This window comes from Massilia norwichensis (assembly GCF_024753245.1).
GTDB lineage: Bacteria > Pseudomonadota > Gammaproteobacteria > Burkholderiales > Burkholderiaceae_D > Telluria > Telluria norwichensis.
Map to the genome: position 1 here is coordinate 55913 of NZ_JANUGX010000014.1, position 55915 is coordinate 111827.

A 55915-nucleotide genomic window follows, 5' to 3' on the forward strand; every position below is an offset into this window, starting at 1 on the left:
ATCCCTACCGCCATCAGGACGAGCGCCTGCACGCGGTGCTGGCGAACCTGGCCGAGGAACTGGCGGCGCGCCGCCGCGAGCAGCGCGACAACCTGAACCTGCAGGCCGAGCAGCGCGCCGCCTTCGACGCTGCCGGCGAGAAGCTGGCGCAGCTCGGCCGCGAACGCGCGGGCCTGGCGGCGGACGTCGCCGAGCTGGAAGACGAATGGCAGAACAGCGAACTGGCATCGGAAGCCCCGGCGGAAGCCGGGCGCCAGGCCTGGTTCGCCGGCCAGGCCGCGCGCCTGCGCGCCGACCTCGATGCGCTCGACGCCCGCGACCAGGGCCTGGGCCGCGCCCGGCTGGCGCGCGACGCCGCCCAGCAGGCCTGGGACCAGACCAACGCCGAGCACGCGCGCCTGCTGCAGGCCGCGCAACTGGCCCAGGGCCAGCTGGCAAAACTCGATGCCGACATCGCCGGACTGACGGCGCGGCGCGAGGCCGCGGCGGCCAGCCTGTCCGCGCTGCTGGCCGAACTCGACCCGGTGCTGAGCGAGGCCTGCGGCGACGGCTGGCAGTCCGCCTGGCAGCGCGACCCTGGCGGCTGGCGCGCCGCGCGTGCGGCCCAGGCCCGCGAATGGCTGGCAAAGTCCGAGCTGCAGGCGCGCCTGGCGAACAGCATCGCCACCCTGTCCGCCGGCCAGGCCGCGCTGGACGAACGCGTGCAGCAGGCGCTGCGCCAGCGCGATGCGACGGCGGGCGAATTCGCGCGCATCGACGCCGAGCTGCGCGAACGCCGCGCAGAACGCGCGCTGCTGTTCGAGGGCCGCAAGGCGGTCGAGGTCGAGCAGGCGCTGGCTGCCGCGGTGAGCGCCGCGCGCCAGTCGGTGGCCAGCTGCCAGGCCGCCAGCCTGCAGTCGGCCCAGCTGGAAGCGCGCGTGCGCGCCGCCCAGGCCGAGGCCATGAAACGTATCGCCGACCTGCAGGGCGCCTCCGCGGATGCCGCCACGCGCCTGGCGCAGTGGATCGAGGATTTCGCCGGCAGCGACCCGGATCTGGAGCCGGTCGAGAACGAGCAGCAGCTCGCCAGCCTGCTGGCAGTGGGCGCCGCCCGCATCGCCCAGGAACGCGAGGCGCTGCTGGAACTGGATGGGCGCGCGCGCCAGGCCGGCGCGGTGCTGGCCGAACGGCGCGAGCAGCGCCAGCAGCATCAAGCCCGGCAAGCAGCGCTGCCGGCGATCGCCGCGGAAGGCGATGCGGCGCATGCCGACACGCCGCTGGACGCGGATATCCTCGCGCGCCTGCTCGACAGCGTGCAAGCCGAACGCCGCACGGTGCACGAGACGGCCGCCGGCCTGGCCCTGCGCATCCGCGAGGACACGCAGCGGCGCGAACGGGCCAGCGCGATGATGGACGAGATCGAACGCCAGCGCGCGATCGAAGAACGCTGGGCCAGGATGGCGGAACTGATCGGTTCCGCCGACGGCAAGAAGTTCCGCAACTACGCCCAGCAATTCACGCTCGACGTCCTGCTCGGCTACGCCAACATCCACCTGGCCCAGCTGGCGCGCCGCTACCGTCTGGAGCGCGTCGCCAGCCAGGCCGGCCCCTCGCTGGCGCTGATGGTGCGCGACCAGGACATGGGCGGCGAGATCCGCTCGGTGAACTCGCTGTCCGGCGGCGAATCCTTCCTGGTCTCGCTGGCGCTGGCGCTGGGCCTGGCCTCGCTGTCGTCGAACCGGGTCAAGGTCGAGTCGCTGTTCATCGACGAGGGCTTCGGCAGCCTGGACAGCGATACCCTGGGCGTGGCCATGGATGCGCTGGACGCGCTGCAGTCGCTGGGCCGCAAGGTGGGCGTGATCTCGCACGTGCAGGAGATGACGGAGCGGATCTCGACCAAGGTGCTGGTGCGGCCGGCCGGCGGGGGCAGCAGCGCAATCACCGTGCAGTGAGCGGTGCTAAAATGCGCCCTTCACTCGTCGTTCCCGCGCAGGCGGGAACCCAAGTTTGTTCGCATCACGCTGACCGAGCCTGGATTCCCGCCTGCGCGGGAATGACGGTCTCACGCTTAACAACTCTTTCTGAATCCCGATGAACAAACCCGCCCGCTTCCTGACCTTCAAGTGCGCCAAGTGCGCCAAGCCGGTCAAGGTCACCCTGCAGAAAGTCTCGGCCTGCTCGCACATCCAGCCCTACCAGGGCATCTGCGAATGCGGCGAGATCAAGCGCCATGCCACCGGCAATCCGGAGGCCGTGAAGTCCTACGTCGAGTCGAACGAGCTCCACTGGCACCACCACCATTGATCGGGCGCCCTTCGTGACTACCTCCCGCATCCACTGGATCGAGAACGGCGAAGAGCGGACGGCGCTGTGGCGCTCCGAAAGCGGCTGGCCGGCGCCGAAAAAGGTCGTGCTGGCCGACGACACCATGAACGCCGATGCCGCCTACCGCCTTGCGCTGGACGGCACCGCCCTGCTGTGGCGCGGCGACTTCCAGAACGCGCGCCAGCTGCTGCAGGCGCTGGTGCGCCGGATCGAGCACAAAGGCGCCCGCAACAAGCGTGCCAAAGCCCCGGCCAAAGCGGCGACGCTCACCGAACAGTTCCACCGCCATCGCCTGGCCCAGCTGCAGCGTGCCCGCACCCTCGCCATGCTGCTAATCCCCTTCGAGGCCGACTACACGATCCCGCTGCGCCGCGCGCCCGAGGTGCGTGAAGCCTGTGCCGAGGCGTATGGTCCCGGCAGCGAGCCTTTTGTGGCCTCGCTGCGCGAACTGCTGGGCGTGATCGGCGCCCACGAATGGCGCCGCAAGGGTGTCTTCATCCCGGCGCTGGACGAGCGCATCCACCCCTGGTACGGCGTGTTCTCGCCGGTGCGCGGCGAGTACGTGGAGCTGGTCGCGCAGGCGCCCCTGCCCCCGGGCGCGACGGCGGGCGTGGCCTTCGACATCGGCGCCGGTACCGGCGTGCTGTCGGCGGTGCTGGCGCATCGCGGCATGCAGGGCGTGATCGCTACCGACATGGACGAGCGCGCGCTGGGCTGCGCACGCGCCAACGTCGAGCGCCTGGGCTTGCAGGGCCAGGTAGAGATCGTCAAGGCCGACCTGTTCCCGCAGGGCCGCGCCAATCTGGTGGTGTGCAATCCGCCCTGGCTGCCGGGCAAACCGAGCTCCGCGATCGAATACGCCATCTACGATCCGGACAGCCGCATGCTGCGCGGTTTCCTGGTCGGCTTGAAGGAACATCTGCTCGACGGCGGCGAAGGCTGGCTGATCCTGTCCGACCTGGCCGAGCACCTGGGCCTGCGCTCGCGCGAACAGCTGCTGGGCTGGATCGCCGCTGCCGGCCTCGAAGTGGCGGGCAGCCACGACATCCGCCCGGTGCACCCGAAGGCCAGCGACGCGGACGATCCGCTGGCGGCGGCGCGCATGGCGGAGGTCACTTCGCTGTGGCGTCTCAAAATCGCCGGCTGAGTAGCCTGATTTGCACTTCAGGCCAGGAAGCGATACAATAGCGTTCTCAGACGCGGGGTGGAGCAGTCTGGCAGCTCGTCGGGCTCATAACCCGAAGGTCACAGGTTCAAATCCTGTCCCCGCAACCAAATACTGTACGACAGAAGCCCGAATCTCAAGCCCAATCTTGAGCCGGGCTTTTGTTTTCTGGGCCAGCGCAGCGCATGAGAGACAAGAAAGACAACGCCACCTTCGACCTGCCGGGCTTCGAGCCGGGAGAACTGGTCGAGATCGTTGCTTCCGAACCGAAGCGCCCTGCCCAGCGCACCCGCCGCAGCACCATCAAGCAGGAACAGATCCCGCTGCTGAATCTCGACGAGACCGACGCCACCGGCCTGCCGGTGTGGAAGTCGGATCCCGATCTGGACTTGACCGGCTTGCCGGTCTGGAAGCCGGCGGCGTAAGCTGTACCCGTCAGCCTGAATGCCGTCATTCCCGCGCAGGCGGGAATCCAGTTTGCACGCATTTCGATAACGCATGCAGAACCTGGATTCCCGCCTCCGCGGGAATGACGTGCGTACGGTAACCCTCCAAATTAAATCGCCACGGCACACCATGTCCGACACCTCCTTCGCCTCCCTCCAGCTCCCCGCCCCCTTCCTCGCCAACCTCACCCAGCTCGGCTACCACGAGATGACCCCGGTGCAGGCCGCCACCCTGCCGCTGGCGCTGGGCGGACGCGACCTGATCGCGCAGGCGAAGACCGGCAGCGGCAAGACCGCCGCTTTCGGCATCGGCATGCTGCTGCGCCTGAACCCGGCGCTGTTCGCGGTGCAGGGCATGGTGCTGTGCCCGACGCGCGAACTGGCCGACCAGGTCGCGAACGAACTGCGGCGCCTGGCGCGCGGCATCGGCAACGTGAAAATCGTCGTGCTCACCGGCGGCATGCCGATGCGCCCGCAGATCGCCTCGCTGGAATTCGGCGCCCACATCGTGGTCGGCACGCCGGGCCGCATCCAGGATCACCTGGGCAAGCGCACCCTCGAGCTGGCGCGCCTGCGCACCCTGGTGCTGGACGAGGCCGACCGCATGACCGACATGGGCTTCTACGACGAGATCGCGGCCATCGTGCGCGAATGCCCGTCGCACCGCCAGACCCTGCTGTTCTCGGCCACCTACCCGGACGACATCCGCGAAGCCACCGGGCGCTTCCTCAACAATCCGGAAGAAGTCGCGGTCGAGACCCGCCACGAGCCGACCCGCATCGCCCAGTCTTTCTTCGAGATCGGCTTCGAGAACCGCTTCGAGGCGGCGGCGCGCCTTCTGGCCCACTACCAGCCGGCCTCCGCGATCCTGTTCTGCAATACCAAGGCGCGCTGCCGCGAGCTGGCCGACTACCTGCGCGCGCAGGGATGGTCGGCGCGCGCGCTGTACGGCGAGATGGAGCAGCGCGACCGCGACGAAACCCTGGCCCTGTTCGCCAACCGCAGTTGCACGGTGCTGTGCGCCACCGACGTCGCCGCGCGCGGCATCGACGTGGCCGGCATGGAAGCCGTCATCAACGTCGACGTCTCGAAGGATCCGGAAGTGCACGTGCACCGCATCGGCCGTACCGGCCGTGCCGGCGAGTCCGGCCAGGCGCTGACCCTGGTCGCGCCGAACGAGAAAAAGTGGGTCAAGCTGATCGAGGAATACCAGCAGACCGAAGCCGAGTGGCAGCCGCTGACCGAACTCGGCGAGGAGATCCACCCGGGCGAACCGGCGGCCATGCTGACCCTCGCCATCGCCGGCGGCAAGAAGGACAAGCTGCGCCCCGGCGACCTGCTGGGCGCCCTGACCGGCGACGCCGGCCTGCACAAGGACCAGGTCGGCAAGATCCAGATCGGCGAATTCTTCAGCTATGTGGCGCTGGACCGCCGGGTTGCCGAACAGGCCCTCGAGCGCCTGAACGGCGGCAATCCGCTGGGCCCGGAGTTCGGCACCGTCAAGGGCCGCAACTTCAAGATGCGCTTCATCGACGTGTGACGCGGCGGCCCGATACTGCTGAGTTGTAACAGCGCGTAACAGGCGCGCACGGTTGAGTGCACTACAGGGCGCCCGCCCTGTAATTCTGGCATGATTTGCTACAAATACAGGTTAGCAAAATGACCAGCACACTTACTACCGGACCCGAGCAGCAGCACCTCGAAGGCCGCACCGTCAGGGACATCGTCGAGCACGATCCCGCGCAGGTCAACGAGGTCTGGTGCCGCAAGATTTTCCGCCAGCTCCTGCAGTCGCTCGAACTGCAGTACGCCATGCGCATGCCGCACCGCGCGATCACGCCGGATACGGTGGTCTTCCACGACAACGGCGAACCCCTGCTGCTGCCGACCGCGGTCGACGACAAGGAAGCCGACGAAGCGGGCGACCTCACGGCGCTGGCGCGGCTCGTGCATTTTGCGATCACGCGCGAACTGGCGCCGGAAGGCCCGCTGCACGGGCGCCGGCTGGAAGGCTACAGCGAGTCCCTGATCACCGCCGTCGACCGCTGCATGGCCAGCGATCCCGCCGAGCGTCCGCGCACCATCGACGAGCTGCGCCACATCCTCGGCATCGTCTCGCTCGGCCCGGTCGCACCGGCGATCCTGCCGCCCGACGCCGCGCTGGATGCGCCCGCCACGCCCGCCATGACGATGCCCGCGACGGCGCCCGTCGCGGTGCCGCTGGACGCGCCGTTCGCGGCCACCGGGCCGGACCTCAAGATCATGTCGGCAGCCGATCCGCTGCCCTCCTTCCTGCGCGAAGCGGACAGCACCAGGCCGCGTCTTGCGGGCGGCCTGACGCGCTGGCAGCGCTGGGCCCTCGCCGGCGGCGGCGGCGCGCTGCTGCTGGCAGTCGCGCTGGCCCTGTTCGCCGAGCTGCGCGACTCGGGCTCCTACGACCACATCGTACTGACCCTGCCCCAGTCCGGCGAGCAGGCGCACAACGACGCCGCCTCCGTACCGCCGCCACCTGCGGCGGCCCAGGACGGCACCGGCCAAACTGCCGCACAGTCGCCGGACGCCGCCATGCCGCCCACCGCGCAACCGCAGTCCGACGCCCCCGCGATGGCAGCCCAGAACCTGCCGCCGCCAGCAGCGGGAGCAGGAACAGGAGCAGCGGCCAGGCCGAACGCCGCGGGACCGGCCGCATCGGCCACCTACCGCCTGCAGATCCAGCCCTGGGGCGTGGTCTACGTCGACGGTGTCGACCGCGGCGTCAGCCCGCCGGTCAAGCGCCTCGTGCTGCCCCCGGGCCGGCACACGATCCGCATCGCCAATCCGAATTTCCACGACCGCGTGCTCGAAGTCGACACCAGTGCCGGCGGCGGCCAGATCGCCGTCGACTTCAGCGACGAGCCGCGATGAGAACCACCAGCAAAGCGAGCCCGCCGACATCCATGACCAAGCAGCGACTTCACCTTCTTGCCCTTGCCCTTGGCGGCACCCTCTTCCTCGGCGGCTGCGCCGAGTTCCCGATCTTCGACCAGAAGGCGCCGCGCTCGCCCTCGCATCCGAAAGTCTCGGCACCGCGCGCCACGCCGGCGGCCGAGCGCGATGCCTCGCCGCCGCGCGAGGCAGCCAGCCGCGCACGCGACCGCGATGGCGACGGCGTCCCCGACAACCAGAAGGAAAGCGGCCTGCGCGAAGGCATCCGCCTGTACAACGAGGGCGATTTCAATGGCGCGATCCGGCGCCTCTCGGCGCGCGACGTCAACAACGGTCCGCTGGCCACGCGCCTGATGGCGTTGAAGTACCAGGCCTTCAGTTATTGCGTGACCTCGCGTCCGGCACCCTGCCGCCAGGCCTTCGACCGCGCCCTGCGCCTCGATCCCTCCTTCGACCTGGCGCCCGGCGAACACGGCCACCCGCTGTGGGGCCCGGTCTTCACCAAGGCCAAGCAGGCCGCCGGCCAGCGCTGAGGCGCCGGCCCGGCTTGCCTGTTCAGAAGGGCAAGAGCCGGCGCTGCAGCGGGCGGATGTCCTTCTTGAGGAAGCCGGCCACCAGCGGGTCGGCGACGAAGTCGAGTTTCTCGTAGAAGGCGCGGTTGTCCGCCATCGGCTGCAGCAGCACGCGCGGGATGCCCAGGTCGATGCAATGCCGTTCGATCTGCTGCATCAACCATTCGCCGACGCCGCGGCCGCGGTGCTCGCGCAGGACGATCAGGTCGGATACGAAACAAAATTGCGGCGGCGCCAATTCCAGGCGGGCGATGGCGACCCGCTTCTTCCCGGACTCGACCGTGACCCAGCGGGCCTGGCCGCCCCATTGGCCGCTCGCGCCCAGCGCAGAGGTATCGCGGTTGTCCCAGCCGGCATTCTTGCGGAAAGCCAGCAGGACTTTCTCGGACAAAGGCGCACTCAGGACATGGAAGGACAAAGAAGTTTGCATTGGAGAATTTTTGTGAACTATTCCCAAGCATAGTCCGAGCGTCCATTGGTGACGCCACTGCGTTTGTAAAACTAGCAAACCATTTGTAAGCAAATGTTTCTAGTTGTATCCTGGTATTTACAATAGGCGGTTACATCGCTGCCCCGGCACGGGCCGCGGTGTTAGCATGCCGCATGTCCAAATCTCCGCACTCTACATTCGACGCAATCGTGGTCGGCACCGGTCCCGGCGGCGCCAGCGTGGCGCGGGAACTGGCCATGCACGGCGCCAGGGTCGCGCTGCTGGAACAGGGCGGCGGTCAGCCCTTGCGCGGCAGCCTGGTCCAGATGGCGGGCATGGCCGCAGTGCCCGGCAAGGGCGCCTTCGTCCACCGCGACGCCTCCCTGCTGGTGCGCGCACTCACGCTGGGCGGCACCTCGACCATCAACTTCGCCACCGCGGCGCCCCCGCCTGCGGCCATGTTCGCCGCCCACGGCATCGACCTCGCGCCGGCACTGGCCGAACTGCGCGCCGAACTGCCGATGGCGCCATTGCCGGACAATCTGGTCGGTCCGATGGCAACCCGCATCATGGAAGCGGCGCGCGAACTGGCCCTGCCCTGGGCCAAGCTCGACAAGCTGATCCGGCCACAAGCCTGCCGCAGCGGCTGCTGGCGCTGCGTCACCGGCTGCCCGTATGGCGCGAAATGGACGGCGCGCGATTTCGTCGACGAGGCGCTGCGCCATGGCGCGCACTTGCGCACCGGTGCGCGCGTGACACGGGTACTGGTCGAGGATGGCCGCGCGTGCGGGGTGGAAGCGGCGATCGATGGCGCAACGCAGCGCATCCGCGCCGGCCGCGTGGTGCTGGCCGCAGGCGGCATCGGCAGTCCGCGCCTGCTGCGCGCCTCCGGCTTGATGGACAGGCCGGCGGCCTTCTTCAGCGATCCGGTGGTGGCGGTGATGGGCAGCGTCGACGATATCGACGGCGGCGCCGAGGTGCCGATGGCGGCCGGCGCCAGCTGGCATGCGGACGGCATCGCGCTGGCCGACCTGACCCTGCCGCAGGCCATGCACCAGGGCTTCGCGCTGCAGGCCGGGCGCGTCGACCGCCTGCTGGCGCATCGCCGCACGCTCAGCATCATGGTCAAGATCCGCGACGGGATCGGCGGGCGCATCGGCCCGCGCTGGGTCGACAAGACCCTGCAGCCGGCCGACCGCGAAAAATTCGACAAGGGCATCGCGATCGCGCGCAGCATCCTCGAGCGCGCCGGCGCCCATCACATCTTCGCCAGCCACCACTTCGCGGCCCATCCCGGCGGCAGCCTGCGCATCGGCGAGCAGGTCGATGCCGGGCTGGCCACGCCGACGCCAGGCCTGTACGTCTGCGACGCCTCGGTGATTCCGGAACCCTGGGGCCTGCCGCCGACGCTCACCCTGCTCGCGCTGGGCAAGCGCCTCGGCAAAGCGCTGAGCGAATCACCGAGCGCGACGACCGCTTGAGGAGAGCGCCGCGCGCAGGCGGCGCAAGGCTCAGGCCTTGACGTTGACGCTCGCAGGGAAGCCCGGTGCGCGGCGCCGCCGGCTGGCCTGCTCGTAGGCGTAGGCCATGCCGATCAGGCTCGCCTCGGTCCAGGCGGTGCCGACGAAGGAGATCCCGACCGGCAGGCCGGCCACATAGCCGGCCGGCACCGTGATGTGCGGGTAACCCGCCACCGCGGCCGGCGAGGAAAAGCTGCCGCCGTAATGATCGCCGTTGATGTAATCGGTCAGCCAGGCGGTGCCGCCGGTCGGCGCGACCAGCGCGTCCAGCTTTTCGTCTTTCAGGACCTTGTCGATGCCCTCTTCGCGCGCATAGCGGTGGTTGTTGGCCAGCGCCTCGCGGTAGGTCTTGTCGTCCAGGCCCGGCTTCTTTTGGGCCGCGACCAGGTGCTCCTGGCCGAAGTGCTGCAGCTCGCGGCCGGCGTTCTTCTCGTTGAAGGCGATGATGTCGGCCATGCTCTTGACCGGTGCATGCGGCGCGTAGTCGCGCAGCCAGGCTTCCAGGTCCGGGCGGAACTCGGCCAGCAGCACTTCGAGTTCGCTGTCGCCGTACTTGTCGACGTTCGGCACCTCCACGTCGACCAGAGTCGCGCCCTGCGCCTTCAGGACCGCCAGCTCTTTTTCGATGAGGGCGTCGATGGCCGGGCTGCTGCCGAAGAAGTTGCGGGCCACGCCGATGCGCTTGCCCTTGAGGCCGTCGGTGCGCAGCGCCGCCGCATAATCCGTGGCCTTGCCCTGGGCGTCCCTGGTTGCCGCATCGTCGGCATCGACGCCGGCGATCGCACCCAGCAGCAGGGCCGCATCGGCCACGCTGCGCGTCATCGGACCGGCCGTGTCCTGCGAATGCGCGATCGGGATGATGCCGCTGCGGCTGACCAGGCCCAGGGTCGGCTTGATGCCGACGATGCCGCAGGTCGACGAGGGCGAGACGATCGAGCCGTCGGTTTCGGTGCCGATGGTCAGGGTTGCCAGGCTGGCTGCCGCCGCCGCACCGGAACCGGCACTGGAGCCGCTGGTGTTGCGGTCCAGCGCATACGGATTGCGGGTCTGGCCGCCGCGGCCGCTCCAGCCGCTGACCGAATGCGTCGAGCGCATATTGGCCCACTCGGACAGGTTAGTCTTGCCGAGGATGATGACGCCCGCCTCGCGCAGCTTTTGCGCGACGAAGGCATCCTTGCCGGCACGGACGCCGGCCAGGGCCAGCGAGCCGGCGGTGGTGCTCATCTTGTCGGCGGTAGCGATGTTGTCCTTGATCAGGACCGGAATGCCGTGCAGCGGACCGCGCAGCTTGCCCGCCTTGCGTTCGCGGTCGCGTTCTTCGGCGATGGCGACGGCGTCCGGGTTCAGTTCGATCACGGCATTGATGCGCGGGCCGGCCTTGTCGATGGCGGCGATGCGCGCCAGGTATTGCCGCACCAGGGACTTCGAACTCAGCTTGCCGGCCGCCATCTGCGCCTGCTGCTCCTGGACGCCGGCGTCCAGGATACTGGAACCTGCCGCGTTTTTCGATGTGGCGGCGCTGGCCACCTGCGCCATCCCGGCCGCCGCGCCTGCCGCCACACCCGCACCCACGCCAAGCCGAACGAAATCCCTGCGTTTCATACAATCCTCCGTGTCAGATAATGCATGAGCATAGCAGTTAAGTTGCCCATGTGACACGCATGCTTGTGGCGGCGCCCTTAGCGCGGACGGTATTGCGGCAGATTCGGTGCGCGCAGGCGTTCCGGCATCCCGCGCGCCATGCCTTGCATCGGATGGTCCACGCCTTCTTTTGCCGGGCGCGCCAGTTCGGCGGCGGCACAGCAGGCCTCGGCATCGAGGGCACGGCTTTTCCGGTAACGGCAGAACATGCAGACTTGCGGTTTGTTCATGGTATCATCCCCTTAAAGCGGAACACGATTCCGAATTATAACCAGAACGTTGTTCCGTTTAATAGATATTTTTTATGGATACGAAGTCGAACCAGGAAGAAGTGGTAAAAGGCGCGGACGATCAGCCGCGCAGCAAGCGTGTCGACGCCCAGCGCAATCTGCGCGCTCTGCTGGAGGCGGCGATGGAAGTGTTTGCGCAATCGGGCGTCGATGCGCCGGTGCGTGCGATCGCCGAGCGTGCCGGCGTCGGCGTCGGGACGGTCTACCGCCATTTCCCGCAGCGTGCCGATTTGATCGTCGCGGTGATGAAATCGCAGATCGACGACTGCGCGGACGCCGCGGCGACGCTCGCCGCCGAGCACGAACCCGGCGAAGCGCTGGCGCGCTGGATGCAGCGTTACGCGGATTTCATTCTGACCAAGCGCGGCTTATCCCACGCGCTGCAGTCGGGCGATGCGGCCTATGCGGCGCTGCCGGATTATTTTTATGCGCGCCTGCGCCCTGCCCTGGCGTCGCTGCTGCAATCGGCGGTCGAGAAAAACGCGATCCGGCCCGGCTTCTCGGCCGATGAACTGCTGCGCGCGGCGGCCACGCTGTGCAAGGCGAATCCGGACGAGGATCCGGCGCTGACGCGCAGGATGGTGGGCCTGTTGGTGGATGGCCTGCGCTGCCGGAATTGAACGGCGCAGGCAAAAAAAAACGCTGCCGAGGCAGCGTTTTTTCGTTCAGCGATACCAAGGAATTAGTTACGCACGACTTTCTTGTACTCGGCGGTACGGGTGTCGATTTCGATGACGTCGTCCTGGTTGACGAACAGCGGCACCTGGATGGTGAACTGCTTCGACTCGATGGCGTTTTCCAGCTTCGCTTCTTTCATCACGTTACCCGAGGTGTTGCCCTTGACGGCCGGCTCGGTGTAGATGACTTGACGTGCGATGGTGATCGGCAGTTCGACCGAGATGGCCTTGCCGTCGTAGAACACGGCTTCGCATTCCATACCGTCTTTCAGGTAGTTGATGGCGTCGCCCAGGTTCTCTTCTTCGATTTCGTACTGGTTGTACTCTTCGTCCATGAAGACGTACAGCGGATCGGCGAAGTACGAGTAGGTCACCGGCTTCTTGTCCAGCACGACCACGTCGAACTTGTCGTCGCCGCGGAACACGTTTTCCAGCGGTGCGTTGGTCAGAAGATTCTTCATCTTCCACTTGTAGGTGAAGCCCGTGCGGCTCGAGCCGTTGACGTCGGAACGCAGCACGATGAAGGGCTTGGCATCGACCATAATGATGTTGCCAACACGGATTTCTTTAGCGGGTTTCATAGGAATTATTAACCAAAAAATGAGTTGCTGTAACCGAGCATCATACCATGTTATTTTTCCGCCGCCTACCGAAGCGACCGGACGAAACTCAGCAGATTGCTCACCAAATCGCCATTTGCCAACATCTGCGTTTCCCACTCCCGGGCGCGGCGCGTCATCGTTGGCAATTCGGCTTGCAGGGACGGCCAGAGCGCGTCCATGTGTCCTTCCCGCGCATCGTTCCAGCGCAGCGAAAAGTCGACCAGGGCCTGCACATTCACCGCATACTTCTGCAGGAACGCGCGGAGTTTAACATGATGCAAGTTTTCATCTTGCGGATAGATGTGCCAGAGGAAAGGACGGGCTGCCCATTGCGCGCGGACCCAGGAGTCCTCGCCGCGCACGACATTGAAGTCGCAGGCCCAGAGCAGGCGATCATAGTCGGTCTGCGGCATGAAGGGAATCACCCTGAGCGTCAGCGCGCCCTGTGTTGCGGCGGCGCCCGCGTTCGGCTCGGCGCCGATGAAGGCCCGCACCTGCTCGCGCGCCACGCCTTCCGGCACCAGGCAAGTCACTTTAGTGCTGCCCTGCTGCCACACCTGGAACAGCTCCGCCACCGGCGCGTGCGGATAGCAGAACAGGCTGACCTTCAGCGAATGCATCTCCTCCGCGCCGACGCCGAAACGTCCGAGGAAAGCCGCCATCGCCGCGGGGTCGGCCTGGAAACGTTCGCGCTCTTCGACCAGGCCGCGCTCGCGCAGCAGGCCGCCGGTTTTATCCGTGAATCCCGGGAAGAAGAAATGCTTGGTCAGTTTCAGGCGCGGGTGCATGGACGGCAGGCTGTGGCAGCCTTCGACCCATTCCTCGGCGCTCAAGCCTTCGTAATTGAGCCAGACCGGACGCGGCTCGCATTGGGCCATCGCTTCGATATAGCCAGGCGGGATGTCGACGCCGAAAAACTCGATCACCACATCCGGAATATCGGCCGGCGCGAATGCGCCTTCGTTGTCGGGCCAGTGGCGCACGGCGATGCCGCCGATGTCCTGCAGCGCAGCCTGCGTATCGACGGCCGGCCAGATGCGGCGGAAACTCGCCAGGTCGTCGACCCACAGCGTCACCGCGATCCCGTGCTCGCTGTGGAATTGGCGCGCCAGGCGCCAGCAGATGCCGATGTCGCCGTAGTTGTCGACGACTTTGCAAAAGATCGCAAGGGTGCGGGGGAATTCGAGGGACATGATCGTTTGAAAAGAATGGTACGACCAAATAGAAAAACCGGAGCACCTTTCCGCATGCGCGGGCGGTCTGCTCCGGTTTTTTGACTGGCGTCCCCACGGGGATTCGAACCCCGGTACTCACCGTGAAAGGGTGATGTCCTAGGCCTCTAGACGATGGGGACCTAAAACTCTTTACTGCTAAAACTTGGTGGAGGTAAGCGGGATCGAACCGCTGACCTCTTGCATGCCATGCAAGCGCTCTCCCAGCTGAGCTATACCCCCCAATTCGTGCAGCCCGATTGCTGCTGCACTCAATAAAAGAGCCGCTCAAGGCGGCTCCTTGCAATGCTGGCGTCCCCACGGGGATTCGAACCCCGGTACTCACCGTGAAAGGGTGATGTCCTAGGCCTCTAGACGATGGGGACCTAAAACTGTTTTTACTACCTTATGTACTACATTTACTGCCTCGATGGCGCCCTGCTGGGTGGGCAACATCGTAATTCTTGGCGTCCCCACGGGGATTCGAACCCCGGTACTCACCGTGAAAGGGTGATGTCCTAGGCCTCTAGACGATGGGGACCCTGGACTGCTATAAAACGACTCCCTCGAAACTTGGTGGAGGTAAGCGGGATCGAACCGCTGACCTCTTGCATGCCATGCAAGCGCTCTCCCAGCTGAGCTATACCCCCGTTTCGGGAAGACAGTATCATAACATACTGCTTTTACTTCTAACAGCATCGTTTTCACAACGCTGGTACTACCTATTCCAGGGGTCAGATCCCGGTTTACTCGGGTGGGCTCTGACCCCTCTGAATTCTTGGCGTCCCCACGGGGATTCGAACCCCGGTACTCACCGTGAAAGGGTGATGTCCTAGGCCTCTAGACGATGGGGACCCTGGACTGCTTTACTGCTTCTACTTCAGAGTTGGTGGAGGTAAGCGGGATCGAACCGCTGACCTCTTGCATGCCATGCAAGCGCTCTCCCAGCTGAGCTATACCCCCGCAGCGCTGAAGTGCGAGCATTATAGCGGAGGGTCTTGCATTTCGCAAATAGCCAACGAGGGTCGTTTACAGACCTTTCTGAATGCGCGCCAGCACGGTCTCGCGGCCGAACAGTTCCAGCACGGCGTCGATGGCGGGGGTCTGCAGCTGGCCGGTCACCAGCAGGCGCAGCGGCATCGCCAGCTGCGGCATCTTCAGGCCATTCGCTGCCAGCACTTCCTTCATGGCGGCGGACAGCGCCGGCTTGCTCCATTCCACGGTCTGCAGCTTCTCCGCGAACTGCGCCAGCGCCGGACGCACGGCATCGGTCAGGTGCTGGGCCAGCAGCGCAGCATCCGGATTCGGCGTGCGGAAGAACAGCATCGCCGCATCGGCCAGTTCGTTGATGGTGTTGGTGCGTTCCTTCATGAGGCCCAGCACTGCGGCGAGCGGCGGCGCGCCCTCGAACTGCGCGCCTTCGCGCTCCATGATCGGACGCGCCAGGCCGGCCAGGCGCTCGTTGTCCGACTGCTTGATATAGTGGTTGTTCAGCCAGGCGAGCTTTTCGGGATTGAACTGGGCCGCCGACGCGGTCAGGTGCTCCAGGTTGAACCACTCGGTGAACTGCGCCATCGAGAAGATCTCGTCGTCGCCGTGGCTCCAGCCCAGGCGCGCCAGGTAGTTCAGCATCGCCTCCGGCAGGAAGCCCTGCTCCGGGTACTGCATCACGCTGACGGCGCCGTGGCGCTTCGACAGTTTCTGTCCATCCGGGCCCAGGATCATCGGCAGGTGGCCGTACTGCGGCAGTTCGGCGCCCAGCGCACGCAGGATGTTGATCTGGCGTGGCGTGTTGTTCACGTGGTCGTCGCCGCGCAGCACGTGGGTGATCTTCATGTCCCAGTCGTCGACCGCGACACAGAAGTTGTAGGTCGGGGTACCGTCGCCGCGGGCGATGATCAGGTCATCGAGTTCCTTGTTGCCGATCGTGATCGGGCCTTTGACCACATCGGTCCAGGTGACTTCGCCGTCGAGCGGGTTCTTGAAGCGCACCACCGGCTTGACCCCTTCCGGCACCGGCGGGAGCTGCTTGCCCTCTTCCGGGCGCCAGGTGCCATCGTAGCGCGGCTTCTCCCCTAGAGCGCGCATGCGTTCGCGCATCGCTTCGACTTCTTCCGGCGTGCAATAGCACAGGTAAGCAGTACCGGCTTCCAGCATGCTCTTGATGACTTCGCGGTAGCGGTCCATGCGCTGCATCTGGTAGAACGGGCCTTCGTCGTGCTCCAGGCCCAGCCACTTCATGCCGTCCAGGATCGCCTGCACCGCTTCCGGGGTCGAGCGCTCCAGGTCGGTATCTTCGATGCGCAGGATGAAGGTGCCGCCAAAGTGGCGGGCGTAGGCCCAGGAATACAGCGCGGTGCGGGCGCCGCCGAGGTGGAGATAGCCGGTCGGGCTGGGAGCAAAACGGGTACGGACAGTCATGGGTGTTATATAGAAATGGAGTGATATACCAAGGCGGCTATTTTACAGGCTTGTCACTTTGCCTGGCACGCCCTCGCTTCGCATCTCTTGCACGACACGTAATTACTTTACAGAAATTAAGAAAATGGCTACCCTCTCGTATTCCATCAGCATTTTCATCACTTTTCCCGGCCCTCCCTGACGTTCCACCCATGTCGAACGACCCCAGCATCGCTGCCATCGCGCCCCTGCGCGGAGAATTCTCCTGCGCCACCACGGAGATCGGTTTTCTGCACCAGCAGTCGGCCGTGATCCTGCGCGACCTGCGCCGCGGCTTGCTGCTGTCCTCGCTGTTCTATCTGGTGTTCGGCGCTGCCGACATCGCGGCGCTGGGCCTCGAGGGCGCCGCCGCGCCGCTGCTGGCGCGGCTGACGATTCCTTTCATCGCCATGGCCTGCCTGTACTACGCGCGGCGGCCGAATGCCGGCGTGCGTGCGCCCTGCCATGCGGCGAGCGCTTTTACCCTGTTATGGGGCGCCAGTTACTTTGTGGTGATCAGCTACCGCCCCGGCGACATCCTGCTGCACGCGATGTCGTGGGCCGTGATGGCGATGGTGATCCACATCCTGATCCCGAACCGGCTGATCTGCGCCGCCACGATCTCGATCGGCGCGACCCTCGCCTTCCTCGCGCTGGCCTGGCACCAGCATGCGGTCGGCACCCGCTTCCTGACTTCGCTGACCATGCTGCTGATCTGCGCCAATGTGTTCGGCGTGACCGTCGCCCAGCGCCACGCGCGCCTGTGGCGCGAGCAGTACTGGGCCCAGCAGGTGTTGACGAATTTGTCGATCCGCGACCCGCTGACCGGCTCCTACAACCGGCGCCACCTGAACGCCGGCCTGCTCGACGGCGAAATCGCACGCGCCCGCCGCTACCGCCTGAGCCTGTCGCTGATCATGTGCGACCTCGACGGCTTCAAGAAGATCAACGATACCTATGGTCACCACGCCGGCGACGAAATGCTGCGCAGCTTCGCCACCCTGGTGCAGACGATGACCCGCGATGCGATCGACACCGTGGTGCGCTACGGCGGCGAGGAATTCCTGATCATCCTGCCCGAGACGCGGCTCGACGGCGCCCTCGAACTGGCCGAGCGCGTGCGCGCAGCCTTTGCCGAGCAGCGTGTCGAGGTCGATGGCGTCCAGCTCGGCACCACGGCGAGCTTCGGCGTGGTCGGTGCGGAATTCGGCGGCAGCCATGCCGTCACACCGCAGGGCATGATCGCGCTGGCCGATCAGCTGATGTACGAGGCCAAGCATGCGGGGCGCAATCTGGTGCGGGCGAAGCAGCTTGGGCAGCGGGTCGAGACTGTGGGACGGACCGGGTAAGCGCGTGGGCTCGGAGCCCACCCTACCGGCGGCGATACACGTGGGGTGGACACCCCGTGTCCACGTAAATCTATGCGGTACGATGCAGCCTGACCGGCTGCGCCCCATCCAGGGCCCGCGCCCGCAGCTGCCCGCAACCGCCGTCGACGTCCTGTCCGGCCGAGTCGCGCAGCTTGGTCAGAATCCCACGTTCGAACAGCCATGCCGCGATGGCATGCGCCTTGTCCCAGCCGGGCCGCTGGAACGGCAGGCCTTCGTTGGCGTTATACGGAATCATGTTCAGCACGGCGTACTTGCCGCGCAAGAGTTCGATGAGGGCGTCCAGCTCGTCCTGGCCATCGTTCACGCCTTCCAGCAGAGTCCACTGGTACTGGATCGGGTAGCCGGTCAGGCGTGCATAACGCTCGCCCTCCTCTACCAGCTCGCGCGGCGTCAGGCGCGGCGCGCGCGGCAGCAGCTTTTCGCGCAAGGCCGGCCTGGTGGTATGCAGCGACAGCGCCAGCGCCGGCTTCACGCGGCCGGCCGGCAGGCGCTCGAACACGCGCGGGTCGCCGACGGTCGAGAACACCAGGTTCTTGTGCGCGATATTTCCCTCGACGCCCAGCAGCTCGATCGCTTCCATCACGTTGTCGAGATTGTGGGCCGGCTCGCCCATGCCCATGAAGACCACTTTCTTGACCGGCCGCTGGCGGCGCGCCAGCACGACCTGGGCGACGATCTCGCCGCTCGTCACCTGGCGGATCAGGCCGCCCTGCCCGGTCATGCAGAACCGGCAGCCGACCGCACAGCCGACCTGGCTCGACACGCAAACGCCATCGCGCGGCAGCAGCACCGATTCGACGGTCTGGCCATCAGCCAGGCCGACCAGCAGCCGCGCCGAGCCGTCTTCCGCCGGGTGGGTGCTGAGGATGCGTGCCAGGCCGTCGAGTTCCTGGTCGATCTGCGGCAGGGCTTCCCTGACCGGCTTGGGCAGGAAGTCCATGGGACGGCGTCGGCCGTGGTCGTGGCCGGCGTTGCGGACCCAGTCGCGCAGGATGCGGTCTTCGTGGAGTGGGAGGGCGCCGAGGGCGCGCAGGCGGGTGCGGAGGGATTCGATGCGCATCTTGTTGACCCGTCGTTCCCGCGGAGGCGGGAACCCAAGTTCTGCATGCGTGTCGACAACTCAACAAACTTGGATTCCCGCCTGCGCGGGAAGTCGGGTTGGGCAATGCCCGACACGACAGGATAGCTATTTAGTCGTTCTTGACGACGATGGTCGGGAACTTGGCGCTCATGTCCTTCGCCTTTTCCGCCACCTTCACCGCCACCTTGCGCGCGATCTGCTTGTAAATAGCGGCGACCGGACCGTCCGGCTCGGCCACCACGGTCGGCGTGCCGGCATCGGCCTGCTCGCGGATCGACAACTGCAGCGGCAGGCGGCCGAGGAAGTCGACGCCAAAGTCGGCGCACATCTTTTCGCCGCCGCCTTCGCCGAAGATCGCCTCATGATGGCCGCAGTTCGAGCAGATGTGCATGCTCATGTTCTCGACCACGCCCAGGATCGGGATGCCGACCTTCTCGAACATCTTCAGGCCCTTGCGCGCGTCCAGCAGGGCGATGTCCTGCGGGGTGGTGACGATCACGGCGCCGGTGACCGGCACTTTCTGCGACAGGGTCAGCTGGATGTCGCCGGTGCCCGGCGGCATGTCGACGATCAGGTAGTCCAGTTCGCGCCAGTTGGTCTGCTCCAGCAATTGCTGCAGGGCCTGGGTGACCATCGGGCCGCGCCAGACCATCGGCTCGTCCGGATCGATCAGGAAGCCGATCGACGAAACTTGCACGCCATGGTTCTCCAGCGGCTCCATGGACTTGCCGTCCACGGTTTGCGGACGGCCATTGATGCCCAGCATGGTCGGCTGCGAGGGGCCGTAGATATCGGCGTCCAGCACGCCGACGCTGGCACCTTCCGCGGCCAGTGCCAGCGCCAGGTTGACGGCGGTGGTCGACTTGCCGACGCCGCCCTTGCCCGAGGCCACGGCGATGATGTTCTTCACGTTCGGCATGACCTTCAGGCCACGCTGGACGGTGTGCGAGATGATCTTCGAGCTGACGTTGACGCTGACGTTCTGCACGCCAGGCAGCTTGCGCAGCGCCTCGATCACGCTGTTGCGCACCAGGGCGAACTGGCTCTTGCCCGGGTAGCCGAGTTCGATATCGAGGGCGATATTGCCGCCGTCGACCTGGATGTTCTTGGCCAGGCGGGTGCTGACGTAATCTTTGTTGGTATTGGGATCAATGACCGCCGACAGGGCAGTCTTGACGTCTTCTACAGTGATGCTCATTGGGTTCTCCGGGTGTGATGCGCAAGAGTTTAGCGTATTTCAAGCTGAAGCACCCTCTGACCGTTTAGGGTCATCCGCTGGTAAAATGCTTTTTTTCACCTATCGACTCCCCTTTTCGATCATGACACGCAAGCTGTTCGTCACCACCGCCCTGCCCTACGCCAACGCCGCCTTCCACATCGGCCACATGATGGAATACATCCAGGCCGACATCTGGGTCCGCTTCCAGCGAATGCAGAAGGACGACGGCCAGCAGCGCACGGTGCACTTCGTCGGCGCCGACGATACCCACGGCACGCCGATCATGATCGCCGCCGAAAAGGAAGGCGTGACGCCGCAGGAGTTCGTGGCGCGCATCGCCGCCGGCCGCGCGCAATACCTGGACGGCTTCCACATCGCCTTCGACAACTGGTATTCGACCGATTCGCCGGAAAACGTCGAGCTGTCGCAGGGCATCTACCGCAAGCTGGTTGACGCCGGCCTCATTTATACCAAGACCGTCGACCGCTTCTACGACACCGCCAAGGGCATGTTCCTGGCCGACCGCAACATCAAGGGCGAGTGCCCGGTCTGCCACGCCAAGGACCAGTACGGCGACAACTGCGAAGTCTGCGGCGCCGCCTACCAGCCGACCGAGCTGATCAATCCGTTCTCGGTGTTCACCGGCTCGACCCCGATCCTGAAGCCGTCAGAGCAGTATTTCTTCAAGCTGTCCGACCCGCGCTGCTTCCAGTTCCTGAAGGAATGGCTGAACACCCCGGGCCGCCTGCAGCCGGAAATGGTCAACAAGGTCTCGGAATGGCTCGGCGAGAACGGCGAAAAGCTGGCCGACTGGGACATTTCGCGCGACGCGCCCTACTTCGGCATCCCGATTCCTGATGCACCGGGCAAGTTCTTCTACGTCTGGCTGGACGCGCCGGTCGGCTACCTGGCATCGCTGAAGAATTACTTCGAAAAGAAGGGCCTCGACTACGAAGCCTTCCTGAACGACCCGGCCGCCGAGCAGGTGCACTTCATCGGCAAGGACATCGTCTCCTTCCACCTGCTGTTCTGGCCGGCGATGCTGAATTTCTCGAAGCACCCGATCATCGACAAGCTGAAGGTCAATGTCCACGGCCACCTGACCGTGAACAACGAAAAGATGTCGAAGTCGCGCGGCACCGGCATCTCGCCGCTGCGCTACCTGGAACTCAAGATGAATCCGGAGTGGCTGCGCTACTACCTGGCGTTCAAGCTGAACAGCAAGGTCGAGGACCTGGACTTCACCGGCGAAGACTTCGTCGCCCGCGTCAACAGCGACCTGATCGGCAAGTACGTGAACATCGCCAGCCGCTGCGCCGGCTTCATCGCCAAGAAATTCGACGGCAAGCTGGCCGCCGAGCTGTCGCCGAAAGCGAAGGAATGGATCGCCCGCGCCCTGAACGGCGAAGACGGCGAGCGCCAGACCGCCATCGCCGCCAGCTACGAAGCACGCGAGTTCGGCCGCGCCCTGCGTGAAATCATGGCCATCGCCGACGTCGCCAACCAGTACGTCGACGAGAACAAGCCCTGGCTGCTGGCCAAGGACGAAACGAAGGTCGCGGAACTGCACGAAGTCTGCACCACCGCGCTGATCCTGTTCCGCCAGCTGAGCATCATGCTGTCGCCGGTACTGCCGCACGTGGCGTCGCGCGTCCAGGAATTCCTGGGCGATGCCGCCTTCTCGTGGGAAGACACCCAGGGCGAGAACGTCTACAACAGCATGCTGGGCCGCACCATCGGCGCCTACAGCCACCTGATGCAGCGCGTGGATGCCAAGATGGTCGAGGATCTGTTCGACAAGCCTGCCGCACCAGCCGTTGCCGCCCCGGCCCCGGCCGCCAGCGCCGCCAAGCCGGAAGCGCCGGCCGCCGACCTGCCTGCCGCCGAAGCCGGCGATATCGAAGAACTCGCGCCGGAAATCTCGATCGACGACTTCACCAAGATCGACCTGCGCGTTGCCAAAATCGTCAACTGCGAACACGTCGAAGGTTCGAGCAAGCTGCTGCGCCTGACCCTGGACGTGGGCGAAGGCCGCTACCGCAACGTGTTCTCGGGCATCAAGTCGGCTTACCAGCCGGAGCAGCTGATCGGCAAGCTGACCGTGATGGTCGCCAACCTGGCGCCGCGCAAGATGAAGTTCGGCGTCTCGGAAGGCATGGTGCTGTGCGCCTCCGCCAAGGACGAAAAGACCGATCCGGGCCTGTACGTGCTGGAACCGATCGCGGGCGCCAAGCCGGGCATGCGTATCCGCTGAGCTATTAATTTCCGTGCAAGCGTAGCTATAATGCGCTTTTTCGAAACTCTTGAGTGGTAGCAAATAAAATGACCGAATACAAAGCCCTGCGACACATCCCGCAAGCGAACCTGTTCCGTCAAGGCGACGTCTTTGTGCTGTTCGGCGAGCTGTTCGGCCGTGGTTACGTGAACGGCCTGATCGACGAAGCGCGCAAGGCCGGCATGACCATCCTGGGCATCACCGTGGGCCGCCGCAACGACGACGGCACCCTGCGCGCCCTGACCGCCGAAGAGCATGCGGAAGCGGAAGCCAAGCTGGGCGGCCGCATCATCAACGTGCCGCTGATGGCCGGTTTCGACATGGACGCACCGGCGGGCGAACAGAACCCGACCGAGATGCTGTCCGGCGTTACCCTCAAGAGCTGGCAGGAAGACAAGCTGGACTGGGACAAGATCGAGCAGTGCCGCCAGGCCGGCGTGGCCCGCTTCACCGAGTCGGCACGCCAGTCGATGCTTGAGATCGACAAGCTGATCCCGGACGGCGCGAACGTCTTCTTCGCCCACACCATGGCCGGCGGCATCCCGCGCATCAAGGCTTTCCTGGCCATCGCCAACCGCATCTACAAAGGCCGCGGCGAGCGCTTCATGTCCTCGCGCGCCCTGCTCGACAGCGACCTGGGCAAGCTGATCCTGATGAACTTCGATGAAGTCTCGGCCAACACCCTGAAGCACCTGATCGACGCGTCCGCGGCGATCCGCGCGCGCGTCGAATCGAAAGGCGGCCAGGTGCGCTACACGGCCTACGGCTACCACGGCACCGAGGTGCTGATCGGCGGCGAGTACAAGTGGCAGACCTACACCAACTACACCCAGGGCTACGCCAAGATGCGCCTGGAGTCGATCGCCGAAGCCGCCTGGAAACAGGGCATCGCCGCGACCGTCTTCAACTGCCCGGAAATCCGCACCAATTCGTCGGACATCTTCGTCGGCGTCGAACTCTCGCTGTTCCCGCTGCTGGCTGCGCTGAAGAAGGAAGACGGCGGCGCCTGGGCGCAGGCACAATGGGATGCCTGCGAACGCCTGCTGAACGAAGGCGAGTCGGTGCAGGGCATCCTCGACAAGCTGGAAACCTACCTGCAGACCGACACCCTGGCCGGCTACCGCAACTACGAAGCCTGGCCGATGGACAATTCGCCGGAACTGGCCGAGCTGATGATCGGCACCGCCGACGAGATCACCGGCCTGCACCAGGACAAGAAGGCGCTGGTCACCGACCTGCTGTCTTCGCTGGTGGTGGAAGGCACCGGTCCGCTGATGTTCCATGGCGCGGCCGAGAAGATCGCGCCGGTGCTGTGGCTCAACCACGACATCATCGCCCGCCAGCTGAACGCGCAGCACAAGTAAGACGCTGCCGCGCGGTAAAATCGAACGTTTGCACTTTTTGAGAATGTAAAGAGCACCATGGGCCTGTTCACGAAACACTCGAATTACGAATCCGACCACACCAAGTTCATCAAGGAACTGAAAGAAAAGACCCCGGGCATGGACGAGCGCCAGGTTGCCGGCCGCTCCCTGCTGTGGGACAAGGCGCCGCTGTCGCTGGACGAACAGCGCCGCATCGCCGAATCGCGCCTGCGCCAGAACGCCTACCCGTATCAGACCAAGGTCTGAGTCCGGCTGAGGGCAGAGGCTGACGACGATGGCGCCCGAGCAGGCGGCCGGCGCCCCGGCGCTTCCTGAAGGGAGTGCCGATTCCACGCCGGACGGCGACACCATCCTCGACGCCGACCTGCAGGCGTCGAGCGCAGCACACGATGCGGCCGAGGGCGCCATCGCCCGCCTCTACGGCGAGCCGCTGCTGCGCCTGCCGAACGACCTGTACATTCCGCCCGACGCGCTCGAAGTCTTCCTCGATGCCTTCGAAGGTCCGCTCGACCTGCTGCTGTACCTGATCCGCAAGCAGAACTTCAACATCCTCGACATCCCGATGGCGCAGGTGACCCTGCAATACCTGGAATACGTCGAGCAGATCCGCAAGAGCAACCTGGAGCTGGCGGCCGAGTACCTCTTGATGGCAGCGATGCTCATCGAGATCAAGTCGCGCATGCTGCTGCCCAAGCGCCAGGACGACCTGGTGGAGGATGTCGGCGATCCGCGCGCGGAGCTGGTACGGCGCCTGCTGGAATACGAGCAGATCAAGACCGCCGCGCAACAGGTCGGCTCCCTGCCCCAGCTGGACCGCGACTTCCTGCGACCCTCGCTGCCGGTCGAGCAAGGGCTGGCGCCGGTATGGCCGCATGTCGACCCGCACGATCTGCAGCGCGCCTGGATGGACGTGCTGCGCCGCGCCAAGCTGACCCAGCATCATCGGATCGGCCGCGAGGAACTCTCGGTGCGCGAGCACATGTCGGCGATCCTGCGTACACTGCAGTCGAACCGCTTCGTTGAATTCTCGGACCTGTTCCAGGGGCAAGCCAGCGTGCCGGTCGTGGTCGTGCACTTCGTGGCCATGCTCGAGCTGGCCAAGGAAACCCTGATCGAAATTACCCAGGCCGAACCATTCGCGCCGATCTACGTCAGGCTGGCATATTCGCCGGCCTGAGCCTTACAAAGACACCATGAAAATCATCTCCACCATCGACGAACTGCGCGACCAGCTGCGCGGACAACTGCGCACCGCCTTCGTTCCGACCATGGGCAACCTGCACGAGGGCCACCTTTCGCTGATGCGCCTGGCGCGCCGGCACGGCGACCCGGTGGTCGCCTCGATCTTCGTCAACCGCCTGCAATTCGGCCCGAACGAAGACTTCGACAAATACCCGCGCACCTTCCAGGCCGACGTCGAGAAGCTGGAAAGGGAAGGCGTCTACGTGCTGTTCGCGCCGACCGAGAAGGACCTGTACCCGGAGCCGCAGGAATACCGCGTGCTGCCGCCCAACGACCTGGGCAACATCCTCGAAGGCGAGTTCCGCCCGGCCATGTTCCCGGGCGTGTGCACGGTGGTGACCAAGCTGTTCTCCTGCGTGCAGCCGCGCGTGGCCGTGTTCGGCAAGAAGGATTATCAGCAGCTCATGATCATCCGTAACATGGCGCGCCAACTGGCGATGCCGACCGAGGTCATCGGCGCCGAGACCTTCCGCGCCGACGATGGCCTGGCGCTCTCGTCGCGCAACGGCTACCTGTCCAGCGACGAGCGCGCCGAGGCGCCTTTCCTGTACCAGACGCTCAACTACGTGGCCGAGCAGAGCCGTGCCGGCCATGGCGACTTGCTGGCCCTGGAACAGGAGGCGATGGACCGCCTGGCGGCCCGCGGCTGGAAGCCGGACTACGTCTCGATCCGCAAGCGCATGAACCTGCAGGCGCCGAGCCGTGACGAATACCTTGCCGGCGAGCAATTGGTCGTCCTGGCTGCGGCCAAGCTGGGCAATACGCGCCTGATCGATAATCTGGAAATCTGAAGCACGCTACTTTCTTATTTGAAATTACCCTGTAGATTTTGGCAATTCCGTTTGCTAGAATGTACAGGGCAACACTTTTTACCCAAACCACGTAAAAAGATTCAAGGAGTAGTCCCGTGACCGACATGGCCACCACCCAGATGCGCAAGGGCCCGCCCAAGCTGAGCGACGCCGTCCAGCGCATCCCAGCGAACACCGGCTCGCACGCGATGAGCGACGCCTTCCAGATCTTCGATACCCTGTCGACCCTGGCCCAGACCGGCGAAGCGATCACCGTCTATCCGATGGGCCAGGATTGCGTCATGGCGCGCATCGACGCCGTCGATCCGGACCGCCGCTCCTTCATCCTCGACCTGGCCGAAGACAGCATCCTGGCCGAGGGCAAGGCGGACTTCGTGGCCTCGCTGGGCGGGAATGCCAAGATCCAGTTTTCGCTGGACGCCAACTGGAGCATCGTGAGCGGCCGCAGTCACGCCGTCGAGCTGCCGCTGCCGGACAGCTGCCAGGTACTGAACCGGCGCGCCGAAGCCCGCCTCGACACCCCGCTGGGCGGCCACTACGGTGCCCGCTTCACCTATCTCGGCAAAGTGTTCGAGCTGCCGCTGTACGACTTCTCGGTCGGCGGTGTCGGCCTGCGTGCGACGCCGGAGCAGGCCTACGAGCTCTACGTCGGCAAGAAGCTGGAAGGCGTCGAACTGGAACTCGGACCGTCGCTGAGCATCATGGCCGACCTCGAAATCCGCCTGCTGCGCCCCTTCCGCACCTTCCTGCTGGGTGAGCAGGTGCAGGTCGGCTGCCGCATCTCGAACATCAGCATGCAGATGAAGCAGCGCCTGGAGCGGGCCGTGAGCAAGGTGCAGCTGAAGCGCTGAAGTTTTGCGCTCGGCACCAGCCTCAGGTGGTGACGCTCTGCGCCCAGGCCAGCGCACTCAGATGCGCCTTGTTGACATCCAGCGGACTGATCTCGAGCGCGGCCGCCATCGACGCCACCAGCTGCGAATTCAGCTCGCAGGCCTCGGCCAGCGCCAGGTAGGGACCGTAGGCGCCGCCGCGCGTCAGCAGCGCCCGCACCACCTCTTCCGGCAGCTGGATGGTGTCCAGCACTTCCTTCATCGGCAGGCCCAGCAGGCGGTCCAGCAGCGAGAACATGCCGGCGACGAACAGGTATTCGCTCTCCGCGCGCGGCAGGAATTTCTGGCCCAGCAGTTCGCACAGGCGTGCGCGCACGACCGCGGTTTCCATCAGCACCGGCGAGTAGCCGCTCGAGCTGGCCGTGGCCAGCAGCAGCACCAGCCAGCGGTACAGCGGCGCGTAGCCGAGCATGGCGATGGCCTGGCGCAGCGACTCGACCTGGCGGCCGGCGCCGAAACCCGCCGAGTTGATGAAGCGCAGCAGCTTGTAGATCAGGGCCGGGTCGCGCTTGAGCACCGCTTCGATCTTAGGCACGTCCTCGTTGTTCTGCACCATCTGCATCAGCTGCAGGATGATGGCCTGGGCCGGATTCATGCCCTTGACGTTGCCGCCGGTGCGCGGCGTCAGGTGCAGCTTGCCCACAAAGGCATCCAGGCCCAGCGCGGCGCAGGCGTCGTAGTCGGCCCAGGTCGCGACCGGGCGGCCGACCATGCGCAGCTGCGATTGCTTGACGGCCGCATAGGTGCGCGCCTGGGTTGCGACGTCGGCGCCCGTGAAGCGTACTTCGGCGTAGGAAGCCACCGAGGACAGGTTCTTGCCCAGCAGGTCGAGATTGGCGCCGCGCAGCGAAATGCCGACGCCGCCCACGCGCAGGGCCTGCACGGCGGCGCGGGTGTCGGGATTGGCGAGTTCGCGGGTGCTCATCGAGAGCACGGTGCGCTCCGGCGGCAGCGCGTGCAGGGCATCCGTCGAGAGCATGGCCGGCACGGCGTCGAGGAACAGCAGCTTCTCGCGCAGCAGCCAGCCGTGCTCTTCGTCGACCAGCTGCTCGGCCACGAAGCCGACCAGCGATTCGAGGTCGGCGGCGCCGACTTCCCTTCCGTTCTGCTGTTGCCAGCAGAGTTCATAACCAATCACGCGCTGCTTGGGGTCAAGCAGAGGTTCACGGACGATGAAGTTGGTCTGATGCATTTTATGAACACCGGGTGAAACTGGGGAGACACGATGCGCCGTCCGCAGGCGCACCGCTACATCGGGAGATCAGAAGCCGAGGCTGTCCAGCAGGTCGTCGACCTGGCCCTGGTCGGCCACCACTTCGCTGTTGCCCTCAGGGTTGATCTGCGGGCCATTGATTAAGCTGTTACTGAGCAGGCCGTTGTCGAATTCGCGCTTGACCTCGGCCGGGGCGAAATCGACCAGTACCTGGACCAGCTGCTTTTCCAGGTTCTGGGCGATGCCGGTGATGCGCTTGATCACCTGGCCGGTCAGGTCCTGGAAGTCCTGGGCCATCATGATGTCCATCAGATGACCGCGGGTGGCGGCGGCGCTGCTGCGCGATTCGGCGAGCGAGGCGACGGTGCGTTCGGCCAGCGCGCGCCATTCCGGCGAGCCTTCGCCGCTGTCGAGCAGCGACTGCCAGGCCTTGGTGAGTTCCACGGCCGCGCTGTCGATGCCGTCCTGCAGCGGTGCGGCGGCGTCGGTCGCGTCCAGCACGCGCTTGGCGGCATCTTCCGACAGGCGCGCCACGTAATCGAGACGGTCGCGCGCATCCGGGATGTCGCTGGCGGCTTTTTCGATCAGCTTGTCCAGGCCCAGTCCGCGCAGGCTCTCGTGGAGCGCGCGGGTCATGTGCCCGATCCGGCTCAGGACCTCGTCGTGCGAGCCCGGGTCGGCCGTCTGCTCAGTCATTTTACTTCCCCATCTTTTCGAAAATCTTGTTCAGCTTTTCGTCCAGCGTGGCGGCAGTGAAGGGCTTGACCACATAGCCGTTGGCGCCCGCTTGCGCGGCCGCGATGATGTTTTCCTTCTTCGCTTCGGCGGTCACCATCAGCACCGGCAGGCCGGCCAGGGCGGGATCGGCACGGATGTTCTGCAGCATGGTCAGGCCGTCCATGTTCGGCATGTTCCAGTCCGAGACCACGAAGTCGAACTGTTCGCTGCGCAGTTTGGCCAGGGCCATGACGCCGTCTTCGGCTTCGTCAACGTTGGCGTAACCCAGTTCCTTCAACAGATTCCGCACGATGCGGCGCATCGTCGAGAAATCGTCAACAACTAAAAAACGCATCTTTGGATCAGCCATGAATTACTCCGTTGTTACTCTATCTGAATATATTGGTTGGACTTCGGCACTGCGTGGACTGCTGCACTGCGAAACAGGCCTAAGCATAGCATTTTTGTTGCTCTACGGCGATAAAACCGAGGGGAAAGCGATGTGGGCGAATCAAACGCGCAACGCCCGGCCGCCCTGCGCGGCGAGATGGCCGAGGACCATGCCCGGCAGTGCCGTCAGCGCCCCCACCTCATGGGTCGCGCCGACCGCAATCGCCTCGCGCGGCATGCCGAACACGACGCAAGAGGCTTCGTCCTGGGCGAAATTGTAGGCCCCGGCGCCCTTCATTTCCAGCATACCCTGCGCGCCGTCCTTGCCCATGCCGGTCAGGATCACCCCGACCGCATTCTTGCCGGCCGCCAGTGCCGCGGAACGGAACAGCACGTCCACCGACGGGCGGTGGCGGTTGACCGGGTCGGTCTGTTCGATCCTGGTCATGTAGTTGGCGCCGGAGCGCGTCAGCAGCAGGTGCGAGTGGCCGGGCGCGATGTAGGCGTGGCCCGGCAGCACGCGCTCGTTGCCCTGGGCTTCGGTCACGCTGATGCGGCACAGCGAATCCAGGCGCTTGGCGAAGGAACTCGTGAAACCTTCCGGCATGTGCTGGGCGATCAGGATGCCCGGGCAGTCGGACGGCATCTGCATCAGGAATTCGCGGATCGCTTCGGTGCCACCGGTGGAGGCGCCGATGATGATCAGCTTTTCGGACGAAGTCAGCGGACTGCGCAGCTGCGGCAGCTGGGCGCTGGGCGGCGGCGCATGCAGGGTGCGCGGTTTCAGGCGCGCGCGGGCGGCGCCGCGGATCTTGTCGGCGATGAGTTCGGTGTACTCGCGCATGCCGGACTGGATCGAGATCTTCGGCTTGGTGACGAAGTCGACCGCGCCCAGTTCCAGCGCACGCATCGTGATCTCGGAGCCGCGCTCGGTCAGCGAAGAGACCATCAGCACCGGCATCGGGCGCAGGCGCATCAGCTTTTCGAGGAAGTCGAGGCCGTCCATCTTCGGCATCTCGACGTCGAGCGTGAGCACGTCGGGGTTGGTCCGCTTGATCAGCTCGCGCGCGACCAGCGGATCGGGCGCGGTGCCCACCACTTCCATGTCCGGCTGCGAGTTGACGATCTCGGTCATCACGCTGCGGATCAGGGCGGAATCGTCGACGATCGCGACTTTGATCTTGTTCGTGGAATGCATACTGTGCCCTTTCGTCAGAACAGGTCGATATCGCCGCCGACCGGCGCGACCTTGAGGCGGCTGGCGTAATCGAGCTCGCGCTTCGCCAGCGTATCGTTATGGGTTTGCATCAGCTTCTTGACCAGCACCTTGCCGGTGCGCGGGAAGAAGTACACCTTGCGCGGGTAGATGTCGTTCAGGTCTTCGGCCAGCACCGGGATGCGCTCGGTCTTCAGGAACTGCATCACGAAAGCCGCGTTGCGCTCGCCCACGTTCATGGCCGAGAAACCGCGCAGCACGGCGCCGCCGCCGAACACCTTCGCTTCCAGATGCTCGCGGCGCGCGCCGGCCTTCAGCAGATCGTTGATCAGCACTTCCATCGCATAGGTCCCGTAGCGCATCGACGCCGATACCGGGTTGCCGGGATCGCCGCCGTCCGGCAGCATGAAGTGGTTCATGCCGCCCAGGCCCTTGACGCGGTCGCGGATGCAGGCCGAGACGCAGGACCCGAGCACCGTCACGATCAGCATGTCCTTGGGCGTGTAGTAGTACTCGCCCGGCAGGATTTTGGCGGCCTGGCAGTCGAAGGTGCGGTCGTAATAGACGTTGGTGGCAAAGTGGCTGTTGGTATCCATGGTGCTGCTTCTCTCGATGAACTCAGGCGAGTTCGTACACCGTCTTGCCGCGCAGGCGCAGCGAGTCGGACACATACAGGAAATTCTCGGAGTGCCCGGCAAACAGCAGGGCGTCCGGCTTCATCAGGGGCACGAAGCGCTTCAGGATCTTGCGCTGGGTGTCCTTGTCGAAGTAGATCATCACGTTGCGGCAGAAGATCACGTCGAACGGGCCCTTCAGGTCCCAGTCGTCGGCCAGCAGGTTGAGCTGGCGGAAGGTGATCAGGCTGCGCAGTTCGGGACGCACCCGCACCAGGCCCTCCTGGGCGCCCTTCCCCTTCAGGAAGAAGCGGCGCTTGCGCTCGACTTCCAGCTTGTCGATGCGTTCGATCGGATAGACGCCGGCGCCGGCAGTGGCCAGTACGTTGGTGTCGATGTCGGTCGCGATGATGGACACCGGCGGCGTGAGCGTGTTGAACGCCTCGCACAGGGTCATCGCGATCGAGTAGGGTTCCTCGCCGGTCGAACTGGCCGAACACCAGATCGTCAGCGGGGTGGACGGATGCTGGCGGCGCGCCTTGAGCGCGTGCTCCGCCAGCAGCGGGAAGTGGTGAGACTCGCGGAAGAACGAGGTCAGGTTGGTGGTCAGCGCATTCGTGAAGGCTTCCCATTCCTGCCCGTTGGGGCCGCTGAGCTTTCCGGCTTCGAGCGCATCGAGATAGCGCGCGAAGGATTCGATGCCGGTCGCGCGCAGACGGCGCGCGAGGCGGCTGTAGACCATTTCCTGCTTGCTGTCGGCCAGCGAGATGCCGGCGCGCTGGTAGATCAGTCCGCGCACGCGCTCGAAGTCCGCGCGCGTGAACTCGAATTCCTTGCCGGTTTCCTGCTTGGTATGAAGCGGCACGTTATTACCTTTGGGTGTGTGAAGATGAAGCCAGCCCTGCGCCGCGCTGCCGAAATCCGGATGCTTACGCTGCCATTCTGTCGATCAGGCCCATCTCGCTGGACGACATCAGGCGATCGATGTCGATCAGGATCAGCATGCGCTCGTCGACGGTGCCGAGGCCCATCAGATAATCGGAGTTGAAGGCGGTGCCCATTTCCGGCGCCGGCTTGACCTGGTCCGGCGTCAGGGTGGTGACGTCCGACACGCTGTCCACGACCATGCCCATGATGCGGCCGCCGATGTTCAGGATGATCACGACGGTGAACTGGTCGTAGGTCGGGGTGCCGAGCTTGAACTTGATGCGCATGTCGACCACCGGGATGATGATGCCACGCAGGTTGATCACGCCCTTGATGAATTCGGGGGCGTTGGCGATGCGGGTCACGGCTTCGTAGCCGCGGATTTCCTGCACCTTCAGGATGTCGATCCCGTATTCCTCGGAGCCGAGGGTGAAGGCGAGGTATTCGCTGCCGCTGCCGTCGCGCGCGTCGGCGGGCTTGGTGGTCTGTTGAGTGGACATGGCGGTTCCTAAGTTCAGGTTGATTTTCGGTTTTTATGAGACGACGGTATCGTCCGTCAGCTGACGCGAGGAGCGCAGCAGCGCAGCCACGTCGAGGATCAGCGCCACGCCGCCATCGCCGAGGATGGTGGCGCCGGAGATCCCGGCCACCTTGCGGTAGTTCGATTCGAGGTTCTTGACCACGACCTGCTGCTGGCCCACCAGTTCGTCGACGAACAGCGCGGCCTTGCGGCCTTCGGTTTCGAGGATCACCAGGATCCCTTCGGCCGGATCGGTAAAGCGCGGCACGATGTTGAACATCTGGTGCAGCGGGACCAGCGGCAGGTATTCGCCGCGCACCTTGACCACGCGGCCCTGCCCGGCGATGTCCTTGACGTCGGCCCGCGCAGGCTGCAGCGACTCGACCACGAAGCCGAGCGGCAGGATGTAGATCTCGTCGCCGCAGCGGATCGACATGCCGTCCAGGATCGCCAGCGTCAGCGGCAGCGAGATCAGGATGGTGGTGCCGAAGCCCTTGGCCGAGCGGATGTCGATGGTGCCGCCCATCTGCGTGATGTTGCGCTTGACGACGTCCATGCCGACCCCGCGTCCGGAGACGTCGGTGACGATTTCGGCAGTCGAGAAGCCCGGCGCGAAGATCAGCTGCCAGACCTCGGCGTCGCTCATGTTCTCGGACACCGGCAGGCCGTTCTCGCGGGCCTTGGCCAGGATCCGTTCGCGATTCAGGCCGCCGCCATCGTCGGCCACCTCGATCACGATGTTGCCGCCCTGGTGGGCGGCGGACAGGAACAGGCGCCCCGATTCCGACTTGCCGGCGGCCACGCGGGCGGCCGGCATCTCGATGCCGTGGTCGATCGAATTGCGCACCAGGTGGGTCAGCGGATCGACGATGCGTTCGATCAGGCCCTTGTCCAGTTCCGTCGCCGCGCCGTTGGTGATGAAGTCGACCTTCTTGCCGAGCTTGCCGGCCAGGTCGCGCACCATGCGCGGGAAGCGCGAGAACACGAAGTCCATCGGCATCATGCGGATCGACATCACCGCTTCCTGCAGGTCGCGGGTATTGCGGGTCAGTTGCGACACCGACGCCAGCAGGCGCTGGTGGACCATCGGATCGAGGCCGTCGCTGCGCTGCTCGATCATGGCCTGGGTGATCACCAGTTCGCCGACCAGGTTGATCAGCTGGTCGACCTTCTCGATCGAGACGCGGATCGAGCCCGCTTCGGCGTGCGCGTGGGCGGCATCGGCGGCCTTCTTGGAGGCTTTCTTCTCGGCGGCGGCGTCGGCCGCGTCGAGCGCTTCCGGACGGCTCTGCACGGCCACCGCCGGCTGCGGCGCTTCCGGCACGATGCCGGCTTCGAGGCGGATCTGTTCGATCGGCTGGAAGAAGCCGTAGCCGCGCTCGTCGTCGGACAGCTCGGCCTGGGTACTCTCGGCCGGCTCGTTCGGATCGAAGAAGCCGTAGCCCTGCTCGTCCTCGATGCGGGCACGTTCAAGCGCCTCGATCGCGCGCTGCTCGGGCGTGAGCGGCGGCGCTTCGAAGATCTTCAGGTCTTCCGGATTCAGCACGAACGAGCAGATCGCGACGATGTCGTCCAGGCCCTCGTGGGTCATGATGATCAGGGCGCTGCGCCCGCCCGCCAGCGGCGTCACCGAGACGCGGCCCAGCAGGCCGAGTTCGTCGACCAGGGCGTTGACGTCGCGCTGCGGAATGTCCGGCAGCTCGATCTTGTAGCGGTGCGCGCCCTCGCGCACTTCCTGCTTCTGTTCGGCGTGCAGGAAGGACGGCACGGTCGGCTGGTGCGCCGCCACGATGACGCCTTCGGACAGGTCGTGCAGCATCATGCGCACGTTGGCGACCGCTTCCTGGTCCACGCTGGCGCCGTGACGGTGGCCGTCCAGCTGCATCTTGAGGATGTCCTTGGCCGCCAGGAAGGCGTCCACGTGCTGGCTGGTGAGGGACATCTCACCCTTGCGGATGCGGTCCAGCAGCGACTCCAGCACGTGGGTCACTTCGCTCATGTCGTTCAGGCCGAAGGTCGACGCCCCGCCCTTGATCGAGTGCGCGGTGCGGAAGATCGCGTTCAGGTCTTCCGCGTCCGGCGTGGCGATATCGACGGCCAGCAGCAGACGCTCCTTTTCGGCGAGGAGTTCTTCCGCCTCGTCGAAAAAGACCTGGTAGAACTGGCTGATGTCGATGGTCATGATGTGTCGCTCGTCGGCGCTTAGCCGATCACCTTCTTGACCACCTCGATCAGGCGCTGCGGATCGAAGGGCTTGACCAGCCAGCCGTTGGCGCCGGCCGCGCGGCCCTTCGATTTCATCTCGTCCGAGGATTCGGTGGTCAGCATCAGGATGGGCACCTTGGCATAGGTCGGCAGGCCGCGCAGCGACTTGATCAGCGTGAGGCCGTCCATCTTCGGCATGTTCTGGTCGGTCAGGACCAGGTCCACGGTCTGCTGCTTCGCCTTGTCCAGGCCATCCTGGCCGTCGACCGCCTCCACCACCTGGTAGCCGGCGGCCTTCAGGCTGAACGCCACCATCTGGCGCAAGGAACTGGAATCGTCAACCGCAAGAATCGTTTTAGCCATTTTTTGTGTGCTCCTGGGGGTCAGAGTCCGGTTCTTCTTTTAAAGGACTCTGACCCCGGTTTTAGTTAGCATGGGGTCAGAGTCCGGTTCTTCCGTTGGGACTCTGACCCCGGTTTCATAGTTATCGTATCAACTCAGAACAATTCGATATCGCCGCTCTCGAGATGCCGCTGCTCCACCGACTTGCGCAGCATGCTGCGCAGCTCGAGCGACTGGATCGCCAGCGCCATGCTGACCTTGCCCAGGCGCTCGACGATTTCCTCGCTGTGGGTGTCCGGTGCGATGTCGGCACCGTGCTCGCCGAGCGTGGCCAGGAATTCGCGCAGACCGGCCACGCGGCGCAGCGTGCGGTCGAGCAGCTGGCTGGTCATGTCCTGGAACTGCATGCTGGTGATCGCCGTGTTCACGTGCAGGCCGATCTCGCCCGACATGCCGGTCAGCTTTTCGCTTTCCTCGGCCGATGGCGCCTCGCCGGCCAGCAGACGGTTGATGCTCTGCTGGCGCGCGTCCACCGCCTGGTGGATCGCCATGAAACTGGAGGTCAGCTTTTCGACGGCTTCCTCGAGCAGCAGCGTGGTCTGCACCAGGTCGGTCTCGACCTCGTTCAGGTGGCGCCGGCCGTGGTCGGAAACGCCCGACAGCAGGCGCTTCACGTGCGACCCTAAAATCTTTTTTCTTGTCATTCAGTCCTCCAGAACACGCACGCGCCCTACTTCGCCGCTTCCTGCTCCGGCGCCGCCAGTCCACCACCGGTCGCCGCGGCCACCGCCTTCACCGCGCCGTCGACGTCGTCCGGCACGTCCAGCGAATTGCTGCCGCTGCTGCCGCCGCGCAGCACCGCTTCCTCGGTGCGCTTGTTCATCACCAGGATGCTGATGCGGCGGTTGACCGGATTGAACGGGTCCTTGGGGTCGAGGTGGTTGGCCGCGGCCAGGCCCACCACGCGCAGGATCTTGTCGTCGGCCAGGCCGCCGCGCACCAGTTCGCGGCGCGAGGCGTTGGCGCGGTCGGCCGACAGCTCCCAGTTCGAATAGCCGCTCGCGGTCATGTAGGGCGTCGAATCGGTGTGGCCCGACAGGCTCAGTTTGTTCGGCACGTCGTTCAGCACCAGCGCCAGCACGTCGAGGATGTCGCGGGTATAAGGCTGCAGTTCGGCTTTCGCGCTCTCGAACATCGGGCGGTTCTTCTCGTCGACGATCTGGATGCGCAGGCCCTCGCTGGTAACGTCGAGCAGCAATTGGTTCTTGTACTTCTTCAGTTGCGGATTGGCCTCGATGGTCGACTCGATCTTCTGCTTCAGCCTCGCCAGGCGCTCGGCTTCCTCGTGCTCCAGCGCCGCCCTGGCGGCCTTCAGGTCGTAGGTTTTCTTGTCGGCCGGGGTGTCGCCCTTCTTGACCTGGCCGTTACGGCGCGTCAGGTCCTGGCCGCCGCCCTGCAGGATCGAGGCGCTGTCGCCGCTGCCCGAACCGCCCTGCATGGCCACCTTCAGCGGGGTCTTGAAATAGTTGGCGATACCTTCCATGTCGCCCTTGGTGGTCGAGCCGAGCAGCCACATGAGCAGGAAGAAGGCCATCATCGCCGTCACGAAGTCGGCATAGGCGATCTTCCAGGCGCCGCCATGGTGTCCATGGCCGCCCTTCTTGATCTTCTTGACGATAATGGGCCGCTGGCCGTCGTCAGCCATTACTTGCTCTTCGCTTTCTTGATGTGGTCTTCGAGCTCGGCGAAGGTCGGACGCTCGGTCGAGTACAGGACCTTGCGGCCGAATTCGACCGCCAGCGCCGGCGCATAGCCGTTCAGGCTGGCCAGCAGCGTGACTTTCACGGTCTGGAACATCTTGGTCGATTCCTCCAGTTTCTGCTCCAGCAGGCTGGCCAGCGGGCCGACGAAGCCGTAGGCCAGCAGGATGCCGAGGAAGGTGCCGACCAGTGCGTGCGCGATCAGCATGCCCAGTTCCGCCGGCGGTGCGCCGACCGATTCCATGGTGTGCACCACGCCCATCACCGCGGCCACGATACCGAAGGCCGGCAGGCCGTCGCCCAGCTTGGCGATGCACTGTGCCGGCACGTGGCCTTCATGATGGTGGGTCTCGATCTCGTTGTCCATCAGGTTTTCGATCTGGAAGGCATCCATGTTGCCGGAAACCATCAGGCGCAGGTAATCAGTGATGAATTCGACGATGTGGTGGTCGGCCAGCACCATCGGGTACTTCGAGAACACCGGGCTCTGCTCCGGGCTTTCGATATCGCCTTCGATCGACATCAGGCCTTCCTTGCGGACCTTGGACAGCACGTCGAACATCAGCGACATCAGCTCCATGTACATCTCGCGCGTGTACTTGGAACCCTTGAACAGGGTCGGCAGCGCCTTCATGGTCGCCTTGACGGCTTTCGGGGTATTACCCACAAAGAAAGCGCCGATCGCGGCGCCGCCAATCATCAGCACTTCGAGCGGCTGCATCAGCGCAGCCACGTGGCCGCCGCTCAGGACGAAACCGCCGATCACTGACGCGACGACGATGATGTAACCGATAATGACAAACACAGGGCTCCCGCTCGATGAGGCCGGGAACATGCCCGGTTGAAATATTTACGTAGGGAACTAGATTAGCTTGAGAATGGACTACGGGCAAGTAAAAGTGCCCGGAATGTGGCTCAAAAGTCCCAAATGTAGAGAATTTTCCTGCTATCGGTAGTTACAACACGTCGATCGGGCTCCCGCTCGGCAATGGCAAATTCGTAACTGAGAAGTACACTGCCGGGGCGCATTTCGCGTGCCGCCTTGCGCCAAAGGCCACCCATCGCCGCCGGCGACAGGTAGGCGAAGACCACGTCGTAATTGCCGAAATTGAGGGTTTCGTAATCGCCGCGCAGGAAACGGGCACGGCTGCCGCTCAGTTTTGCGCGCAGGCTGCTGGCCAGCCAGGGCAAGGGCGCGAGCTCGATCCCGCTGAGCTCGCAATCCGGGCGGCGCCGAGCCAGGTCCAGCACCAGCCCGCCCAGGCCGCTGCCGATATCGATGATGCGCAGCGGCCGATCGGCCGGCAGCTGGCGCGCGACGGCTTCCCACACGCGGCGGCCGGACGGGTAGTACGGCACCTGGGTGCGGAAAGTCGACCAATATAAAAGCAGCATGAACAGGAACACCGCCAAAAAGGCGGCGGGAGGCAAGGCCAGCGCATCGGCCGCTTGCCTGGCCAGCAGCAGGGCCGGCGGAAACAGAAACTGGATCGCGCGCCACCAGCTGGCCAGCCCGGCACGCCAGGACAAAGCCGCGGCCCAGGCGCCCTGCACCAGCGCCACGCCCAGCAGGGATTGCCGGATGCCGGCACGCGCCAGCAGCCAGACCGTGGCCAGCATCAAGGGGAAAGCGAGGATTTGCAGCAGCAGCGCACGGACAGCGGGCGCGCGCCAGATGCGGCGCGGGGCGGCGGCGCTCATCGAGGAAGGCGGATCAGTTGCCGGCGAGCGCGGCGGCGTCCTTGGCCTTGCGGGTCTTGCCGGCACGCGAAGGCATGTGGCACAGGCCGCACTGGTAGTCGTTGTTCAGGTCCAGCGAATTGACGACGTACTTGCCCTTGCATTTCGAGCAAGGCGCCAGCACCAGCATGCCGCCCTGGAAGAAGCGCACCAGGGTCCAGGCGCGGGTCAGCGACAGCAGCGGCTCTTCGCCCGGCTCCGGCGGCATCTGCTCCAAGTAGAGCTTGTAAGCCTTCATGACGGCCTGGATGCCGGTGGCGCCGGCATTGTCGACCAGGAATTTGTAGATGTTGATATACAGCGAGGAGTGGATGTTCGGCTGCCAGGTCAGGAACCAGTCGGTCGAGAACGGCAGCATGCCTTTCGGCGGCGACACGCCCTTCAGCTCCTTGTACAGCTTCAGCAGGCGCTCGCGCGACAGCGAGACTTCGGTCTCCAGCAACTGCAGGCGGGCGCCAAGCTGGATCAGTTCGATGGCCAGCTGAATTTCCTGGGCTTCAGAAACGACGCTTTTCTTGCTCATGATCTGCTTACTCCACAACTGCACGCACGCTGGACACTGACTTCGGTCAAACCGGGGTCAGAGCCCTTTTTAAAGCAACACCGGGCTCTGACCCCTACCGGCAAATTTTAAGCGATTTCTTCTGCAGGCTGGCCGGCCATCAGGATGGCGGCGTGCGACTGCGCCAGGGCGCGGTCTTTGCTGTGGCTGGTGAGCATCGACAGGATGGCGGTGTCGTCGAAGCGGAAGCGGGCCAGCATCATGTTGCCGCCGGCGAGCTTCAGGATTTGCGCGTTGCTCATGCCTTCGATCAGGTCGGCGATGTCGGCCGAGATGCCGAGACGGAAAATTGCCGTGACTTTGTCGGCGCGAATCATCTGCTGAGCCAGCATCAGGTAGCTCAGGTTCGCATCACGAATTTCAGCCATCATGTCGTTCGCAGTCATTTCCATCTCTCCGTGTTGATCTGTTCGGCGGCGTGTGTGTGTTGCCGATGAGATAGATTCTGACTGTGAGGAAACTTTTCTTCTATTGGAGAGTGTCTGTATTTTTTGTCCGACAAAGACGAAGTCGACCCGTAGGAGTTTGTCTGACAAACCCTCCCGGATCAGGGTCGCGCCCCTATGAAAACGGGCGGATGGCGATGATCGAATTGTCGGGCTTTTGGTGCCCGTCGACGCCGACAGAAATCCGCGTCTGTGTTGGTTATCGTCAACCAAATTGGGAACTTTAGGGTTGGATCGAAATATTTTTCAATTATTTTTCCGGTCTTCCCTGCCCCACTGACTCGTTATCGGACGGGTTTTCGCAAACTTTAGGCCTGTTCGCAAAATTTTTTTCTCGACCCAATCCCGGTCATCTGGATGGGTTATCGGACCGCTTCCGAAGAACTTTAGGGTTCTTGCGAAAATTTTTTTGGTGATGACTTTCTTGCTACACTGCCAGCTTCACGCCTTCATTCATCCAAAGACAAGCATGCACGCTCCAACGCTCTGGGATATCAGCCCGACGATCTCGGCCGGCATCCCGGTCTGGCCCGGCGATACCCCGTTCGAGGCCAGCCCCACCTGGGAGATCAGGGATGGCTGCCCGGTCCATGTCAGCCGCATGACCATGACCACCCACCTCGGCGCCCATACCGACGCCCCCTCCCACTACGATCCGGCCGGCCGCAGCATCGACGCCGTCGGCCTGGCGCCCTACCTCGGCCCCTGCCGCGTGATCCACTGCCTCGGCGTCAACACGGTGCGGCCGCAGGACATCGAAAGCCAGCTCGACGGCACGCCGCCGCGGGTGCTGCTGCGTACTTACGCGAGGGCGCCGCAGCAGGCTTGGGACCCGGCCTTCCCCAGCATCGCCCCGGAAACGATCGCGCTGTTGGCGTCGAAAGGCGTCATCCTGGTCGGCACCGACGCCGCCTCGCTCGACCCGCAGGATTCGAAAACCCTGGACGCCCACCACGCGGTACGCCGCCACGGCCTGGCGATCCTGGAGGGCATCGTTCTGGACGAGGTCCCGCCCGGCGACTACGAACTGATCGCCCTGCCCCTGAAACTGGCCGGCATGGATGCCAGCCCGGTGCGCGCGGTCTTGCGCGCCCTGCCCACGGAGACACTGCACGCATGAGCACCCAAGTAAGCATTTCCTCGCGCGCCGATTGCGCGGCCCTCGACGCCCAGGACCCGCTGGGTCACCTGCGCGACCGCTTCGAACTGCCGGAAGGCGTGATCTACCTGGACGGCAATTCCCTCGGCGCCCGTCCACGCGCCTCGCTGGCGCGCGCCCACGAAGTCGTGGCCATGGAATGGGGCCAGGACCTGATCAAGAGCTGGAACAGCGCCGGCTGGTTCGACCTGCCCAAGCGCCTCGGCGACCGCCTGGCCCCCATCATCGGCGCCCGCCCCGGCGAAGTGGCCGTCACCGACACGACCTCGCTGAACCTGTTCAAGGCCCTGGCCGCGGCCCTGGAGATCCAGCGCCAGAAGGCGCCTGAACGGAAGCGCATCGTCACCGAGCGCAGCAACTTCCCGACCGATATCTACATGGCGGACGGCCTGGCGCGCTGGCTGGACCGCGGCTACAGCGTCCACCTGGTCGACAGCGTCGAGGAACTGCCGGCCGCGGTGGATGCCGATTGCGCGGTCCTGATGCTGACCCACGTGAATTACCGCACCGGCCGGCAGCACGACATGGCGGCCTTGACCCGGCATGCCCACGAAGCCGGCGCGCTGGCGGTGTGGGACCTGGCCCACTCGGCCGGCGCGGTCCCGCTCGACCTGCATGGCGCCCAGGCTGACTTCGCGGTCGGCTGCACCTATAAATACCTGAACGGCGGTCCCGGCGCGCCGGCCTTCATCTGGGTGCCGGAACGCCACCAGGCCGCCTTCAGCCATCCGCTGACCGGCTGGTGGAGCCACGCCGCGCCCTTCGCCATGTCGCACGGCTTCACCGCGGCCGACGGCATCGGCCGCGCCCTGTGCGGCACCCAGCCGGTGGTCTCGCTGGCGCTGGTCGAATGCGGGCTGGAGATCTTCGAAGAGACCGACATGGCGGCGATCCGCGCCAAGTCGCTGGCCCTTACCGACCTGTTCATCGCCCTGGTCGAGGCGCGCTGCGCCAGCCATCCGCTTGGACTGGTGACGCCGCGCGAACACGCCCACCGCGGCAGCCATGTCAGCTTCACCCATCCGCACGGCTATGCGGTGATGCAGTCGCTGATCGAACGCGGCGTGATCGGCGACTACCGCGAACCGGAGATCATGCGCTTCGGCTTCACGCCGCTGTACACGAGCTATGCCGACGTCTGGGACGCGGTCGAGATCCTGCGCGACATCCTCGACAGCGGCCGCTACGACGCCAATGCAGCGCGCAGCGCAGTGACCTGAGCGGAGCGATATATGGACGAGCAAAAGAAAGCCGAGTGGCACGGCGCCAGGATGGACTTCAAGGAGTCCATGAGCTACGGCGACTACCTGGGCCTGAACCAGATCCTGACGGCCCAGCATCCGCTGTCGCCGAACCACAACGAGATGCTGTTCATCATCCAGCACCAGACCAGCGAGTTGTGGATCAAGCTGATGCTGCACGAACTGCAGGCGGTGCGCGAACAGATACGCAAGAGCGAGCTGCCGCCGGCCTTCAAGATGCTGGCCCGCGTGGCGCGCATCATGGACCAGCTGGTGCACGCCTGGGACGTACTGGCCACCATGACGCCGCCCGAATACACGGCGATCCGGCCCTACCTGGGCGCCTCCAGCGGCTTCCAGTCCTTCCAGTACCGTGAGCTCGAATTCATCCTCGGGAACAAGAACGCCAACATGCTGGCCGTGCACGAAGTCAAACCCGAGCACCACGCGCTGCTGGAGCGCGAGCTGCACGCGCCCTCGCTGTACGACGAGGCGGTGCGCCTGCTGGCCCGTTCGGGACTGCCGGTGTCCGAAGCGCGCCTGCACGCCGACCCGACCCAGCCCACCGCCCACGACGACTCCGTGCTGGCGGCCTGGCTCGAGGTCTACCGCGATCCCGAGCAGCACTGGGCGCTGTACGAGCTGGCCGAGAAGCTGGTCGACATGGAGACCGCCTTTCGCACCTGGCGCTTCCGCCACGTGTCGACGGTGGAGCGCATCATCGGCTTCAAGACCGGCACCGGCGGCACGGCCGGCGTGAGCTACCTGCGCAAGATGCTGGACGTGGTGCTGTTCCCCGAACTGTTCGCCTTGAGGACCGCCTTATGAAATGCGACATCCTGATCGTGGCCGGCCTGTGGAATTCCGGCCCCGACCACTGGCAGACGCATTGGGAAGCCAAGTACTCGAAATGGGAGCGCGTCGCCCACCGCGACTGGCAGGCACCAGACCGTGACGAATGGGTGGCCGAGCTGGACGCGGCGATCGCCGCCTGCCAGGGCCGGCCGATCCTGGTCGCGCACAGCCTGGGCTGCATGCTGGTGGCGCAATGGGCACAGGCCAGCTCGCACCTGAACGTGGCCGGCGCCTTCCTGGTCGCGCCGAGCGACGTCGAGGCGCCGTCCTACCCGATCGCCCCGGGCGCCTTCAGCCCGGTGCCGATGCAGCCGCTGCCCTTCCCGTCGATGGTGGTGGCCAGCAGCGACGATCCCTATGCGACCATCGAACGTTCGCGCGCCTTCGCCCAGGCCTGGGGCAGCAAACTGGTCGAAATCGGCGACGCCGGCCATATCAATGCCGACACCGGCTACGGCCCCTGGCCGGAAGGCGAGCAAATGCTGGAGGCGTTCTGCTCCACCCTGCAACCCTGAGCGCGCGCCGGGCCGCGCCGGCGGTCCGCGCCGGCGCGCTGGACCCGGCTTTCTCGCTCTACCTTGACCTGGTCCGGATCGCGGCCGCCGGTGCGGTCGTGATGGCCCACTTCGGCTATTTCCGCATCTTCGACGACAGCCAGATCGCGCGCATCGCCGACCTCGGGCGCGAAGCCGTGATCGCCTTCTTCGTGCTGTCCGGCTTCGTGATCGCCTACAGTGCCGAGCAGCGCAACCCCACGCTGCGCGACTATGCAAGCGCACGCTGCGCACGCCTGTACTCGGTGGTGCTGCCGGTGCTGCTGCTGGCCTTCGTGCTGGCGGGCCTGGCCGAGCAGCTCGGCGTGCAGGTGGGCGGCAGCTACCAGCTCCACAAGCCCTGGCTCTACATCCCCTTCCACCTGCTGTTCCTCGGCGAGCTGTGGGGCTTCGTCGAAACGCCGCCCTGGCTGCTGCCTTACTGGTCGCTGAACTACGAGGCCTGGTATTACCTGCTGTTCGGCGCCGTGTTCTACCTAAGGGGCCGGATGCGCCTGCTGGGCGTGGCGATCTTTGCCCTGATGGGTCCCAAGCTGTGGCTACTGCTGCCCTTGTGGATGGCTGGCGTGGTCCTGTACCGCTGGCAGAAAACCCATGCGATCCCACAAGGCATGGCGCGGACCGGCTGGACGCTGACGCTGGGGCTGCTGGCGACCTGGGCCTGGTACGATCCGGAATACGAGCTGCGCCTGGTGGCACAGGCGGCCTGGCCTTTCAGCAGCCTGCGCATGGGCAGCGCCGACCGCGTGCTGGCCGATTACCTCGTCGGCGTGCTGGTGCTGGCGAACTTCGCTTGTGCACGCCATGCCGGTTTCGATCTGCTGCCGCGCGCGAAACGCCTGATCCGCTTCCTGTCGGCGCATACCTTCACGCTCTACCTGTCGCACAGCCTGGTGATCTGCTGCTGGCAGGCGTTCGTTCCCTTCGAGCGCGGCGCGCCCGGCGTGCTGCTGGGGCTTGCGCTGGCGGTGATGGCGGTGGCGGCCGCGCTGCAGCCGCTGACGGAGCGTCTGCAGCGCCGGCTGCACCACTAACCTACGTTGCAATGACCATATTAAGGTTATTTTCTCGAGCCGAGCGTTGTCTTCACTATGCCTAGAATTATTGCTCGGCCATTCTTAATAACGTTTTGCTTTTTTCAATAAAAAAGCACGCGCACTCATTAAGCTCGACAGCATTACTTAATTTTCGTAATACAATGCAAAATCATCCCCATCATCCAAACGACAATGTTCTTTAATTAAAGCCGATAGATGACGCCTCTCGTCTCTACTGCGTGTCGCTATCATTGCCAACAAATTATCTTTATACCTCGTCACATTAGAGTAGTCTTTCGTGACAATCTCAGAAATAACATAGGAAACGTCGTCAGTCATACGGGCGAACAACTCTAGGACTCCTTTCCACCAAGGAGAACTCAATAAAGGTGCCAAATCAATCCCACGATTTGCACAAAGTTCGCGTGCACATAGGTATTCTTGATGCCGCAAATGCCCGAATCCAAAATCGCCATCCCCGGTCATTGGTACTAATATATTACAAGGGTCGTCTAACTCTTTAACAGCCACGCGAATTCTCCGTGCTTCTGATGAAGACGGACCTTTACTGCACATTCTAGTGGCTACTTCCTGGAGAATCGCCGGAGAAGCAGCACGGGTTGTCCGAGAATGCAAATAAAAAGCAAGCTTGCGTGCCGTAGTTTCAAGAACCGCCTGCCTAGATTCAACTCGCTTTGTTTTCTTATGCATATCATAGCGTCCAAGAAGAAGTTCTAAACGCTCTTTATACATGTCTGGTTCACTACTGGGCAACGGAACATTATGCTCGGCAAGCACACAAAGAATCGTTGAAAGAAGGGGGCTGCGCACGATCTCACGAAGCGCCGGAGTTCGTGAAATATGCGCCTTGACTAAACCTCCTAGTTCCGAATCATTTACAAACCATCCATCGATAAAGTGGGACACTTGCTCATCAGTAAAAGGCAATAAAGTAACTGCCAAATATTTTATGTTATTTACGTACGACCCACTTGCTCGTGATGAAATTATGATTTGGCAATTTTTATAAATTACCTCAAGGCCGGAGATGGCCTCGACAATCCATGGCGTCCTTTTGATTACCTCGTCAACGCCATCAAATATAAAAGTGACCCTTCTTTTACCTTTGATAAAATCAATTACATCTGCTGAGCAATAAGATCGGCCTGACGCGAGATATATACCTAACGAAGACTCAAGTTTTTGTACAGCCGTCGTCTTTTCATCCGAATAACTGGCTTGTTCCGTAAGAATTCTTGTGAGTGGCAGAAACAAAGTTAGTTCATCTTCACACTCATTCTTAGCTGTATAGTCTGCATATTGATGAAGCGTTGTGGTTTTTCCGGCACCAGCTTCGCCAAAGATTGCACAATGAATTCCCGTCGCGAAAACCTTCCTTAACGGCATGCTAATGCGCTCAGTCAAGTCACTCAAAGGAACATCTTTGCGAACCTTCGCCCCTAATGCATCACTAAGGTCTTTGTTAGCGAGCGTACGTTCAATTACTCCAAACAGTCTTTGACAGGCCAAGAAAAAGTCTCGAACTTGCGCAGGCGAGTTTACCTTCGATAAATTCGCAATCCCTTTACTCAACCAAATCCTTTTCTCTGAAATTGCTTTGGCGATAGACGGACCTAACACTTGCATTTCATAATCGGGCTCATTAACTTTCTTCTTGAGAAGAATATCAAGCTGGCTATAGTTTTTGCCTAGCTTATTAAGCCTTTTTAGCAATTCCGTTAGTGGTGAGCGAGCTGTTATTTTCAAAATACTGACTTCGTTGCGAATATCTTGAAGATGATCTCTGCAGCTCTCTAGAATTTCACCAATTCTCCCATACTCAGATAGCGAAAGCGACTCACAAGTTTTCAACGAAACAAGTGTGGCGTCTATTTTCTCGTTTGACCGTTTAAGTCTGTTTAACCTATTAACTTCTTGTGCCGAAAGTCTCGAGTCGACTTTCAAGTCCGAGAAGCTCATGCTCAAATCTTGCGATAAGTCCTCGTACAACGTGTCTAACACAATTTGCGCACTACCGCTGACAAAAGCGAATAATTCCTCAACAATTTCTTTGGACAGTAAATCTATCTTTTTTATTACTTCTTGATTTGAAGGCGATAGCCAACGCCCGTATTTATCAGCAAAATTTTCCTCGATATTTACAACTGGCGGAACCAACACGTCAATACAAAATAGCTCCTGCACGGATTCAACTAATGATTTGAAAGCTGTCCATTTTCCAGGAGATACAGAATGCGAAACAATAGCTGGAGAGAATTCCATCGCAAGAAGCGCTTTTGTGGTCACTTTTCCGACACCAAAGTCTAGGTCACAGTAAAAATCCGTCACCCTTTTCTCTCCGACGTATTCGAGAGCACTTAAAAGGTCAGCATTTGAGATATTTGATAGTAGTTTTTGCTTTAAAACGAACGCCTCTCCACAAATTTTCTCGACCAAGTCAGGACGAAGAGCGATCAGATATTCCACCACTGCTCTCCCGTCGAGTACCCTCACTCCTCTTGGCGCCAAGCTTGCTACCGCTTCGAACCTTGATGCAAGGGCACGAACGTCGATTTCGTACGGCGTAATGAAATAGATATTATTCGGGAGCTGTTCGTCACCAGATAGTGACGGCACTTTCTTCTCAGCAGCCTGCTGCAATTGCGAAACGATTGCAGCGAAGCTGTTTGTTTTCCCAACTGCAGCGGACGGCTTGGTTTTCTTTACCTGAACAACACACGTTTCCTCGAAGCCAAAAACTCCGCCTTTTCGGCAAATAAAGTCCTTCCCACCCTCACTTGGTCCGCCATGATAGTCGACTTTATAACCCTGAACCTCAAATAAAGGAATCAATATTTCAGTTGTAAAATCAGCCTCAGACATTTCCTGAAACTTAGATAAAACAAGCTGGTTTCGGGTGATTATCTGTTTCTCGTTCTTTTTCGTCATGGGTCGGATTTTTGGAACCTTGGTTGTTGAGCTACAGCAATGCCTAAGTCTATCTCGATTGATTCCAAGAAATCAACAAACTTAGCCATGACAGAGAAAATATTTCCATCACTCCTGAGCTGCTCAAAAAAACAAGTAGCGAACTTGACCTCGTTGTTGTTTTTCAGACAGCAGTGGCTGCAGGCACAAAGATTACCAAGGTAGAGGTATGCTAAAACTGTACCGCTTAGAGCTAGAACCATTCAGCTAGTCTAGTATCAGTCTAAGCTTAAATGTATTTAACATTCGGCACACTCGATAGAAATTAATACTTTACAGAACAAAAAAACGGCCGGGCATCGCTGCACCGGCCGTTTTCTTTAAAATCTCATTGCTTACTTGGCCGCGCCGCCCAGCAGCATCTCATTCAGACGCTTCACGAACGAAGCCGGATCGCTCAGGCTGCCGCCTTCGGCCAGCAGCGCCTGGTCGAACAGGATGTGGGCCCAGTCGCCGAAGCGCGGGCTGGCGGCATCTTCGTACTTCAGGCGCGTCACCAGCGGGTGGTTCGGGTTGATCTCGAGGATGGGCTTCGATTCCGGCGCGTTCTGGCCGGCCGCCTTCAGCATGCGCACCAGGTTGGCCGACAGCTCGTGCTCGTCCGCCACCAGGCAGGCCGGCGAATCGGTCAGGCGGAAGGTCACGCGCACATCCTTGGCCTTGTCGGCCAGCGCGCCCTTCATCTTCTCGACCAGCTCCTTGTACTGGGTCTCGGTCTCTTCGTGTTCCTTCTTCTCGGCCTCGTCTTCGAGCTTGCCGAGATCCAGGCCGCCCTTGGCCACCGACACCAGTTCCTTGCCGTCGAAGTTCTCCAGGAAGGACAGCATCCACTCGTCGACGCGGTCGGTCAGCAGCAGCACTTCGACGCCCTTCTTGCGGAAGATCTCCAGGTGCGGGCTGTTCTTCGCCGCGGTGTAGCTGTCGGCGGTGACGTAATAGATCTTCTCCTGGCCTTCCTTCATGCGCGACACGTAGTCGGCGAAGGACACGGTCTGGTCGCTCGAATCGGCGTGGGTCGAGGCGAAGCGCAGCAGCTTGGCGATGCGGTCCTTGTTGGTGGCGTCCTCGCCGATGCCTTCCTTCAGCACCTGGCCGAACTCCTTCCAGAAGGTCGCGTACTTGTCCTTGCCTTCCTGCTCTTCCGAATTCGCCATCTCTTCCAGCATGCCCAGCACGCGCTTGGTCGAGCCTTCGCGGATCACGCGCACATCGCGCGACTCCTGCAGGATCTCACGCGAAACATTCAGCGGCAAATCGTTCGAGTCGATCACGCCCTTCACGAAGCGCAGGTAGACCGGCATCAGCTGCTCGGCGTCGTCCATGATGAACACGCGCTTGACGTACAGCTTGATGCCGCCGCGCTTGTTGCGGTCCCACAGGTCGAACGGAGCGTGGCTCGGCACGTACAGCAGCTGGGTGTATTCGCTGCGGCCTTCGACGCGGTTGTGGGTGTAGGCCAGCGGGGCCTGGAAGTCGTGCGAGACGTGCTTGTAGAACTCTTCGTACTGCTCCGGCGTGATGTCCGACTTCGAGCGGGCCCACAGCGCGGAGGCCTGGTTGACGGTCTCGAGTTCGTCCTTGACGACGGTTTCCTTCTTCTCCTCGTCCCACTCTTCCTTCTTCATCACGATCGGCAGGGAGATGTGGTCCGAGTACTTGCGGATGATGGACTTCAGCTTCCACGACGACAGCAGCTCTTCCTCGCCTTCGCGCAGGTGCAGGATGATGTCGGTGCCGCGGTTGATCTTCTCGATCGCTTCGATGGTGTAGTCGCCCTCGCCGGTCGACTCCCAGCGCACCGCCTCAGACGGCTCGGCGCCGGCGCGGCGGGTCTCGACGGTGACGCGGTCGGCCACGATGAAGGCCGAGTAGAAGCCCACGCCGAACTGGCCGATCAGGGCCGCGTCGGCCTGCTGGTCGCCGGACAGCTTGCTGAAGAATTCCTTGGTGCCCGACTTGGCGATGGTGCCCAGGTGCGAAATCACCTCGTCGCGGCTCATGCCGATGCCGTTGTCCGAGATCGTGATGGTCTTCGCTTCCTTGTCGAACAGGACCTTGATCTTCAGTTCGTGATCGTTGCCGTACAGGGCATCGTTATTGATCGCCTCGAAGCGCATCTTGTCGGCGGCGTCGGAGGCGTTCGAGATCAGTTCGCGCAGGAAGATCTCCTTGTTCGAGTACAAGGAGTGGATCATCAGTTGCAGCAGCTGTTTTACTTCTGCTTGGAAGCCAAGGGTTTCTTTTTCGGCAACAGCCATTTGTAAGTCCTCGTTGAGTTCAGGGTTAAACAGACCGGGCCAACATAAGGACGCCGGCAAGGATTTCAAGAGGCTTTTTTTGCAAATCGTTATCTTTTTCTCGACTTGGCCCGACAGTCGTCATACCGTATCGAAAAAATAAAAATATTTACGCGCGCCGATGTCGAAACCGGGATGTGCCGCTCGTCGTCGTTACAGCAGCACCCCAAAACAACCGGATAAAGAAGGAGATACCGATCATGCAAGCGCAAGTCCGTGCCATCCCCGAAGGCTTCCATACCATCACGCCCCACCTCGTCTGCGCCGGCGCGGCCGAGGCCCTGGCGTTCTACCAGAAGGCCTTCGGCGGCGTCGAAGTCGGCCGCATGCCCGGGCCCGGCGGCAAGATCATGCACTCCGAAATGCGCATCGGCGATTCGCGCATCATGGTCGTCGACGAGTTTCCCGACTACGGCAGCAACGGCCCGCTGGCGCTGAAGGGCTCGCCGGTGGTCATCCATATGTACGTGCAGGACGCCGACGCGGTCTGGGAAAAGGCGCTGGCGGCCGGCGCCAAACCGATCATGCCGCTGGCCGACATGTTCTGGGGCGACCGCTACGGCCAGCTGCAAGACCCGTTCGGGCACCGCTGGGCGATCGCCACCCACCAGCGCGACATGAGCATGCAGGAAATCGAACAGGCGATGCAGCAGGCCATGCGGCAGCAGGAACACTGCGGCGAGCAGGGAGCGCAGCCATGAAGTTCATGGTCATCGTGAAAGCCACCGCCGACAGCGAAGCCGGCGTCATGCCCACCACCCGGCAGCTGGCCGAGATGGGCCGCTTCAACGAGGAGCTGGTCAAGGCCGGCGTGCTGCTGGCCGGCGAAGGCTTGCACCCGAGCAGCCGCGGCACGCGCATCGTGTTCGACGGCGACAAACGCAGCGTGGTCGACGGCCCCTTTGCCGAGTCCAAGGGGCTGATTGCCGGCTTCTGGATCATCGAGGTCAGCTCGAAGCAGGAGGCGATCGAATGGATGCGGCGCTGCCCCAACCCCTATAACGGCGCCAGCGGCGACATCGAGATCCGCCAGATCTTCACCGCCGAAGACTTCGGCGACGCACTCACGCCCGAGCTGCGCGAGCAGGAACAACAGCTGCGCGCGCAAGCGGCAGCGTATTGAAGGAGGCGACGATGCAATTCATGGTCATCAGGCGAAGCGACGAAGCAACCGAGGCGGGGCGCATGCCGGCGCCGGCCGTCTTCGAGGACATGGGCCGCTATCACGAGCAGCTCGCGCAGGCCGGCGGGGTCGGCCTGGCGCTGGGCCTGCGCCCCAGCAGCCGGGCGGTGCGCCTCAAACTATGGCCGGGCGGCGAGAGCATCACCGACGGTCCCTTCACCGAAACCAAGGAGCTGATCGCCGGATTCACGGTGTTCGAAGCGGCCTCCAAGGAAGAGGCGCTGGCACTGCTCAAGCAGTGGCCTGCCAGCGACGCCGACGCCACCGGCGAAGCCGTGCTGGAGCTGCGCGAGACCGGCTGTCCGGGCGGCTGTGCGCAGGTCCCGCCCGCCGCCGGCGGCGAGGACCGCCACTACGTGATCCTGCTGCGTTCGGATGCCGGCACCGAAGCCGACCGCATCCCGCCGCGGCACGTGCTGGACACGCTGGACGCCTTCAATGCCGAACAGGCGGCGCAAGGCAGGCTGCTGGCCGGCGACGGCCTGAAATCCAGCACCCGCGGCGCGCGCGTCCGGCTGGCCGGCGGCCAGGCCAGCGTGATCGACGGTCCGTTCGCCGAGGCCAAGGAACTGATCGCCGGTTTCTGGATGATCCGCGCCGCCTCGATGGACGATGCCGTCGCCTGGGCGCGCACCCTGCCCTATCCGACCGGGCCTTATGTCGAAGTCGAGATCCGCGAGACGATGACGATGGCCGACGTGCTGGCCGGTCTCGACGCGCGCCAGCGCCAGGATGACGCCAGCCTGCGCGCCGAACAGCTCGATGCGGCCCTGCGCCAGGTGAACGCCGCGGCATGAGCGGCGACGTGCCGAGCGACGACGTGCCGGGCGCGGGCGGCGACATCGGCCGCACCGTCGAGGCGGTCTGGCGGATGGAGGCGGCGCGCATCGTCGGCTTTCTGACCCGCATGCTGCGCGACGTCGGCCTGGCCGAGGAAATCGCGCAGGACGCGATGCTGCAGGCGCTCGAATCCTGGCCTCAGGCCGGCGTGCCGGACAAGCCGGGCGCCTGGCTGATGCAGGTGGCGAAGTACCGCGCCCTCGACCACCTGCGCCACGCCGGCATGCGCGCCGGGAAGGAAGGCGAGCTGTCGTGGGAGATGGAACAGCAGCTCATGGACCAATCCGGCCAGCGCCGGCCCGACGAACTCGCCGAGCTGGCGCAGGAAGCGGCCGGCGGCATCGACGACGACGTGCTGCGCCTGGTGTTCGTGGCCTGCCACCCGGTGCTCTCCAGCGAGGCCCGTGCGGCGCTGACGCTCAAGCTGGTCGGCGGCCTGTCGACGCCCGAGATCGCGCGTGCCTTCCTGGTGCCGGAAGCCACCGTGGCCCAGCGCATCGTGCGCGCCAAGCGCACCCTGCTCGAAGCCAGGGTGCCCTTCGAGGTACCGCGCGGCGGCGATCGCAAGCCGCGCCTGGCATCGGTGCTGCAGGTGATCTACCTGATCTACAACGAAGGCTACGCGGCCAGCGCCGGCACCGACTGGCTGCGTCCCGGCCTGTGCCGCGAAGCGCTGCGCCTGGGCCGGGTGCTGGCCGAGCTGGTCCCGGAAGAAGGCGAAGTGCACGGCCTGGTTGCGCTGATGGAGATCCAGTCCTCGCGCGAGCGCGCCCGTACCGGCCCGAACGGCGAGCCGGTGCTGCTGCTGGACCAGGACCGCAGCCGCTGGGACCAGCTCCTGATCCGGCGCGGACTGACGGCGCTGGACCGCGCCGCCGGCCAGGGCAGCCTGGGCCCCTACGGTTTGCAGGCCGCGATTGCCGCCTGCCACGCGCGCGCCTTGATGCCCGAAGCCACCGACTGGCCGCGCATCGCCGCGCTGTACGATGCCCTGTCCCAGCTGCTGCCCTCGCCGATCGTCGAACTGAACCGCGCGGTGGCGCTGGGCATGGCCTACGGCCCGGCCGAAGGCCTGGCGCTGGCGGACCAGCTGCTGGACGAGCCACGCCTGGCCCACTACCACCTGCTGCCCAGCGTGCGCGGCGATTTGCTGGCCAGGCTGGGCCGCCATGCCGAAGCCAGAATCGAGTTCGAGCGCGCCGCCGGCCTGACCCGAAACGAACGCGAACGTACCCTGCTGCTGGCGCGGGCCCAGGAGCAGGCGTAACAACGGGCCAGCGCTCCAGCGCGCCGCATGGAGTAATATTCGTCCATGCGCATCCTTATCATCGAAGACGATCCGGCCATCGCCGCCAACCTCTACGATTACCTCGAAGCCGCCGGCTATGCGCCGGAACACACGGCCGACGGCGTCACCGGCCTGCACCGTGCGGTCAGCGCGCAGTGGAGCGCAATCCTGCTCGACGTCTCGCTGCCCGGGATGGACGGCTACACCGTGTGCCGCAAGCTGCGCGAGGAAGCACGCCGCGACACGCCGGTCCTGATGCTGACCGCCAAGGACACGCTGGACGACAAGCTGGCCGGCTTCGGCCATGGCGCCGACGATTACCTGGTCAAACCCTTCTCGCTCAAGGAAGTCGGCGCGCGCCTGGCGGCCCTGATCAAACGCCACCAGGGCCAGGTGGTGCCGGGTGCGCTGCGCTGCGGCGACATCACGCTCGACCCGCGCACGCTGGAAGTCGAACGCGCCGGCCGGCCGGTGCGCCTGCCGCGCAAATGCCTGCATCTGCTGCAGCTGCTGATGGGCGCGCCGGGCCAGGTGCTGCGCCGCGCCGAACTCGAAACCGCGGTCTGGGGCGAGCCCCTGCCCGACAGCGACACCCTGCGCTCGCACATGCATACGCTGCGCCGCGCCTTGAGCGCCGACGGCGAAGCCACCCCGATCGAGACCGTGCACGGCATCGGCTACAGGATCGGTTCCATGAGCGGCGGAGCGAGCAGCGCGGGCGATGCGCCCTAGCCTGCGCGTCAAGGCCGCTTTGGCCTTGTTCGTCGCCGCCATCGCGCTGCTGGCGGCACAGGCGATCGGGGTGCGCACCTTGGCCGAGGCGCAGGAAGAGCGCCTGATCAATGCCATCATCGAGGACGACATGCATAACCTGCTGCAGTCCTACCGCGACGAGCCCGACTCCCTGCCGCCGATGGACCCGGCAATGGGCGCCCGCGTGTCGCAGGAAGGCGGGCAGTGGATAGACCTGCCGCCCTCGCTGGCCACGCTGCCGGAAGGCGTGCACGAACTCATGCTCGACGGCCGCGAAGTGCACGTGGCGGTGGCCCGCTTCGGCAGCGACAGGATTTACCGCACCTACGACTACAGCGCCTTCGAAAAGCATTTCAAGGACGGCATGAATGCGCTGCTGCTCGGCAGCGCCGTCTTCGTGCTGCCCACGATCTGGCTCGCCTACTGGCTGTCTGGCCTGCTGGTGCGGCAGATCGGCGGCCTGGCGCGCCAGGTACGCGCCCTGCGCTCGGGCGCTGCCTCCATGATCGATCCGGCGCGCTACGACGAACATGAAGTGGCCGAGCTGGCCCACGCCGTCAACGACTACCATGTGCGCATGGCCGCGATGGTAGCGCGCGAGAAGCAATTCACCGCCAACGTCAGCCACGAACTGCGCACCCCGCTGACCCGCATCCGCACCAGCTGCGAACTGCTGGAGCCGACCGCCGCCAGTCTCGATGCCAAGTCGCGCCAGCGCCTGCGGCAGATCGAGCAGGCGGCTGAAGACATGCATGCCCTGGTCGAATGCCTGCTGGCGCTGGCGCGTGAAGAGACGGCGACGGTGGCGGCATCCGCGCGCCTGGCCGACATCGTCGAAAGCATCGTCGAACGCCATGCCGAGCGGCTCGAACGGCAGGCGGTGCGGGCAGTGGTGACGGTGCCCGGCGAGCTGCGGATTCAGGCCAATGTGCCGGCGCTCGGCATCGTGCTGTCCAACCTGGTCGACAACGCCTTGCGCCACACGCAAGGCGGCGAGATCCGCTTTACCTGGCGCGAGGGCAGCCTGACCATCGAGGACACCGGCTCCGGCATCGCCGCCGAGGCCCTGCCGCACGTGTTCGAGCGCTTCTACCGGGCGCCCGGCGGCAGCGGCGGCTTCGGCATCGGCCTGGCGATCGTCAAGGAGATCTGCGACCGCTATGGCTGGGACATCGGCGTCGACAGCATCGAGGGCCAGGGTACACGCGTGCGGCTCGGGTTGGATGCGCGCTGAATGCCTGCTGAACAAGGACACTTCACGAAAACTTCACGAATTCATCACGCTGGCTTCACGCTCGATTGCTTACCATGACGGCCCCGGCGCCCTTACTCGACAATAACGGGCGTCGTCCCGCGTCACCGCACCAAAGCGATATTCTGAAAGCTAGCACATGAAAAAAGTCCTCATCCTCGGCGTCAACGGTTTCATCGGCCACCACCTGTCCAAGCGCATCCTCGAGACCACCGACTGGGAAGTCTACGGCATGGACATGAGCACGGACCGCGTCAAGGACCTGCTCGACCATCCACGCATGCACTTCTTCGAAGGCGACATCACGATCAACACCGAATGGGTCGAGTACCACGTCAAGAAGTGCGACGTGATCCTGCCGCTGGTGGCGATCGCCACGCCCTCGACCTATGTCCAGGCGCCGCTGCGCGTGTTCGAACTCGACTTCGAAGCGAATCTGCCGATCGTGCGCTCGGCCGCCAAGTACAAAAAACACCTGGTGTTCCCGTCGACCTCGGAAGTGTATGGCATGTGCCACGACGAGGAATTCGATCCGGAGAACTCGGAACTGGTCTACGGCCCGATCAACAAGCCGCGCTGGATCTATGCCTGCTCGAAACAGCTGATGGACCGCGTGATCTGGGGCTACGGCATGGAAGGCTTGAACTTCACCCTGTTCCGCCCCTTCAACTGGGTTGGCGCCGGCCTTGATTCGATCCACACCCCGAAAGAAGGTTCGTCGCGCGTGCTGACCCAGTTCTTCGGTCACATCGTGCGCGGCGAGACCATCTCGCTGGTCGATGGCGGTGCACAGAAGCGCGCCTTCACCTACATCGACGACGGCATCGAAGCGCTGATGAAGATCATCGAGAACAGGGATGGCAAGGCGAGCGGCCAGATCTACAACATCGGCAACCCGGACAACAATTATTCGATCCGCGACCTGGCCGACATGATGCTCAAGCTGGCCGCGGACTATCCGGAATACGCGGCCGGCGCGCAAAAGGTGCAGATCGTCGAGACCAGCTCGGGTGCCTACTACGGCGCCGGCTACCAGGACGTGCAGAACCGCGTGCCGAAGATCGAAAATACCAAGGCCGACCTCGACTGGGCGCCGACTACCGGCATGGCCGACGCGCTGCGCCACATCTTCGACGCCTACCGCGGCCAGGTTGGCGTCGCACGCGGACTGGTCGAATGAACCATCCCCGCCACGGCAGCGCGGACGGGATGTCCTACAGCCGCCGCGACCCGGTGACCGCGCGCGTGGTCTACAAAGCCCAGGTCGTCCTGCGCCTGCTGGGCGTCCGGGCCGCACGC

At 64.0% G+C, this 55915-nt stretch carries 54 protein-coding genes and 8 tRNA genes (2 of these 62 cut by a window edge); 30 read left to right on the plus strand and 32 right to left on the minus strand.

The window, feature by feature from the left end:
* The 8 genes from NX782_RS13185 to NX782_RS13220 form a co-directional block, all read left to right on the plus strand.
* Positions 1-1931 carry the 3' portion of an AAA family ATPase gene (locus tag NX782_RS13185; RefSeq protein WP_258845927.1) on the plus strand. It extends 1864 nt beyond the left edge of the window, so the window shows 1931 of its 3795 coding nt (coding positions 1865-3795); its start codon lies off the left edge, out of view; the stop codon is at positions 1929-1931.
* A 139-nt stretch (positions 1932-2070) separates the two neighbouring features.
* Positions 2071-2283 carry a hypothetical protein gene (locus NX782_RS13190; protein WP_258845928.1) on the plus strand — a complete coding sequence of 71 codons (213 nt, stop codon included), beginning with the start codon at positions 2071-2073 and terminating at the stop codon, positions 2281-2283.
* Positions 2284-2296: 13 nt separating this feature from the next.
* Entirely contained in the window at positions 2297-3451 is a 1155-nt protein-coding gene (locus tag NX782_RS13195) for a methyltransferase (RefSeq protein WP_258845929.1), read from the plus strand.
* 51 nt (positions 3452-3502) lie between these two features.
* Positions 3503-3579 (plus strand) — tRNA-Met (locus NX782_RS13200).
* A 75-nt stretch (positions 3580-3654) separates the two neighbouring features.
* A complete protein-coding gene (locus tag NX782_RS13205; protein ID WP_258845930.1) occupies positions 3655-3894 on the plus strand; it encodes a hypothetical protein in 240 nt (79 codons plus the stop codon).
* A gap of 151 nt (positions 3895-4045) precedes the next feature.
* The gene (gene dbpA / locus NX782_RS13210; RefSeq protein WP_258845931.1) at positions 4046-5455 is read left to right on the plus strand and encodes an ATP-dependent RNA helicase DbpA; all 1410 of its coding nucleotides are present in this window, start codon (positions 4046-4048) and stop codon (positions 5453-5455) included.
* Between the two features lie 119 nt (positions 5456-5574).
* Positions 5575-6819 (plus strand): serine/threonine-protein kinase, encoded by a 1245-nt coding sequence (locus NX782_RS13215; protein WP_258845932.1) that lies wholly within the window; start codon positions 5575-5577, stop codon positions 6817-6819.
* Positions 6820-6851: 32 nt separating this feature from the next.
* Entirely contained in the window at positions 6852-7373 is a 522-nt protein-coding gene (locus NX782_RS13220; RefSeq protein WP_258845933.1) for a TssQ family T6SS-associated lipoprotein, read from the plus strand.
* A 22-nt stretch (positions 7374-7395) separates the two neighbouring features.
* On the opposite strand, the gene NX782_RS13225 is transcribed toward NX782_RS13220, so the two are convergent.
* Positions 7396-7803 (minus strand): GNAT family N-acetyltransferase, encoded by a 408-nt coding sequence (locus NX782_RS13225; RefSeq protein WP_258845934.1) that lies wholly within the window; start codon positions 7801-7803, stop codon positions 7396-7398.
* Positions 7804-8015: 212 nt separating this feature from the next.
* On the opposite strand from NX782_RS13225, the gene NX782_RS13230 reads away from it, so the two are divergent.
* Positions 8016-9323, plus strand: a complete 1308-nt coding sequence (locus tag NX782_RS13230) for a GMC family oxidoreductase N-terminal domain-containing protein (protein ID WP_258845935.1) — start codon at positions 8016-8018, stop codon at positions 9321-9323.
* 30 nt (positions 9324-9353) lie between these two features.
* Here the strand turns inward: NX782_RS13230 and NX782_RS13235 are convergent, their stop codons facing one another.
* The gene (locus NX782_RS13235; protein ID WP_258845936.1) at positions 9354-10964 is read right to left on the minus strand and encodes an amidase; all 1611 of its coding nucleotides are present in this window, start codon (positions 10962-10964) and stop codon (positions 9354-9356) included.
* Positions 10965-11041: 77 nt separating this feature from the next.
* The gene (locus NX782_RS13240; RefSeq protein WP_258845937.1) at positions 11042-11233 is read right to left on the minus strand and encodes a hypothetical protein; all 192 of its coding nucleotides are present in this window, start codon (positions 11231-11233) and stop codon (positions 11042-11044) included.
* Between the two features lie 74 nt (positions 11234-11307).
* On the opposite strand from NX782_RS13240, the gene NX782_RS13245 reads away from it, so the two are divergent.
* Positions 11308-11913 carry a TetR/AcrR family transcriptional regulator gene (locus NX782_RS13245; protein WP_258845938.1) on the plus strand — a complete coding sequence of 202 codons (606 nt, stop codon included), beginning with the start codon at positions 11308-11310 and terminating at the stop codon, positions 11911-11913.
* A 62-nt stretch (positions 11914-11975) separates the two neighbouring features.
* Here NX782_RS13245 and NX782_RS13250 read toward each other — a convergent pair whose 3' ends face one another.
* From NX782_RS13250 to gltX, 10 genes are all read right to left on the minus strand, one after another.
* Positions 11976-12551, minus strand: a complete 576-nt coding sequence (locus NX782_RS13250; RefSeq protein ID WP_258845939.1) for an elongation factor P — start codon at positions 12549-12551, stop codon at positions 11976-11978.
* A gap of 65 nt (positions 12552-12616) precedes the next feature.
* A complete protein-coding gene (gene earP / locus NX782_RS13255; protein ID WP_258845940.1) occupies positions 12617-13765 on the minus strand; it encodes an elongation factor P maturation arginine rhamnosyltransferase EarP in 1149 nt (382 codons plus the stop codon).
* An 85-nt stretch (positions 13766-13850) separates the two neighbouring features.
* A tRNA-Glu gene (locus tag NX782_RS13260) sits at positions 13851-13926 on the minus strand.
* Between the two features lie 24 nt (positions 13927-13950).
* Positions 13951-14026 (minus strand) — tRNA-Ala (locus tag NX782_RS13265).
* A 67-nt stretch (positions 14027-14093) separates the two neighbouring features.
* Positions 14094-14169: transfer RNA gene (locus NX782_RS13270), tRNA-Glu, on the minus strand.
* A gap of 79 nt (positions 14170-14248) precedes the next feature.
* A tRNA-Glu gene (locus NX782_RS13275) sits at positions 14249-14324 on the minus strand.
* Between the two features lie 33 nt (positions 14325-14357).
* Positions 14358-14433, minus strand: a tRNA-Ala gene (locus NX782_RS13280).
* Between the two features lie 129 nt (positions 14434-14562).
* Positions 14563-14638, minus strand: a tRNA-Glu gene (locus NX782_RS13285).
* Positions 14639-14670: 32 nt separating this feature from the next.
* Positions 14671-14746, minus strand: a tRNA-Ala gene (locus NX782_RS13290).
* Between the two features lie 66 nt (positions 14747-14812).
* A complete protein-coding gene (gltX, locus tag NX782_RS13295; RefSeq protein WP_258845941.1) occupies positions 14813-16204 on the minus strand; it encodes a glutamate--tRNA ligase in 1392 nt (463 codons plus the stop codon).
* A 191-nt stretch (positions 16205-16395) separates the two neighbouring features.
* On the opposite strand from gltX, the gene NX782_RS13300 reads away from it, so the two are divergent.
* The gene (locus NX782_RS13300) at positions 16396-17571 is read left to right on the plus strand and encodes a GGDEF domain-containing protein (protein ID WP_258845942.1); all 1176 of its coding nucleotides are present in this window, start codon (positions 16396-16398) and stop codon (positions 17569-17571) included.
* 70 nt (positions 17572-17641) lie between these two features.
* On the opposite strand, the gene NX782_RS13305 is transcribed toward NX782_RS13300, so the two are convergent.
* Both NX782_RS13305 and apbC read right to left on the minus strand, forming a co-directional pair.
* The gene (locus NX782_RS13305; RefSeq protein WP_258845943.1) at positions 17642-18673 is read right to left on the minus strand and encodes an RNA methyltransferase; all 1032 of its coding nucleotides are present in this window, start codon (positions 18671-18673) and stop codon (positions 17642-17644) included.
* Between the two features lie 130 nt (positions 18674-18803).
* Entirely contained in the window at positions 18804-19892 is a 1089-nt protein-coding gene (gene apbC / locus NX782_RS13310; RefSeq protein WP_258845944.1) for an iron-sulfur cluster carrier protein ApbC, read from the minus strand.
* A gap of 121 nt (positions 19893-20013) precedes the next feature.
* Between apbC and metG the strand changes: the two genes are divergently transcribed.
* The 6 genes from metG (at position 20014) to NX782_RS13340 (ending at position 26478) form a co-directional block, all read left to right on the plus strand.
* Complete coding sequence (gene metG, locus NX782_RS13315) at positions 20014-22167, plus strand: methionine--tRNA ligase (protein ID WP_258845945.1); 2154 nt, start codon at positions 20014-20016, stop codon at positions 22165-22167.
* A 68-nt stretch (positions 22168-22235) separates the two neighbouring features.
* Entirely contained in the window at positions 22236-23552 is a 1317-nt protein-coding gene (locus NX782_RS13320) for an enoyl ACP reductase FabMG family protein (RefSeq protein WP_258845946.1), read from the plus strand.
* A gap of 57 nt (positions 23553-23609) precedes the next feature.
* Positions 23610-23819, plus strand: a complete 210-nt coding sequence (locus NX782_RS13325; RefSeq protein WP_258845947.1) for a DUF3460 family protein — start codon at positions 23610-23612, stop codon at positions 23817-23819.
* Positions 23820-23847: 28 nt separating this feature from the next.
* Positions 23848-24750 (plus strand): segregation and condensation protein A, encoded by a 903-nt coding sequence (locus tag NX782_RS13330; protein ID WP_258845948.1) that lies wholly within the window; start codon positions 23848-23850, stop codon positions 24748-24750.
* A gap of 16 nt (positions 24751-24766) precedes the next feature.
* On the plus strand, positions 24767-25606 hold the full coding sequence (gene panC, locus NX782_RS13335) for a pantoate--beta-alanine ligase (RefSeq protein ID WP_258845949.1): 840 nt from the start codon (positions 24767-24769) through the stop codon (positions 25604-25606).
* A gap of 125 nt (positions 25607-25731) precedes the next feature.
* Complete coding sequence (locus tag NX782_RS13340; protein WP_258845993.1) at positions 25732-26478, plus strand: flagellar brake protein; 747 nt, start codon at positions 25732-25734, stop codon at positions 26476-26478.
* A gap of 22 nt (positions 26479-26500) precedes the next feature.
* Here NX782_RS13340 and NX782_RS13345 read toward each other — a convergent pair whose 3' ends face one another.
* From NX782_RS13345 to flhD, 15 genes are all read right to left on the minus strand, one after another.
* Positions 26501-27709 carry an EAL and HDOD domain-containing protein gene (locus NX782_RS13345; protein ID WP_258845950.1) on the minus strand — a complete coding sequence of 403 codons (1209 nt, stop codon included), beginning with the start codon at positions 27707-27709 and terminating at the stop codon, positions 26501-26503.
* A 69-nt stretch (positions 27710-27778) separates the two neighbouring features.
* Positions 27779-28426: a protein phosphatase CheZ gene (cheZ, locus tag NX782_RS13350; protein ID WP_258845951.1), complete on the minus strand. Its 648-nt coding sequence runs from the start codon at positions 28424-28426 to the stop codon at positions 27779-27781.
* Position 28427: 1 nt separating this feature from the next.
* Positions 28428-28817, minus strand: a complete 390-nt coding sequence (gene cheY, locus NX782_RS13355; protein ID WP_230021946.1) for a chemotaxis response regulator CheY — start codon at positions 28815-28817, stop codon at positions 28428-28430.
* Between the two features lie 141 nt (positions 28818-28958).
* Positions 28959-30035 carry a protein-glutamate methylesterase/protein-glutamine glutaminase gene (locus NX782_RS13360; protein WP_258845952.1) on the minus strand — a complete coding sequence of 359 codons (1077 nt, stop codon included), beginning with the start codon at positions 30033-30035 and terminating at the stop codon, positions 28959-28961.
* Between the two features lie 14 nt (positions 30036-30049).
* Entirely contained in the window at positions 30050-30649 is a 600-nt protein-coding gene (gene cheD / locus NX782_RS13365; RefSeq protein WP_258845953.1) for a chemoreceptor glutamine deamidase CheD, read from the minus strand.
* A 22-nt stretch (positions 30650-30671) separates the two neighbouring features.
* Positions 30672-31532, minus strand: a complete 861-nt coding sequence (locus tag NX782_RS13370; protein WP_258845954.1) for a CheR family methyltransferase — start codon at positions 31530-31532, stop codon at positions 30672-30674.
* 64 nt (positions 31533-31596) lie between these two features.
* The gene (locus tag NX782_RS13375) at positions 31597-32094 is read right to left on the minus strand and encodes a chemotaxis protein CheW (protein WP_258845955.1); all 498 of its coding nucleotides are present in this window, start codon (positions 32092-32094) and stop codon (positions 31597-31599) included.
* 33 nt (positions 32095-32127) lie between these two features.
* A complete protein-coding gene (gene cheA, locus NX782_RS13380) occupies positions 32128-34296 on the minus strand; it encodes a chemotaxis protein CheA (RefSeq protein WP_258845956.1) in 2169 nt (722 codons plus the stop codon).
* 20 nt (positions 34297-34316) lie between these two features.
* Positions 34317-34682 (minus strand): response regulator, encoded by a 366-nt coding sequence (locus NX782_RS13385; RefSeq protein ID WP_258845957.1) that lies wholly within the window; start codon positions 34680-34682, stop codon positions 34317-34319.
* Positions 34683-34816: 134 nt separating this feature from the next.
* Positions 34817-35365: a chemotaxis protein gene (locus tag NX782_RS13390; protein ID WP_258845958.1), complete on the minus strand. Its 549-nt coding sequence runs from the start codon at positions 35363-35365 to the stop codon at positions 34817-34819.
* A 26-nt stretch (positions 35366-35391) separates the two neighbouring features.
* A complete protein-coding gene (motB, locus tag NX782_RS13395; protein ID WP_258845959.1) occupies positions 35392-36366 on the minus strand; it encodes a flagellar motor protein MotB in 975 nt (324 codons plus the stop codon).
* Entirely contained in the window at positions 36366-37226 is an 861-nt protein-coding gene (gene motA / locus NX782_RS13400) for a flagellar motor stator protein MotA (RefSeq protein WP_258845960.1), read from the minus strand. Before motA ends, motB begins: the two co-directional genes overlap by 1 nt.
* A 110-nt stretch (positions 37227-37336) precedes the next feature.
* The gene (locus NX782_RS13405; RefSeq protein WP_258845961.1) at positions 37337-38122 is read right to left on the minus strand and encodes a class I SAM-dependent methyltransferase; all 786 of its coding nucleotides are present in this window, start codon (positions 38120-38122) and stop codon (positions 37337-37339) included.
* A gap of 13 nt (positions 38123-38135) precedes the next feature.
* The gene (gene flhC / locus NX782_RS13410; RefSeq protein WP_258845962.1) at positions 38136-38684 is read right to left on the minus strand and encodes a flagellar transcriptional regulator FlhC; all 549 of its coding nucleotides are present in this window, start codon (positions 38682-38684) and stop codon (positions 38136-38138) included.
* A 107-nt stretch (positions 38685-38791) separates the two neighbouring features.
* Positions 38792-39109, minus strand: a complete 318-nt coding sequence (gene flhD, locus NX782_RS13415) for a flagellar transcriptional regulator FlhD (protein WP_047826184.1) — start codon at positions 39107-39109, stop codon at positions 38792-38794.
* A 529-nt stretch (positions 39110-39638) separates the two neighbouring features.
* On the opposite strand from flhD, the gene kynB reads away from it, so the two are divergent.
* From kynB to NX782_RS13440, 5 genes are all read left to right on the plus strand, one after another.
* Positions 39639-40289, plus strand: a complete 651-nt coding sequence (kynB, locus tag NX782_RS13420) for an arylformamidase (protein ID WP_258845963.1) — start codon at positions 39639-39641, stop codon at positions 40287-40289.
* The gene (kynU, locus tag NX782_RS13425; RefSeq protein WP_258845964.1) at positions 40286-41548 is read left to right on the plus strand and encodes a kynureninase; all 1263 of its coding nucleotides are present in this window, start codon (positions 40286-40288) and stop codon (positions 41546-41548) included. The genes kynB and kynU overlap by 4 nt, the downstream gene beginning before the upstream one ends.
* A 12-nt stretch (positions 41549-41560) precedes the next feature.
* Positions 41561-42397, plus strand: a complete 837-nt coding sequence (gene kynA, locus NX782_RS13430; RefSeq protein WP_258845965.1) for a tryptophan 2,3-dioxygenase — start codon at positions 41561-41563, stop codon at positions 42395-42397.
* On the plus strand, positions 42394-42939 hold the full coding sequence (locus NX782_RS13435) for an RBBP9/YdeN family alpha/beta hydrolase (RefSeq protein WP_258845966.1): 546 nt from the start codon (positions 42394-42396) through the stop codon (positions 42937-42939). The genes kynA and NX782_RS13435 overlap by 4 nt, the downstream gene beginning before the upstream one ends.
* A 68-nt stretch (positions 42940-43007) precedes the next feature.
* On the plus strand, positions 43008-44012 hold the full coding sequence (locus NX782_RS13440; RefSeq protein WP_258845994.1) for an acyltransferase family protein: 1005 nt from the start codon (positions 43008-43010) through the stop codon (positions 44010-44012).
* Between the two features lie 147 nt (positions 44013-44159).
* Here NX782_RS13440 and NX782_RS13445 read toward each other — a convergent pair whose 3' ends face one another.
* Both NX782_RS13445 and htpG read right to left on the minus strand, forming a co-directional pair.
* Positions 44160-46964: an NACHT domain-containing protein gene (locus NX782_RS13445; protein ID WP_258845967.1), complete on the minus strand. Its 2805-nt coding sequence runs from the start codon at positions 46962-46964 to the stop codon at positions 44160-44162.
* Positions 46965-47338: 374 nt separating this feature from the next.
* Positions 47339-49261 (minus strand): molecular chaperone HtpG, encoded by a 1923-nt coding sequence (gene htpG / locus NX782_RS13450; RefSeq protein WP_258845968.1) that lies wholly within the window; start codon positions 49259-49261, stop codon positions 47339-47341.
* 239 nt (positions 49262-49500) lie between these two features.
* Here htpG and NX782_RS13455 point away from each other — a divergent pair, with 239 nt between their 5' ends.
* The 8 genes from NX782_RS13455 to NX782_RS13490 all read left to right on the plus strand — a co-directional run.
* Positions 49501-50001 (plus strand): VOC family protein, encoded by a 501-nt coding sequence (locus tag NX782_RS13455; RefSeq protein WP_258845969.1) that lies wholly within the window; start codon positions 49501-49503, stop codon positions 49999-50001.
* Complete coding sequence (locus NX782_RS13460) at positions 49998-50423, plus strand: YciI family protein (protein ID WP_258845970.1); 426 nt, start codon at positions 49998-50000, stop codon at positions 50421-50423. Before NX782_RS13455 ends, NX782_RS13460 begins: the two co-directional genes overlap by 4 nt.
* An 11-nt stretch (positions 50424-50434) precedes the next feature.
* A complete protein-coding gene (locus tag NX782_RS13465) occupies positions 50435-51280 on the plus strand; it encodes a YciI family protein (protein WP_258845971.1) in 846 nt (281 codons plus the stop codon).
* Positions 51277-52590, plus strand: a complete 1314-nt coding sequence (locus tag NX782_RS13470) for an RNA polymerase sigma factor (protein WP_258845972.1) — start codon at positions 51277-51279, stop codon at positions 52588-52590. Before NX782_RS13465 ends, NX782_RS13470 begins: the two co-directional genes overlap by 4 nt.
* A gap of 45 nt (positions 52591-52635) precedes the next feature.
* Positions 52636-53343 carry a response regulator transcription factor gene (locus tag NX782_RS13475; protein ID WP_258845973.1) on the plus strand — a complete coding sequence of 236 codons (708 nt, stop codon included), beginning with the start codon at positions 52636-52638 and terminating at the stop codon, positions 53341-53343.
* On the plus strand, positions 53333-54598 hold the full coding sequence (locus tag NX782_RS13480; RefSeq protein ID WP_258845974.1) for a sensor histidine kinase: 1266 nt from the start codon (positions 53333-53335) through the stop codon (positions 54596-54598). The genes NX782_RS13475 and NX782_RS13480 overlap by 11 nt, the downstream gene beginning before the upstream one ends.
* A gap of 157 nt (positions 54599-54755) precedes the next feature.
* Positions 54756-55796, plus strand: coding sequence for a bifunctional UDP-4-keto-pentose/UDP-xylose synthase (locus NX782_RS13485; RefSeq protein WP_258845975.1), 1041 nt, complete (start codon positions 54756-54758; stop codon positions 55794-55796).
* Positions 55793-55915, plus strand: the 5' portion of a protein-coding gene (locus NX782_RS13490; protein ID WP_258845976.1) for a hypothetical protein. The gene runs 81 nt beyond the window's last position; only the first 123 of its 204 coding nucleotides appear in the window; it begins with the start codon at positions 55793-55795; its stop codon lies beyond the right edge, outside the window. The genes NX782_RS13485 and NX782_RS13490 overlap by 4 nt, the downstream gene beginning before the upstream one ends.

What these genes read in the sequence shown, in the direction of transcription:
- NX782_RS13205 (WP_258845930.1), top strand. Translation starts at nt 3,655, where the DNA reads ATGAGAGACAAGAAAGACAACGCCACCTTCGACCTGCCGGGCTTCGAG.
- cheD (WP_258845953.1), bottom strand. Translation starts at nt 30,649, where the DNA reads ATGGATACCAACAGCCACTTTGCCACCAACGTCTATTACGACCGCACC.
- NX782_RS13460 (WP_258845970.1), top strand. Translation starts at nt 49,998, where the DNA reads ATGAAGTTCATGGTCATCGTGAAAGCCACCGCCGACAGCGAAGCCGGC.
- flhD (WP_047826184.1), bottom strand. Translation starts at nt 39,109, where the DNA reads ATGACTGCGAACGACATGATGGCTGAAATTCGTGATGCGAACCTGAGC.
- NX782_RS13240 (WP_258845937.1), bottom strand. Translation starts at nt 11,233, where the DNA reads ATGAACAAACCGCAAGTCTGCATGTTCTGCCGTTACCGGAAAAGCCGT.
- motB (WP_258845959.1), bottom strand. Translation starts at nt 36,366, where the DNA reads ATGGCTGACGACGGCCAGCGGCCCATTATCGTCAAGAAGATCAAGAAG.
- NX782_RS13250 (WP_258845939.1), bottom strand. Translation starts at nt 12,551, where the DNA reads ATGAAACCCGCTAAAGAAATCCGTGTTGGCAACATCATTATGGTCGAT.
- panC (WP_258845949.1), top strand. Translation starts at nt 24,767, where the DNA reads ATGAAAATCATCTCCACCATCGACGAACTGCGCGACCAGCTGCGCGGA.
- NX782_RS13405 (WP_258845961.1), bottom strand. Translation starts at nt 38,122, where the DNA reads ATGAGCGCCGCCGCCCCGCGCCGCATCTGGCGCGCGCCCGCTGTCCGT.
- NX782_RS13215 (WP_258845932.1), top strand. Translation starts at nt 5,575, where the DNA reads ATGACCAGCACACTTACTACCGGACCCGAGCAGCAGCACCTCGAAGGC.
- NX782_RS13385 (WP_258845957.1), bottom strand. Translation starts at nt 34,682, where the DNA reads ATGGCTAAAACGATTCTTGCGGTTGACGATTCCAGTTCCTTGCGCCAG.
- htpG (WP_258845968.1), bottom strand. Translation starts at nt 49,261, where the DNA reads ATGGCTGTTGCCGAAAAAGAAACCCTTGGCTTCCAAGCAGAAGTAAAA.
- NX782_RS13360 (WP_258845952.1), bottom strand. Translation starts at nt 30,035, where the DNA reads ATGCATTCCACGAACAAGATCAAAGTCGCGATCGTCGACGATTCCGCC.
- dbpA (WP_258845931.1), top strand. Translation starts at nt 4,046, where the DNA reads ATGTCCGACACCTCCTTCGCCTCCCTCCAGCTCCCCGCCCCCTTCCTC.
- NX782_RS13320 (WP_258845946.1), top strand. Translation starts at nt 22,236, where the DNA reads ATGACCGAATACAAAGCCCTGCGACACATCCCGCAAGCGAACCTGTTC.
- NX782_RS13300 (WP_258845942.1), top strand. Translation starts at nt 16,396, where the DNA reads ATGTCGAACGACCCCAGCATCGCTGCCATCGCGCCCCTGCGCGGAGAA.
- NX782_RS13480 (WP_258845974.1), top strand. Translation starts at nt 53,333, where the DNA reads ATGCGCCCTAGCCTGCGCGTCAAGGCCGCTTTGGCCTTGTTCGTCGCC.
- kynB (WP_258845963.1), top strand. Translation starts at nt 39,639, where the DNA reads ATGCACGCTCCAACGCTCTGGGATATCAGCCCGACGATCTCGGCCGGC.
- kynA (WP_258845965.1), top strand. Translation starts at nt 41,561, where the DNA reads ATGGACGAGCAAAAGAAAGCCGAGTGGCACGGCGCCAGGATGGACTTC.
- kynU (WP_258845964.1), top strand. Translation starts at nt 40,286, where the DNA reads ATGAGCACCCAAGTAAGCATTTCCTCGCGCGCCGATTGCGCGGCCCTC.
- NX782_RS13230 (WP_258845935.1), top strand. Translation starts at nt 8,016, where the DNA reads ATGTCCAAATCTCCGCACTCTACATTCGACGCAATCGTGGTCGGCACC.
- NX782_RS13445 (WP_258845967.1), bottom strand. Translation starts at nt 46,964, where the DNA reads ATGACGAAAAAGAACGAGAAACAGATAATCACCCGAAACCAGCTTGTT.
- NX782_RS13345 (WP_258845950.1), bottom strand. Translation starts at nt 27,709, where the DNA reads ATGCATCAGACCAACTTCATCGTCCGTGAACCTCTGCTTGACCCCAAG.
- cheA (WP_258845956.1), bottom strand. Translation starts at nt 34,296, where the DNA reads ATGACCATCGACATCAGCCAGTTCTACCAGGTCTTTTTCGACGAGGCG.
- cheY (WP_230021946.1), bottom strand. Translation starts at nt 28,817, where the DNA reads ATGGCTGATCCAAAGATGCGTTTTTTAGTTGTTGACGATTTCTCGACG.
- NX782_RS13455 (WP_258845969.1), top strand. Translation starts at nt 49,501, where the DNA reads ATGCAAGCGCAAGTCCGTGCCATCCCCGAAGGCTTCCATACCATCACG.
- earP (WP_258845940.1), bottom strand. Translation starts at nt 13,765, where the DNA reads ATGTCCCTCGAATTCCCCCGCACCCTTGCGATCTTTTGCAAAGTCGTC.
- NX782_RS13190 (WP_258845928.1), top strand. Translation starts at nt 2,071, where the DNA reads ATGAACAAACCCGCCCGCTTCCTGACCTTCAAGTGCGCCAAGTGCGCC.
- NX782_RS13245 (WP_258845938.1), top strand. Translation starts at nt 11,308, where the DNA reads ATGGATACGAAGTCGAACCAGGAAGAAGTGGTAAAAGGCGCGGACGAT.
- cheZ (WP_258845951.1), bottom strand. Translation starts at nt 28,426, where the DNA reads ATGACTGAGCAGACGGCCGACCCGGGCTCGCACGACGAGGTCCTGAGC.
- NX782_RS13325 (WP_258845947.1), top strand. Translation starts at nt 23,610, where the DNA reads ATGGGCCTGTTCACGAAACACTCGAATTACGAATCCGACCACACCAAG.
- NX782_RS13235 (WP_258845936.1), bottom strand. Translation starts at nt 10,964, where the DNA reads ATGAAACGCAGGGATTTCGTTCGGCTTGGCGTGGGTGCGGGTGTGGCG.
- metG (WP_258845945.1), top strand. Translation starts at nt 20,014, where the DNA reads ATGACACGCAAGCTGTTCGTCACCACCGCCCTGCCCTACGCCAACGCC.
- gltX (WP_258845941.1), bottom strand. Translation starts at nt 16,204, where the DNA reads ATGACTGTCCGTACCCGTTTTGCTCCCAGCCCGACCGGCTATCTCCAC.
- NX782_RS13340 (WP_258845993.1), top strand. Translation starts at nt 25,732, where the DNA reads ATGGCCACCACCCAGATGCGCAAGGGCCCGCCCAAGCTGAGCGACGCC.
- apbC (WP_258845944.1), bottom strand. Translation starts at nt 19,892, where the DNA reads ATGAGCATCACTGTAGAAGACGTCAAGACTGCCCTGTCGGCGGTCATT.
- NX782_RS13330 (WP_258845948.1), top strand. Translation starts at nt 23,848, where the DNA reads ATGGCGCCCGAGCAGGCGGCCGGCGCCCCGGCGCTTCCTGAAGGGAGT.
- flhC (WP_258845962.1), bottom strand. Translation starts at nt 38,684, where the DNA reads ATGAGCAAGAAAAGCGTCGTTTCTGAAGCCCAGGAAATTCAGCTGGCC.
- NX782_RS13475 (WP_258845973.1), top strand. Translation starts at nt 52,636, where the DNA reads ATGCGCATCCTTATCATCGAAGACGATCCGGCCATCGCCGCCAACCTC.
- NX782_RS13485 (WP_258845975.1), top strand. Translation starts at nt 54,756, where the DNA reads ATGAAAAAAGTCCTCATCCTCGGCGTCAACGGTTTCATCGGCCACCAC.
- NX782_RS13390 (WP_258845958.1), bottom strand. Translation starts at nt 35,365, where the DNA reads ATGACAAGAAAAAAGATTTTAGGGTCGCACGTGAAGCGCCTGCTGTCG.
- NX782_RS13220 (WP_258845933.1), top strand. Translation starts at nt 6,852, where the DNA reads ATGACCAAGCAGCGACTTCACCTTCTTGCCCTTGCCCTTGGCGGCACC.
- NX782_RS13375 (WP_258845955.1), bottom strand. Translation starts at nt 32,094, where the DNA reads ATGTCCACTCAACAGACCACCAAGCCCGCCGACGCGCGCGACGGCAGC.
- NX782_RS13305 (WP_258845943.1), bottom strand. Translation starts at nt 18,673, where the DNA reads ATGCGCATCGAATCCCTCCGCACCCGCCTGCGCGCCCTCGGCGCCCTC.
- NX782_RS13465 (WP_258845971.1), top strand. Translation starts at nt 50,435, where the DNA reads ATGCAATTCATGGTCATCAGGCGAAGCGACGAAGCAACCGAGGCGGGG.
- NX782_RS13435 (WP_258845966.1), top strand. Translation starts at nt 42,394, where the DNA reads ATGAAATGCGACATCCTGATCGTGGCCGGCCTGTGGAATTCCGGCCCC.
- NX782_RS13470 (WP_258845972.1), top strand. Translation starts at nt 51,277, where the DNA reads ATGAGCGGCGACGTGCCGAGCGACGACGTGCCGGGCGCGGGCGGCGAC.